At 72.1% G+C, this 56,894-nt stretch carries 53 protein-coding genes (1 of these 53 running past the window's edge); 33 read left to right on the top strand and 20 right to left on the bottom strand.

Annotated elements, in window-relative coordinates; all coding sequences use genetic code 11:
- Positions 1-824, bottom strand: partial view of a Glu/Leu/Phe/Val dehydrogenase dimerization domain-containing protein gene (locus tag QQ657_RS49160; protein WP_284749342.1) — the 5' portion only. 376 nt of this gene lie to the left of the window's left edge; 824 of the gene's 1,200 nt are visible here — the first part of the coding sequence; its start codon is at positions 822-824; the stop codon falls past the left edge of the window.
- Positions 825-944: 120 nt separating this feature from the next.
- On the opposite strand from QQ657_RS49160, the gene QQ657_RS49155 reads away from it, so the two are divergent.
- The 7 genes from QQ657_RS49155 (at position 945) to QQ657_RS49125 (ending at position 8,568) form a co-directional block, all read left to right on the top strand.
- Positions 945-1,871, top strand: coding sequence for a LysR family transcriptional regulator (locus QQ657_RS49155; RefSeq protein ID WP_284749341.1), 927 nt, complete (start codon positions 945-947; stop codon positions 1,869-1,871).
- A gap of 120 nt (positions 1,872-1,991) precedes the next feature.
- A complete protein-coding gene (locus QQ657_RS49150; RefSeq protein WP_284749340.1) occupies positions 1,992-3,260 on the top strand; it encodes a glutamate-cysteine ligase family protein in 1,269 nt (422 codons plus the stop codon).
- A complete protein-coding gene (gene egtB / locus QQ657_RS49145) occupies positions 3,257-4,594 on the top strand; it encodes an ergothioneine biosynthesis protein EgtB (RefSeq protein ID WP_284749339.1) in 1,338 nt (445 codons plus the stop codon). The genes QQ657_RS49150 and egtB overlap by 4 nt, the downstream gene beginning before the upstream one ends.
- A gap of 5 nt (positions 4,595-4,599) precedes the next feature.
- Positions 4,600-5,361: an ergothioneine biosynthesis protein EgtC gene (gene egtC / locus QQ657_RS49140; protein WP_284749338.1), complete on the top strand. Its 762-nt coding sequence runs from the start codon at positions 4,600-4,602 to the stop codon at positions 5,359-5,361.
- Positions 5,358-6,335: an L-histidine N(alpha)-methyltransferase gene (egtD, locus tag QQ657_RS49135; RefSeq protein WP_284749337.1), complete on the top strand. Its 978-nt coding sequence runs from the start codon at positions 5,358-5,360 to the stop codon at positions 6,333-6,335. The genes egtC and egtD overlap by 4 nt, the downstream gene beginning before the upstream one ends.
- A gap of 46 nt (positions 6,336-6,381) precedes the next feature.
- Positions 6,382-6,804, top strand: coding sequence for a nitroreductase family deazaflavin-dependent oxidoreductase (locus QQ657_RS49130; protein ID WP_284749358.1), 423 nt, complete (start codon positions 6,382-6,384; stop codon positions 6,802-6,804).
- A gap of 159 nt (positions 6,805-6,963) precedes the next feature.
- The gene (locus QQ657_RS49125) at positions 6,964-8,568 is read left to right on the top strand and encodes an alpha/beta hydrolase (RefSeq protein WP_284749357.1); all 1,605 of its coding nucleotides are present in this window, start codon (positions 6,964-6,966) and stop codon (positions 8,566-8,568) included.
- A 45-nt stretch (positions 8,569-8,613) separates the two neighbouring features.
- On the opposite strand, the gene QQ657_RS49120 is transcribed toward QQ657_RS49125, so the two are convergent.
- Positions 8,614-9,192 carry a TetR/AcrR family transcriptional regulator gene (locus QQ657_RS49120; protein WP_284749336.1) on the bottom strand — a complete coding sequence of 193 codons (579 nt, stop codon included), beginning with the start codon at positions 9,190-9,192 and terminating at the stop codon, positions 8,614-8,616.
- A gap of 91 nt (positions 9,193-9,283) precedes the next feature.
- Between QQ657_RS49120 and QQ657_RS49115 the strand changes: the two genes are divergently transcribed.
- Positions 9,284-10,138 carry an alpha/beta fold hydrolase gene (locus QQ657_RS49115; RefSeq protein ID WP_284749335.1) on the top strand — a complete coding sequence of 285 codons (855 nt, stop codon included), beginning with the start codon at positions 9,284-9,286 and terminating at the stop codon, positions 10,136-10,138.
- A gap of 206 nt (positions 10,139-10,344) precedes the next feature.
- Complete coding sequence (locus QQ657_RS49110; protein WP_284749334.1) at positions 10,345-11,052, top strand: MgtC/SapB family protein; 708 nt, start codon at positions 10,345-10,347, stop codon at positions 11,050-11,052.
- Here QQ657_RS49110 and QQ657_RS49105 read toward each other — a convergent pair.
- Positions 11,042-11,839, bottom strand: coding sequence for an alpha/beta fold hydrolase (locus tag QQ657_RS49105; protein WP_284749333.1), 798 nt, complete (start codon positions 11,837-11,839; stop codon positions 11,042-11,044). The two genes, QQ657_RS49110 and QQ657_RS49105, sit on opposite strands and share 11 nt — an antisense overlap.
- Before the next feature lie 68 nt (positions 11,840-11,907).
- On the bottom strand, positions 11,908-14,739 hold the full coding sequence (acnA, locus tag QQ657_RS49100; RefSeq protein ID WP_284749332.1) for an aconitate hydratase AcnA: 2,832 nt from the start codon (positions 14,737-14,739) through the stop codon (positions 11,908-11,910).
- A gap of 350 nt (positions 14,740-15,089) precedes the next feature.
- On the opposite strand from acnA, the gene QQ657_RS49095 reads away from it, so the two are divergent.
- Positions 15,090-16,400 (top strand): NlpC/P60 family protein, encoded by a 1,311-nt coding sequence (locus QQ657_RS49095; protein ID WP_284749356.1) that lies wholly within the window; start codon positions 15,090-15,092, stop codon positions 16,398-16,400.
- A 6-nt stretch (positions 16,401-16,406) separates the two neighbouring features.
- On the opposite strand, the gene QQ657_RS49090 is transcribed toward QQ657_RS49095, so the two are convergent.
- Positions 16,407-16,811, bottom strand: coding sequence for a DUF1801 domain-containing protein (locus tag QQ657_RS49090; RefSeq protein ID WP_284749331.1), 405 nt, complete (start codon positions 16,809-16,811; stop codon positions 16,407-16,409).
- A gap of 59 nt (positions 16,812-16,870) precedes the next feature.
- Between QQ657_RS49090 and QQ657_RS49085 the strand changes: the two genes are divergently transcribed.
- The 5 genes from QQ657_RS49085 to QQ657_RS49065 all read left to right on the top strand — a co-directional run bounded on the left by QQ657_RS49085 (position 16,871) and on the right by QQ657_RS49065 (position 21,398).
- Entirely contained in the window at positions 16,871-17,578 is a 708-nt protein-coding gene (locus tag QQ657_RS49085) for an SAM-dependent methyltransferase (RefSeq protein WP_284749330.1), read from the top strand.
- A gap of 113 nt (positions 17,579-17,691) precedes the next feature.
- Positions 17,692-18,237 (top strand): molybdenum cofactor guanylyltransferase, encoded by a 546-nt coding sequence (gene mobA / locus QQ657_RS49080; protein WP_284749329.1) that lies wholly within the window; start codon positions 17,692-17,694, stop codon positions 18,235-18,237.
- 159 nt (positions 18,238-18,396) lie between these two features.
- On the top strand, positions 18,397-19,470 hold the full coding sequence (locus QQ657_RS49075) for an AAA family ATPase (RefSeq protein ID WP_284749328.1): 1,074 nt from the start codon (positions 18,397-18,399) through the stop codon (positions 19,468-19,470).
- Between the two features lie 6 nt (positions 19,471-19,476).
- Positions 19,477-20,421, top strand: a complete 945-nt coding sequence (locus tag QQ657_RS49070) for a DUF58 domain-containing protein (RefSeq protein ID WP_284749327.1) — start codon at positions 19,477-19,479, stop codon at positions 20,419-20,421.
- A complete protein-coding gene (locus QQ657_RS49065; RefSeq protein WP_284749326.1) occupies positions 20,418-21,398 on the top strand; it encodes a VWA domain-containing protein in 981 nt (326 codons plus the stop codon). The genes QQ657_RS49070 and QQ657_RS49065 overlap by 4 nt, the downstream gene beginning before the upstream one ends.
- Before the next feature lie 3 nt (positions 21,399-21,401).
- Here the strand turns inward: QQ657_RS49065 and QQ657_RS49060 are convergent, their stop codons facing one another.
- The 7 genes from QQ657_RS49060 to QQ657_RS49030 are packed head-to-tail and all read right to left on the bottom strand — an operon-like array spanning position 21,402 to position 27,197.
- Positions 21,402-21,914 (bottom strand): hypothetical protein, encoded by a 513-nt coding sequence (locus tag QQ657_RS49060; protein ID WP_284749325.1) that lies wholly within the window; start codon positions 21,912-21,914, stop codon positions 21,402-21,404.
- A 23-nt stretch (positions 21,915-21,937) separates the two neighbouring features.
- Positions 21,938-22,399 (bottom strand): tRNA (cytidine(34)-2'-O)-methyltransferase, encoded by a 462-nt coding sequence (locus QQ657_RS49055; RefSeq protein WP_284749324.1) that lies wholly within the window; start codon positions 22,397-22,399, stop codon positions 21,938-21,940.
- Between the two features lie 3 nt (positions 22,400-22,402).
- A complete protein-coding gene (locus QQ657_RS49050) occupies positions 22,403-22,825 on the bottom strand; it encodes an acyl-CoA thioesterase (protein WP_284749323.1) in 423 nt (140 codons plus the stop codon).
- Between the two features lie 16 nt (positions 22,826-22,841).
- Positions 22,842-23,786: a TAXI family TRAP transporter solute-binding subunit gene (locus QQ657_RS49045; RefSeq protein WP_284749322.1), complete on the bottom strand. Its 945-nt coding sequence runs from the start codon at positions 23,784-23,786 to the stop codon at positions 22,842-22,844.
- Positions 23,783-25,177 (bottom strand): sensor histidine kinase, encoded by a 1,395-nt coding sequence (locus QQ657_RS49040; protein ID WP_284749321.1) that lies wholly within the window; start codon positions 25,175-25,177, stop codon positions 23,783-23,785. The genes QQ657_RS49045 and QQ657_RS49040 overlap by 4 nt, the downstream gene beginning before the upstream one ends.
- A 3-nt stretch (positions 25,178-25,180) precedes the next feature.
- Positions 25,181-25,849, bottom strand: coding sequence for a response regulator transcription factor (locus tag QQ657_RS49035; RefSeq protein WP_284749320.1), 669 nt, complete (start codon positions 25,847-25,849; stop codon positions 25,181-25,183).
- A gap of 7 nt (positions 25,850-25,856) precedes the next feature.
- Positions 25,857-27,197, bottom strand: a complete 1,341-nt coding sequence (locus QQ657_RS49030) for an MFS transporter (RefSeq protein WP_284749319.1) — start codon at positions 27,195-27,197, stop codon at positions 25,857-25,859.
- Positions 27,198-27,381: 184 nt separating this feature from the next.
- Here QQ657_RS49030 and fabG point away from each other — a divergent pair, with 184 nt between their 5' ends.
- Together fabG and fabI are read left to right on the top strand one after the other, a co-directional pair.
- Entirely contained in the window at positions 27,382-28,086 is a 705-nt protein-coding gene (gene fabG / locus QQ657_RS49025; RefSeq protein WP_284749318.1) for a beta-ketoacyl-ACP reductase, read from the top strand.
- A gap of 38 nt (positions 28,087-28,124) precedes the next feature.
- Positions 28,125-28,892, top strand: coding sequence for an enoyl-ACP reductase FabI (gene fabI, locus QQ657_RS49020; RefSeq protein WP_284749317.1), 768 nt, complete (start codon positions 28,125-28,127; stop codon positions 28,890-28,892).
- A 3-nt stretch (positions 28,893-28,895) separates the two neighbouring features.
- On the opposite strand, the gene QQ657_RS49015 is transcribed toward fabI, so the two are convergent.
- Both QQ657_RS49015 and QQ657_RS49010 read right to left on the bottom strand, forming a co-directional pair.
- Positions 28,896-30,062 (bottom strand): Cmx/CmrA family chloramphenicol efflux MFS transporter, encoded by a 1,167-nt coding sequence (locus QQ657_RS49015; RefSeq protein WP_284749316.1) that lies wholly within the window; start codon positions 30,060-30,062, stop codon positions 28,896-28,898.
- A gap of 68 nt (positions 30,063-30,130) precedes the next feature.
- Complete coding sequence (locus QQ657_RS49010; protein ID WP_284749315.1) at positions 30,131-30,712, bottom strand: TetR/AcrR family transcriptional regulator; 582 nt, start codon at positions 30,710-30,712, stop codon at positions 30,131-30,133.
- Positions 30,713-30,799: 87 nt separating this feature from the next.
- Between QQ657_RS49010 and QQ657_RS49005 the strand changes: the two genes are divergently transcribed.
- Together QQ657_RS49005 and QQ657_RS49000 are read left to right on the top strand one after the other, a co-directional pair.
- On the top strand, positions 30,800-31,843 hold the full coding sequence (locus QQ657_RS49005; RefSeq protein ID WP_284749314.1) for a ferrochelatase: 1,044 nt from the start codon (positions 30,800-30,802) through the stop codon (positions 31,841-31,843).
- 121 nt (positions 31,844-31,964) lie between these two features.
- Positions 31,965-32,951 (top strand): DUF4238 domain-containing protein, encoded by a 987-nt coding sequence (locus QQ657_RS49000; protein WP_284749313.1) that lies wholly within the window; start codon positions 31,965-31,967, stop codon positions 32,949-32,951.
- 38 nt (positions 32,952-32,989) lie between these two features.
- Here QQ657_RS49000 and QQ657_RS48995 read toward each other — a convergent pair whose 3' ends face one another.
- On the bottom strand, positions 32,990-33,787 hold the full coding sequence (locus QQ657_RS48995; protein ID WP_284749312.1) for an Rv1486c family protein: 798 nt from the start codon (positions 33,785-33,787) through the stop codon (positions 32,990-32,992).
- 100 nt (positions 33,788-33,887) lie between these two features.
- Here QQ657_RS48995 and QQ657_RS48990 point away from each other — a divergent pair, with 100 nt between their 5' ends.
- Together QQ657_RS48990 and QQ657_RS48985 are read left to right on the top strand one after the other, a co-directional pair.
- Positions 33,888-35,285 carry an ATP-binding protein gene (locus tag QQ657_RS48990; protein WP_284749311.1) on the top strand — a complete coding sequence of 466 codons (1,398 nt, stop codon included), beginning with the start codon at positions 33,888-33,890 and terminating at the stop codon, positions 35,283-35,285.
- Complete coding sequence (locus QQ657_RS48985) at positions 35,282-37,246, top strand: vWA domain-containing protein (protein WP_284749310.1); 1,965 nt, start codon at positions 35,282-35,284, stop codon at positions 37,244-37,246. Before QQ657_RS48990 ends, QQ657_RS48985 begins: the two co-directional genes overlap by 4 nt.
- Here QQ657_RS48985 and fxsT read toward each other — a convergent pair.
- Positions 37,222-39,495, bottom strand: a complete 2,274-nt coding sequence (gene fxsT / locus QQ657_RS48980) for an FxSxx-COOH system tetratricopeptide repeat protein (RefSeq protein WP_284749309.1) — start codon at positions 39,493-39,495, stop codon at positions 37,222-37,224. The two genes, QQ657_RS48985 and fxsT, sit on opposite strands and share 25 nt — an antisense overlap.
- Positions 39,496-39,624: 129 nt before the next feature.
- On the opposite strand from fxsT, the gene QQ657_RS48975 reads away from it, so the two are divergent.
- Complete coding sequence (locus QQ657_RS48975) at positions 39,625-40,383, top strand: MerR family transcriptional regulator (RefSeq protein ID WP_284749308.1); 759 nt, start codon at positions 39,625-39,627, stop codon at positions 40,381-40,383.
- 71 nt (positions 40,384-40,454) lie between these two features.
- The gene (gene mshC / locus QQ657_RS48970; RefSeq protein WP_284749307.1) at positions 40,455-41,693 is read left to right on the top strand and encodes a cysteine--1-D-myo-inosityl 2-amino-2-deoxy-alpha-D-glucopyranoside ligase; all 1,239 of its coding nucleotides are present in this window, start codon (positions 40,455-40,457) and stop codon (positions 41,691-41,693) included.
- Positions 41,694-41,748: 55 nt separating this feature from the next.
- Here mshC and QQ657_RS48965 read toward each other — a convergent pair whose 3' ends face one another.
- Positions 41,749-43,380, bottom strand: coding sequence for an ABC-F family ATP-binding cassette domain-containing protein (locus QQ657_RS48965; protein WP_284749306.1), 1,632 nt, complete (start codon positions 43,378-43,380; stop codon positions 41,749-41,751).
- Between the two features lie 158 nt (positions 43,381-43,538).
- Entirely contained in the window at positions 43,539-44,015 is a 477-nt protein-coding gene (locus QQ657_RS48960; protein ID WP_284749305.1) for a MarR family winged helix-turn-helix transcriptional regulator, read from the bottom strand.
- Between the two features lie 146 nt (positions 44,016-44,161).
- On the opposite strand from QQ657_RS48960, the gene QQ657_RS48955 reads away from it, so the two are divergent.
- The 3 genes from QQ657_RS48955 (at position 44,162) to QQ657_RS48945 (ending at position 46,890) form a co-directional block, all read left to right on the top strand.
- The gene (locus QQ657_RS48955) at positions 44,162-44,749 is read left to right on the top strand and encodes an ArsR/SmtB family transcription factor (RefSeq protein ID WP_284749304.1); all 588 of its coding nucleotides are present in this window, start codon (positions 44,162-44,164) and stop codon (positions 44,747-44,749) included.
- The gene (locus tag QQ657_RS48950; protein ID WP_284749303.1) at positions 44,746-45,975 is read left to right on the top strand and encodes an MFS transporter; all 1,230 of its coding nucleotides are present in this window, start codon (positions 44,746-44,748) and stop codon (positions 45,973-45,975) included. The genes QQ657_RS48955 and QQ657_RS48950 overlap by 4 nt, the downstream gene beginning before the upstream one ends.
- Before the next feature lie 81 nt (positions 45,976-46,056).
- The gene (locus QQ657_RS48945; protein WP_284749302.1) at positions 46,057-46,890 is read left to right on the top strand and encodes a metallophosphoesterase family protein; all 834 of its coding nucleotides are present in this window, start codon (positions 46,057-46,059) and stop codon (positions 46,888-46,890) included.
- On the opposite strand, the gene QQ657_RS48940 is transcribed toward QQ657_RS48945, so the two are convergent.
- Complete coding sequence (locus tag QQ657_RS48940; protein ID WP_284749301.1) at positions 46,885-47,430, bottom strand: CGNR zinc finger domain-containing protein; 546 nt, start codon at positions 47,428-47,430, stop codon at positions 46,885-46,887. The two genes, QQ657_RS48945 and QQ657_RS48940, sit on opposite strands and share 6 nt — an antisense overlap.
- 38 nt (positions 47,431-47,468) lie before the next feature.
- Between QQ657_RS48940 and QQ657_RS48935 the strand changes: the two genes are divergently transcribed.
- Complete coding sequence (locus QQ657_RS48935) at positions 47,469-48,404, top strand: phosphotriesterase family protein (protein WP_284749300.1); 936 nt, start codon at positions 47,469-47,471, stop codon at positions 48,402-48,404.
- Between the two features lie 4 nt (positions 48,405-48,408).
- Here the strand turns inward: QQ657_RS48935 and QQ657_RS48930 are convergent, their stop codons facing one another.
- On the bottom strand, positions 48,409-49,314 hold the full coding sequence (locus QQ657_RS48930; RefSeq protein ID WP_284749299.1) for a PAC2 family protein: 906 nt from the start codon (positions 49,312-49,314) through the stop codon (positions 48,409-48,411).
- A gap of 38 nt (positions 49,315-49,352) precedes the next feature.
- Between QQ657_RS48930 and metH the strand changes: the two genes are divergently transcribed.
- From metH to hisG, 6 genes are all read left to right on the top strand, one after another.
- Positions 49,353-52,907: a methionine synthase gene (gene metH, locus QQ657_RS48925; RefSeq protein WP_284749298.1), complete on the top strand. Its 3,555-nt coding sequence runs from the start codon at positions 49,353-49,355 to the stop codon at positions 52,905-52,907.
- A gap of 20 nt (positions 52,908-52,927) precedes the next feature.
- Positions 52,928-53,590 carry an HAD family hydrolase gene (locus QQ657_RS48920; protein WP_350310764.1) on the top strand — a complete coding sequence of 221 codons (663 nt, stop codon included), beginning with the start codon at positions 52,928-52,930 and terminating at the stop codon, positions 53,588-53,590.
- A gap of 58 nt (positions 53,591-53,648) precedes the next feature.
- Entirely contained in the window at positions 53,649-55,106 is a 1,458-nt protein-coding gene (locus tag QQ657_RS48915) for an AlkA N-terminal domain-containing protein (protein ID WP_284749297.1), read from the top strand.
- 16 nt (positions 55,107-55,122) lie between these two features.
- Positions 55,123-55,635 (top strand): methylated-DNA--[protein]-cysteine S-methyltransferase, encoded by a 513-nt coding sequence (locus QQ657_RS48910; RefSeq protein WP_284749296.1) that lies wholly within the window; start codon positions 55,123-55,125, stop codon positions 55,633-55,635.
- A 66-nt stretch (positions 55,636-55,701) separates the two neighbouring features.
- The gene (locus QQ657_RS48905; protein ID WP_155544123.1) at positions 55,702-55,965 is read left to right on the top strand and encodes a phosphoribosyl-ATP diphosphatase; all 264 of its coding nucleotides are present in this window, start codon (positions 55,702-55,704) and stop codon (positions 55,963-55,965) included.
- A 35-nt stretch (positions 55,966-56,000) separates the two neighbouring features.
- A complete protein-coding gene (gene hisG, locus QQ657_RS48900; RefSeq protein WP_284749295.1) occupies positions 56,001-56,846 on the top strand; it encodes an ATP phosphoribosyltransferase in 846 nt (281 codons plus the stop codon).
- Positions 56,847-56,894: the final 48 nt, after the last annotated feature.

The following is a 56,894-nucleotide window of genomic DNA, read 5'->3' as shown; positions in this document are numbered from 1 at the left end:
TAGGAGATCGCCGCCGGCACGAAGATGTCCGCGTCGATGCCGACGACCGCCTCGCGGGGCAGCGAACGCACGCCTTCGGGGAGCCGGGAGCGGTCGACCTCGCCGAAGCGGTCGCGCAGCTCCAGCAGCGCCGGGACGTCGAGCCCCGCCGGGTCGTACAGCGTGCCCGCGGCGTCGGCCACCGCGACCACCTTCATCCCGGCTTCGTGCAGGTACCAGGCCGCGCCGCCGCCCATGGTGCCGATGCCCTGGATCGTCACGGTCGTCTCGCGCACGTCCCAGTCCCACGCCGCCGCGACGCCGAGGCACGCCTGCGCCACGCCGTAGCCGCCGACGACGTCGCCGAGCAGCAGCCCGCCGGGCACCGGTGCGTTGAGGCCCGCCTGCACCCGGCGCAGGGTGCGCGCCGGATCGGCCGAACGGGCGATCGCCGCGTGGTACGACTGCTCGAGCCCGAGCTCGGCGAACACCTCGTCGATCAGGTGCTGGGGCACGCCGAGGTCCTCGGCGGTCACCCAGTGTGCGTCCAGCCACGGCCGCAGGAACGCGCAGAACCGCTTCAGCACGCCGAACGCCCGCGGGTCCTTCGGGTCGAAGTCGATGCCGCCCTTCGCCCCGCCGACCGGCAGGTTGAAGGTCGCGGTCTTGTTGGCCATGCCCCGGGCGAGGTCCTCGACCTCGCTCATCGTGCAGCCCGCCCGCATCCGGGTGCCGCCGGTGGCGACGCCGGAGACCAGGCAGTGCACGACCAGGTAGCCGTTCGCGCCGGTGATGGGGTCGGTCCACGTCAGTCGCATCAGCGGCTCGGCGTTGCGCGGGGTCATCAGGGCCACTCACCTCCAGGGAAGTCCGGGGCGGTCCGGCGACCGCCCCACCGAGCGTGCGCCCCGGGTGGCCCTCGCGTCCATTTACCGCTGCTGCACGATCTCGTTTAGGTTTGGTGCATGGAGCTTTCGTTGCATCGGTTGAGGATGCTCCGCGAGCTGCACCGCCGGGGCACCGTCACCGCGGCCGCGGCGGCCCTGCACTACACCGCTTCGGCGGTGTCGCAGCAGCTCGCGCAGCTGGAACGGGATGTGGGTGCCAAGCTGTTCGAACGGCTCGGGCGGCGCGTGCAGCTGACCGAGCTGGGCAAGCTGCTGACCGAGCACGCGGAGGAGATCCTGGGTTCGGTCGAGCGCGCGACGCTCGCCCTGGAGGAGGCCCAGGAGGCCCGCACGGTCCGGCTGGTGGCCGGCGTGTGGGCGTCGGTGGCCTCCGGGCTGCTCCCGACGGCGCTGACCGCCCTGGCCGGCGAGCACCCCGGCATCGAGGTGCGCACCCGTGAGCTGGCGCCGGAGGACACCGCCGAGGCCGTCCGCGACGGCACGCTCGACCTCTCGTTCGTCATCGACTACTCCGACACGCCGACCGCGTGGGACGCCGGGCTGGAACGCGCGGTCGTCGCCGTCGAGCGGCTGCACGCGGCCGTGCCGCGGGGTGCGGTCCCGTCGGGGTCGGCCTCCCTGGACGACCTCGCCGAGCACCCGTGGATCCTGGCCAGCCCGAAGTCGCACTTCGGCCGGGCGATGCGCACGGCCTGCCGGCGCCACGGCTTCTCCCCGAAGATCAACCACGAGGTCGAAGAGCAGTCCACGGCGATGGCGATGGTGGGGGCCGGCCTCGGCGTCACCCTGGTTTCGGACCTGGGCCTGCGGCTGCTGCGGCCGCCCGGGATCGACGTCGTCGCGCTCACCACGCCGCTGCTGCGGACGGTGTCGATCGCCTACCGGCGCACCGCGTTCCGGCGGCCGGCGCTGCACCTGGTGATCGACGCCGTCCGGGCCTCGGCGGCCGAGCTGGGGCTGGGCACCGAATCCGCTTTGCCCTGATCCGGGACTTCTTACGGAGTGGTGAACCGGTCCCGCTGCGCAAGATCCGGCCTGATTTTGTCGTACCCCGCGTGTAGCGTCCGAAGTCAAGAAGTTCCACCACCCGGAACAAGGACGGACATGACAGAAGCGTCTACGGTGCACCACTTTCCCGAGAAGTCGGGGAGTGCGTCGAACCGCACCGCGCGGGTCCTGGCGGACCGCGCGGCCGGGGAAGCGTACGTGGCATCGGTGTGCTTCAAGCACGGCCCACCGCGCCTGACCGGCGTCGAGCTGGAGTTCACCGTGCACCACGCCGACGACCCGGCCAGACCCCTCGATCCCGACCTCCTCGCCACGGCGCTGGGCCCGCACACCCCGCGGACCCTCCGCCCCGACAGCCCCGCCGCACCGCTCCCGGCAGGTTCACCAGTGAGCCTCGAGCCCGGGTGCCAGGTCGAAATCTCCGCTCTTCCCCAGGCCTCCCTGCGCGACCTCGACGCAGTGGTCACGGCCGACCTCCACCACCTGCGTGACCGCCTCGCCCGGCACGGCCTCGTGCTGGGCGAATCGGGCATCGACGCCCACCGGGCGCCCCGGCGGATCCTGCACACGCCGCGCTACGCGGCGATGGAGAGCCGGTTCGCGCCGATCGGGCCCGGCGGCATCACCATGATGTGCAGCACCGCCGGCCTGCAGGTGTGCCTCGACGCCGGGGAGGCCGAGCACCACGCCGCCCGGTGGTCGGCCGCGCACGCCATGGGCCCGCCGCTGCTCGCCCTCTTCGCCAACTCCCGCGTCCACGCCGGGTGCGATACGGGGCTGGCGTCCGCCCGCTGGCTCGCGGTGCACGACACGGAGCCGGTGCGCACGCGCACGGCGGCCGTGGCGGGCGATCCGGCGGCGGAGTGGGCCACGCGGATGATGGACACCCCGCTGATGGTCCTGCCCCGGCCGGACCGGCCGTGGGACGCGCCGGAGGGGCTGACGTTCGCCGACTGGATCGACGGCCGGGGCGCGGCGTCCCTGCTGCCGAGACCGACGGTGGCGGACCTCGACTACCACCTCACCACGATGTTCACCCCGGTCCGCCCGCAGGGGTACCTGGAGATCCGGTACCTCGACGCGCAGCCGCCCGGCGAATGGCTGGCACCGGTGGCGCTGCTCGCCGCGCTGCTCGCCCGTCCGTCCACTGTGGAGCAGGTGCGCGACCTCTGCGCACCGGTCGCCGGCCGCTGGACCACGGCGGCGCGGCACGGCCTGGCGGACCCGGAGCTGGCGGCGGCCGCGGCGGCACTGGCCGACCTCGGCTGCGCCGAGCTGGGTGCCACCGGGCTGGGGGAGGAGTCGATCGCCGAGATCAGCAAGAGCGTGCAGGGGCGCGCGTACCGATCGAGGAGCGAAGCATGAGCACGGAAGCACTGGGTGACCTGAGCGCGCAGGACCTGCGTGCCCGGGCCGCCGAAGCACTGACCCGGGCCCGGGCGCGCAGCGTCGCGCTGACCGACGCGGTCGACGACGAAGACCTGGTCCGCCAGCACTCCCAGCTGATGTCGCCGCTGGTCTGGGACCTGGCGCACATCGGCGTCCAGGAGGAGCTGTGGCTGGTCCGCGACGTCGGCGGCCGGGAGCCGCTGCGGCCGGACATCGACGACATCTACGACGCGTTCCAGCACGCCCGCGCCGACCGGCCGGAGCTGCCGCTGCTCGGCCCGGCCGAGGCGCGCGCGTACGTCAAGCAGGTCCGTGAAAAGGCGTTCGACGTGCTGGAACACGCGCCGATGGAGGGCCGGCGGCTGACCGAGCAGGCCTTCGCCTTCGGCATGATCACCCAGCACGAGCAGCAGCACGACGAAACCATGCTGGCCACGCACCAGCTGCGCAAGGGCGACCCGGTGCTGCACGCGCCCGAGCCGCCGCCCGCCCGCTCGGGCACCCTCCCGGCGGAGGTCCTCGTGCCGGGCGGTGCGTTCACGATGGGCACCTCGGCCGAGCCGTGGGCGCTGGACAACGAGCGCCCGGCGCACGAGCTCGCCGTCGAGGCGTTCTGGCTGGACACGACCCCGGTGACGTGCGGGGCCTACGCCGAGTTCCTCGACAGCGGCGGCTATGACGACGAGCAGTGGTGGAGCCCGCCCGGCTGGGCCTACCGGACCGACAACGGCATCACCGCACCGCGCTTCTGGAAACGGGAGCAGGACGGCTGGTGGCGGACCCGGTTCGGGGTGTACGAGCGCGTCACCGCCGACGAGCCGGTCGTGCACGTCTCCTACTACGAAGCCGAGGCGTACGCGGCCTGGGCCGGGCGGCGGCTGCCGACCGAGGCCGAGTGGGAGAAGGCCGCCCGGTTCGACCCGGCGACCGGCCGCTCGCGGCGGTTCCCGTGGGGTGACGAGGAGCCGTCGGCCGAGCACGCCAACCTCGGCCAGCGGCACCTGCGCCCGGCCCCCGCGGGGGCGTACCCGGCCGGCGCGTCGCCGACCGGCGTGCACCAGCTGATCGGCGACGTCTGGGAGTGGACGAGCACGGACCTCCACGGCTACCCGGGCTTCGCGCCGTTCCCGTACCGGGAGTACTCCGAGGTGTTCTTCGGCCCGGAGTACAAGGTGCTGCGCGGCGGCTCGTTCGGCACCGACTCGGCGGCGATCCGGGGCACGTTCCGCAACTGGGACTACCCGATCCGGCGGCAGATCTTCGCCGGCTTCCGCACCGCCCGCGACGCGGCACCCGGCGAGGTGGGCTAGGCGCCATGTGCAGGCACATCGCCTACCTCGGCGAGCCGCTTTCGCCCGCCGAGGCGGTCTTTCGCGCGCCGCATTCCCTGCTGGTGCAGTCCTACGCGCCGGCGGACATGCGCGGCGGCGGCTCGGTCAACGCCGACGGGTTCGGGCTGGGGTGGTACCCCGGCCCGGGCGCCGAGCCGCTCCGGCACCGGCGGTCCACTCCACTGTGGACGGACGAGACGCTGCCGCCGCTGGCCGCGTCGGTGACCTCGGGCGCGTTCGTCGCCGCGGTCCGCAACGGCACCACCGGCATGCCGGTGACCGAAGCGGCCGCGGCGCCGTTCACCGCGGGGCGCTGGCTGTTCAGCCACAACGGCGTCGTCCGCGGCTGGCCGGACTCGCTGGCCGAAGCGGCCAAGACCCTGCCCGTCACCGAACTGCTGACCCTGGAGGCGCCGACGGACTCGGCGGTGCTCTGGGCCCTGCTGCGGGCCCGGCTCGCGGCGGGGGAGGACCCGCTGACGGCGGTGGCGGGACTGACCACCGCCGTCGAGGCGGCCGCCCCCGGCTCCCGGCTCAACTTCCTGCTCACCGACGGCGAAACGCTGATCGGCACCGCCTGGACGCACGCGCTGTCGCTGCTGGAGACCCCGGCCGGCGTGCTGCTGGCGTCCGAACCCCTGGACGGCGATCCGCGCTGGAAACCCGTCCCGGACCACCACGCCGTGCGCGCCACCGCGGCCGGCGTCGACCTGCTTCCCCTGACCCTGGAAGGCACCCTGTCATGACCGAAGTCGATCTGGACCACCACCGTTCCGGCGACGCCGTCACCGCGGAACTGCGCGCGGACGTCGTCGCCGGGCTCACCGCCGAGCGGAAGTGGCTGCCGCCCAAGTGGTTCTACGACGCCGAGGGCAGTGAGCTCTTCGAGAAGATCACCCAGCTGCCGGAGTACTACCCGACCCGCAGCGAGCGCGAGGTGCTGGCCGGGCACGCCGGCGACGTCGCGGAGCTGACCGGCGCGCACACGCTCGTGGAGCTCGGGTCCGGGTCGAGCGAGAAGACCCGGCTCCTGCTCGACGCGCTCACCGGGCACGGGACGCTGGAGGCGTTCGTGCCGCTGGACGTGTCCGAGTCCGCCCTCGCCGAGGCCGCCGAGGCGATCTCGAAGGACTACCCGGGACTCACCGTGCGCGGGGTCGTCGGCGACTTCACCCAGCACCTCGACCTGCTGCCCGGCGGCCAGCCGCGGGTGGTGGCGTTCCTCGGCGGCACGATCGGCAACTTCCTGCCCGCCGAGCGCGCGGTGTTCCTGCGGTCGGTACGGGAAGTGCTCGACGAGGGGGAGTGGCTGCTGCTCGGCACCGACCTGGTCAAGGACCCCGGCATCCTCGAACGCGCCTACGACGACGCCGCCGGGGTCACGGGCGAGTTCGACAAGAACGTGCTCCGGGTGATCAACACCCGGCTCGGCGCGAACTTCGACGTCGACGAGTTCGAGCACGTCTCGCACTGGGACGCTGAGAACGAGTGGATCGAGATGCGCCTGCGCGCCCGCCGCGCGCTTTCGGTGGAGATCCCGGGTGCGGACCTCACGGTGGCGTTCGCCGAAGGGGAGCACATCCGCACGGAGATCTCGGCGAAGTTCCGCCCGAGCGGCGTCGAAGCGGAGCTGGCCGCGGCGGGGTTCGCGCTCGAGCGCTGGTGGACCGACTCGCAGCAGCGGTTCGGGGTGAGCCTGGCAAGATCTGTGCGTGGCTAATCCTCTCCGGGCGCTCGCCCGGGCCGTCGGCACCAAGCCGTGGCTGATGCGCACGGCCGGGTTCGTCGTGTGGGCGGACAAGAAACTGCACAAGGTGTTCGGCGGCCGGGTGAGCCTCGTGGCGCTCGCCGGTCTGCCGTCCCTGCGCCTCACGACGACCGGCCGCAAGAGCGGGCTGCCCCGGAGCACGAACCTGCTCTACTTCCCGCACGGCGACGACCTGGTGCTGACGGCGTCCAACTGGGGGCGCCCGAACGACCCGGCGTGGGCGTTGAACCTCCGCGCGAACCCGCGGGCGGAGGTGGCCATCGCCAGCCGGCCGGCCGAGGTGGTGGCCCGCGAGCTGACCGGCGACGAGTACGCGGCGATGTGGGCCGAGCTGCTGGAGTTCTGGCCGGGTTACGCGATGGAGCAGAAAGAGGCTGGGCGGCCGTTGCCCGTTTTCGTACTCAAACGACCTGCTCGATAGGTTCCCACCATCCTTTTGGCCGGTGCCGGGATTCACCGGTTTGTGCCAGGGTCTCCCGGGTAACGCGCCGTGACGTCTCGACCGCGCGGCGCAGTGCGCATTCAAGGGATGTGCGTGACCTAGGGAGGAGATCTCTTGCCGAGATCCACACAGGGCCGGGTGCGGTCGTTCGCACTGGTGGGGGCGCTCGTGGCCGGCGTGGGACTGGCCGGGACGGCCGGTACCGCCGCGGCGGCCGAAGACGCGGTGGCCAAGCCCGCCGTCGTCGGCGCGACCGCCGCCGTCACCTGGGGCACCTGCTCGAGCGACACCCTCGCCGGCGTGCCCGCGGACCAGGTCAAGTTCTACAGCTGCGCCCGCTACCGCGTGCCGATCGACCACGACAACGCGTCGCTGGGCACCATCGACATCGCCCTGCTCAAGCGCGCCGCCCGCACGCCGGCCACGCGCGTCGGCTCGCTGTTCCTCAACCCGGGCGGCCCCGGCGGCTCGGGCCTGACGATGCCGGTCAGCGGCGATTACATTTTCCAGCCACAGGTCGTCGACCGCTTCGACCTCATCGGGTTCGACCCGCGCGGCGTCGGCCAGAGCAACCCGCTGCGCTGCTTCACCACCCAGGAGGACGCCGACGAGGTCTTCGGCGCCCAGATCCCGGTGCCGCTGAGCCGCGCCGAGATCTCCGGCACGCTCGCCAGCTACCGCGACTACGGCACGTTCTGCAAGAACAACGCCGGTTCGCTGCTGAACCACATGTCCACCAAGGACGTCGTGCGCGACCTCGACACACTGCGCGCGGCGGTCGGCGACCAGAAGCTGACCTACGTCGGCTTCTCCTACGGGACGTTGATCGGCTCGACCTACACCTCGATGTTCCCGAAGCAGTCGCGGGCCATCGTCATCGACGGCAACGTCGACCCGGCGCTGCGCACCAGCGACGGTGTGCAGTACGACCGCGAACGCGCGCAGGGCTTCGAGATCGCCCTCGACGGGTTCCTCAAGCGCTGCGACCAGGTCGGCACCAAGTGCGCGTTCAGCGACGGCAACCCGCGGGCGAAGTTCGACGAGCTCCGCGAGTACCTGCGCAAGCAGCCGATCACCCGCCCCGGCGGCGACACGATGGACATCAACCTGTTCACCGGCGGGGTTTCGAACATCCTGTACTCCCCGTCGCGCTTCGCGGAGCTGGCTGAGGACCTGCAGGGCCTCTACAACGCCATCCACCCGGTGGGCGCGCAGGCGCAGGCGCTGCAGGCCAAGCCGCTGAAGGCGCTTCTCCCGGGCATGCAGGGCCTGGTCGACCAGAACCCGGACAGCCCCTACACCAGTGACGACTCGTACTTCGCCGTCAACTGCTCCGACAAGCCGTTCAAGATCAAGCAGGAGCAGGTGCCGGACATCGCCGCGAAGTGGGAGCGCGAGTCGCGCACCTTCGGCCGCTACCAGGCGTTCGCCGACACGGCGGGCTGCCCGGTGTGGCCGGCGAAGAAGCCGGACGTCTACCGCGGTCCGTGGCGGGCCAAGACCGACGTCCCGGTGGTCGTGGTGAGCAACTACTACGACCCGGCGACGCAGTACAAGTTCGGCCAGCGGATGGCGGCCGAGCTCGGCAACTCGCGGCTGCTGTCGGTCGACGCGTTCGGCCACTGCATCCTCGGCGACGCACTGGGCGTCGACAAGGCCGTGGCGGACTACCTGACCGACCTCAAGGTCCCGGCCGGCGGGCAGGTGTTCCAGCCGAACGTCCAGCCGTTCGAAACCGCGTAGCACGGCGGAAACGGGCCGGGGTGACACCGTCGCCCCGGCCCGTTCTCACGCTCGCAGCAACCGGTCGAGCAGGTCCCCGGCCGCCGCTTCGGCCTCCACGGCGGCACTCGCCTGGTCATCCGCGCGGGCCACCAGCATCGCGATCTCGTTCAGTCCGGCCAGCAGCACGTGCGCGAAGTAGTCGACGCGCACCGGGGCGAGCCGGCCCGCGAGCCGCAGGGCGACCTTGAGCTTGCCGAGCGTGCGAGCTTCGTCGCCTTCGCGCCAGCGCTGCCAGCCGAGCACGGCCGGCGCGTCGATGAGCATCACCTGCCGCACCACGGGGTCCGCGGCGCTCCGGATCCACGTCAGGCAGGCGGCGCGCAACGCCGTCGCCGGGTCGTCCAGGCCCTCGATGGCCTTGGCGCCTTCCGCTTCGACGCGGTCGTAGACGGTGTCCAGGACCGCGGCGAACAGGGCGTCCTTGCCGGGGAAGTGGTGGTAGAGCGCGCCCCGGCTCACGTCGGCGGCCCGCAGGACGGCCTCGATCGAGGTGCCGTCGTAGCCGTGCTCGGTGAACAGGCCGGTGGCGACCGCGACGAGGTGCTCGCGGGTCGCCTGGCCCCGGTCGATCTTCTTGTTCATGCGGGTCGGCAGCCTCCGTCGTTGACAAACCGACTGACGGTCTGTTCATACTAGACCGTCAGTCGGTTTACTTCTGGAGGGACTGTAGTTCATGAATCTGCGAACCTGGGAGGACCAGCGCGGGCGCGTGTCGACGGCGTCCGGCGACGTGAGCTACACCGACGTCGGCGAGGGGCCGGTCGCGCTCTTCGTGCACGGCGCGGGGACGAACAACCTGTTGTGGCGCAAGGCGATCAGCGAACTGTCGGGGGAGCGGAGGTGCATCGCGCCCGACCTGCCGGGCCACGGCGCCTCGCCCGTGACGCCCGATCAGGACCTGAGCCTGAACGGCCTGGCGCGGCTGCTCGGCGACTTCTGCGAGTCGCTGGAACTGGGCGAACTCGACGTCGTCGCCAACGACACCGGCGGCGCGGTCGCGCAGGTCTTCGCCGTGCACCACGCCGACCGGCTCCGGACGCTCACCCTGACCAACTGCGACACCCAGGGCAACCTGCCGCCCGAGGCGTTCCGCCCGATCGTCGAGCTGGCCGAACGCGGGCAGCTCGCGCCGCTGTCGGTCCGGCTGGCCGCGGACCGGCAGCGGGCGCGCACCGGTGTGCTCGCCGGTGGGTACGAGCGGCCGGACCGGGTGCCGGACGAGGTCCTGGACGCCTTCGTCCGCCCGGTGTTCGGCACCCTCGACGCGGCCCGGCAGTTCGAGCGCCTGCTGACGTCGGTCCGCGGCGAGGAGCTGGACGCGATCGAGCCGCTGCTCAAGGAGTTCCGCGTGCCGACGCTGCTGGTCTGGGGCACCGGCGACCCGAACTTCGGGATCGAGTGGGCGCACCGGTTCGCCGACGCCGTCCCGGGCGTCACCGAAGTCGTCGAGGTGCCCGGCGCGAAGCTGTTCTTCCCGGACGAGCGGCCCGAAGACCTCGTCCCGCACCTGCGCCGGCACTGGGCGTAGTGATCATCACAGCCCGGGCCCGCCTGCCTCGGCTAAGGTGGGTGCCGTTGATCAACCACGAGCAACGGAAGCGAGGTGAGCGGCACATGCCAGCGGACAGTCAGCGGACGACCGGGCGTGCGCTCACCGGAGGCTTCCGGCTGGGCTGATCCCGTCCGGTCTCCTTCCTGTCCGGCAGTGCGCGCACGCCGGAAAAGAGCCGGATCATGACCATCTTCGAAATGCTGCTGCGCGTCGGCGCCGGCGTCGGCCTGGGTGCCGTCATCGGGTTCGAGCGCCAGTTCCGCGCCCGGATGGCCGGGCTGCGCACCAACGCCCTGGTCGCGGTCGGCGCGACGCTGTTCGTGCTGCTGTCCGCCCACGGGTTCGGCGGGCTGTCGTCGAGCGGTGACGCCGACCCGACCCGGGTGGCCGCGCAGATCGTCTCGGGCATCGGGTTCCTCGGTGCCGGGGTCATCATGCGGGACGGCCTCAACGTCCGCGGCCTCAACACGGCGGCGACGCTGTGGTGCTCGGCTGCTGTGGGTTCCCTTGCGGGCGCGGGGTTGTACGTCGTCGCGGCGGCCGGGACCACCGTCGTGGTCGGGGTGAACGTGGTGCTGCGGCCGCTCGGCCGGGTCGTCGACCGCCGTCCCGACTCGGGCGACGAAACCCCGGCCCGCTACGAATTCCAGGCGGTGACCCGTGACGACTCCGAGGCACATGTGCGGGCGTTGCTCGTGCAGGCGTTGGCGCGCACGGACTTCCGGCTGCTCTCGGTCCTGAGCACCGACCAGCCGGAGAACCGCACAGTCGAAGTCCGCGCCGAGCTGGCCGCCGACCAGCGCGACGACGCGCAGATGGAGTCGGCGGTGTCGCGGCTTTCGCTGGAGCCCTCGGTTTCCAGCGTGCGCTGGGAAGCCGTCACGGTGTAGCGAGGAACTCCTCGAGCAGCTCGCCGAACTGGGCGGGCTCGTCCAGGTTCACCATGTGCGCGGCGCCGGGCACCCGGGCCCGGCGCGCGTGCGGTGCCTCGCGCTCGACCAGGTCGGCGACGGCGAAGATGTCGGTGGAGTCCAGGTCACCCGTGACGACCAGCGCGCGCGTCCCGATCTCGGCCACCCGGCCGATCGCGCCCAGCTCGGTGCCCGGATCGGGGGCGCCGTGGCCCTGGGAGAAGTTGTCGACCAGCATGTCCCGGCAGCGCCGCCGGACCGCCGGGTCCACGTCGGCGGGCGCGCGGTGCGGGCCGTCGACCCACAACCGCAGGACGCACTCCAGGACCGCGGCGCCGTCGCCCGACCGGGCCGCTTCGCCCGTCTCGGCCAGCAGACCCAGGACGTACGGGTCCTGGAACTCCATCCCGCTGATCCCCGGCGAGCTGAGGAACAGTCCCGCCGCCCGGTCGGGGCAGGCCAGGGCGAAGTCGAGGAACACCCGGCTGCCGAGCGAGCAGCCGACCAGCACCGGGCGTTCCACGTCCAAGGCGTCGAGGAGCTGCTTCAGGTCTTCGCGGTGTGAGAACGGACCCGCCGGGTCCGACGAGCCGCCGGCGCCGCGGGCGTCGTAGCGGATCACGCGGTGGTCGCGCGCGAAGCGGGTGAACTGCTCTTCCCACATCGCGCGGGTCATGCCGCCCGCGTGCAGGAACACCACCGGCGAACCTTCGCCGCGTTCTTCGCAGGACAGGTGGCCGTCGCCGAGCTCGATGCGTTCCCCCATGCCCGCCACCGTAACGGAAAAGGCCTCCCCGCCGGAATCGACGGGGAGGCCTCCGAAGAGCGTAACCCTTACGCCTGCGTCATCTTCCGCAGCACGTACTGCAGGATGCCGCCGTTGCGGTAGTAGTCCGCCTCACCCGGGGTGTCGATGCGGACGTCCGCCTCGAACTCCACCTTGCTGCCGTCCTGCTTGGTCGCGGTGACGTGCACGGTGCGCGGGGTCTCGCCGTCGTTCAGCTTGGTGATGCCCGAGATGTCGAACGTCTCGGTGCCGTCCAGCTTCAGCGACGCCGCCGACTCGCCCTGCGGGAACTGCAGCGGGATGACGCCCATGCCGATCAGGTTCGACCGGTGGATGCGCTCGAACGACTCGGTGATCACCGCGCGCACACCCAGCAGCGACGTGCCCTTGGCCGCCCAGTCACGCGACGAACCGGAGCCGTACTCCTTGCCGCCCAGCACGACCAGCGGGGTGCCGGCCGCCGCGTAGTTCTGCGCCGCGTCGTAGATGAACGCCTGCGGGGCGTCGTCCTGGGTGAAGTCGCGGGTGTAGCCGCCCTGCACGTCGTCCAGGAGCTGGTTGCGCAGCCGGATGTTCGCGAACGTGCCGCGGATCATCACCTCGTGGTTGCCGCGCCGCGAGCCGTAGGAGTTGAAGTCCTTCTTCTCCACGCCGTGCTCGGTGAGGTACTGCGCGGCGGGGGTGCCCGGCTTGATCGCGCCGGCGGGGGAGATGTGGTCGGTGGTGACCGAGTCGCCCAGCTTCGCCAGCACGCGCGCGCCGGAGATGTCGGTGACCGCGGCCGGCTCCGGCGTCATGCCCTCGAAGTACGGGGGCTTGCGGACGTAGGTGGACTCGGCGTCCCACTCGAAGGTCTTGCCCTCCGGTGTGGGCAGCGCCTTCCAGCGCTCGCCGCCGTCGAAGACGTCGGCGTAGTCCTTGGTGAACATCTCCTGCGTGATCGCGTAGTCGATGGTCTCCTGGATCTCCTTGGCCGTCGGCCAGATGTCCTTCAGGAAGACGTCGGTGCCATCGCTGTCCTGGCCGAGCGGCTGGTTCGCGAAGTCGAAGTCCATCGTGCCGGCCAGCGCGTAGGCGATGACCAGCGGCGGCGACGCGAGGTAGTTCATCTTCACGTCGGGGTTGATCCGGCCTTCGAAGTTCCGGTTGCCCGAGAGCACCGAGACCGCGGTGAGGTCGTTCTCCTGGATCGCCGCGGAGATCTCGTCCGAGAGCGGGCCCGAGTTGCCGATGCACGTGGTGCAGCCGTAGCCGACCAGGTGGTAGCCCAGCTTCTCCAGGTACGGCCACAGGTTGGCCTTGGTGTAGTAGTCGGTGACGACCTGCGAGCCCGGCGCCATCGACGTCTTGACCCACGGCTTGACCGCGAGGCCCTTGTCCACGGCGTTGCGCGCGAGCAGCGCGGCGCCGAGCATGACCGACGGGTTCGAGGTGTTGGTGCACGAGGTGATCGAGGCGATCACCACGGCGCCGTGGTCGAGCACGAACTCGCCGCGGTCGGAGGTGGAGACCTTGACCGGCTTGCTCGGGCGGCCCGACGCGCCGTTGGCGGCCGAGGAGGTGACCGGCGCGGCGTCGTCCTCGGCGAACGACAGCGACGGGGAGTCGCTGGCCGGGAAGGACTCCTCGGAGGCTTCGTCCATCTTGGTGTGCGGCGTGACGTCCTCGCCGTCCACGTAGTCGTGGATGGACTTGCGGAACGACGACTTCGCGTCCGTCAGCTCGATGCGGTCCTGCGGGCGCTTCGGGCCGGCGATCGACGGGACGACCGTCGAGAGGTCCAGCTCGAGGTACTCGGAGTAGGTCGCCTCGTGCGACGCGTCGTGCCAGAGGCCCTGCTCCTTGGCGTAGGCCTCGACCAGCGCGACCTGCTCGGCCGAGCGGCCGGTCAGCTTCAGGTAGCGGACGGTCTCCTCGTCGATCGGGAAGATCGCCGCGGTGGAGCCGAACTCCGGGCTCATGTTGCCGATGGTGGCGCGGTTGGCCAGCGGCACCGCCGCGACGCTCTCGCCGTAGAACTCGACGAACTTGCCGACCACGCCGTGGCGGCGCAGCATCTCGGTGATCGTGAGGACGACGTCGGTGGCGGTGACGCCGGCCGGGATCTCCCCGGTCAGCTTGAAGCCGACGACGCGCGGGATGAGCATCGAGACCGGCTGGCCCAGCATGGCGGCCTCGGCCTCGATGCCGCCGACGCCCCAGCCCAGCACGCCCAGGCCGTTGACCATGGTGGTGTGCGAGTCGGTGCCGACGCAGGAGTCGGGGTAGGCCTGGCCGCCCCGGGACATGACCGTGCGGGCGAGGTGCTCGATGTTGACCTGGTGCACGATGCCGGTGCCCGGCGGGACGACCTTGAACTCGTCGAAGGCGCCCTGGCCCCAGCGCAGGAACTGGTAGCGCTCGCGGTTGCGCTCGTACTCGATCTCGACGTTGCGCTCGAAGGCGTCCGGGCGGCCGAAGACGTCGATGATCACCGAGTGGTCGATGACCAGCTCGGCCGGGGCGAGCGGGTTGACCTTGTCGGGGTCGCCGCCGAGGTCGGTGACCGCCTCGCGCATGGTGGCGAGGTCGACGACGCAGGGCACGCCGGTGAAGTCCTGCATGATCACGCGGGCGGGCGTGAACTGGATCTCGATCGACGGGTCGGCCTTCGGGTCCCACGAGCTCAGCGCGCGGATGTGGTCGGCGGTGATGTTCGCGCCGTCCTCGGTGCGCAGCAGGTTCTCGAGCAGGATCTTCAGGCTGTACGGCAGGCGCTCGGCGCCCTCGACCTTGTTCAGGCGGAACACCTCGTACGAGGCGTCTCCGACCTTCAGCGTGTCTTTGGCGCCGAAGCTGTCCTTGCTGGCAGGTGCGGTCACGTCTAACTCCAGTGGCATGGACTTCCGCGCCGGTGCGGCGGTCGAGTCCCGGGTCAGTGCGGTCAGTTCGGGTGTCGTGCGGTCCGCACGAGGCGGACGCGAGTCTTGCGCACCCCCACCGTAGGACCGGAATCGGGATGGCACACCTCGCGGTGCTTCAAACAGTACGCGCGTCCTGTTTGGCGGACAAGACGACACGCGGTGTGGGCTGCGCCATCCGCGCCGGGGGTCCCTCAATAAGGGGAATTGGTGCCTACGGTGTGTAAGTTTCCGGTGATGCTTGTGATAGTGGTGTGACTGCAGTGACGCGCGATGTGCGCAGGTGAGCGGAGGTGGCGGTCGTGCCGGAACGGCGCAGGGGCTGGTGTGTGCCGGGCGGGCGCCGTGGACTGACCGTGAGCACCCTGGTCCTGGTGATCTTGTTCGGCGCGGGGGGCACGGGCCTCGCCGCGCCCCCGCCGCCGCCCAACCCGAGCGACTCGGAGCTGAACAACAGCAAGGCCGACGCCAACGCGAAGGCCGGTGAGGTCGGCCGGCTGACCAACCAGCTGGCCCAGGCCGAGCAGAAGCTGTCGCAGCTGCAGGACGACGTCGAGCTCAAGCAGGAAGAGGCCAACAAGGCCCTGGTCGACCTGCAGTCCGCGCAGGACGCCGCGGCGCAGGCGGAGAACGACGCGAAGGCCGCCCGGACCGAGGCGGACGCCGCGGCCGCCGCCATCGAGAAGGCCCGCAACGACCTGAAGACCTTCGCCGCCGCGAGCTTCCAGCAGGGCAGCACGGTCGGCTCGCTCTCGGCGTACCTCAGCGCCGACAGCCCCAAGGACATGCTGGCCCGGGCGCAGCTGCTCGACGCCGTCGGCGGTGACCGGCTCAACGCCCTCGACCGGCTCCAGCAGGCGCAGACCGAGAAGGCGAACAAGGACTCCGCGGCCCGCAAGGCCGCCGAGATCGCGCAGCAGAAGCAGGACGCCGCGCGCGAGGCGAAGAACAGCGCCGACTCCGCGCAGTCCGCGGCCATCACGGCCCAGGACAGCCAGGCCACGCAGAACACCCAGCTCGAGAAGAACAAGTCCGACGTCGAGCAGCAGCTCTACACGGCCCAGTCCAAGGTCAGCGGCCTGCAGGGCCAGCGGCAGCGCTATCAGGACTGGCTGGCCCAGAAGCAGCGCGAGGACGACGAACGCGCCCGCCAGGCCGCGCTCGGCTCGTCCGGCGGCGGTGGCCGCCCGGCGAGCAGGCCACCGTCGGGCCCGGCCGGTTCGTCGATCGAGGCGGTCATCGCCCGGGCGCTGTCGAAGATCGGCCTGCCCTACGCCTGGGGTGGCGGCAACGCGAGTGGTCCGACCCGCGGCATCCGCGACGGCGGTGTCGCCGACCGCTACGGCGACTACAACAAGATCGGCTTCGACTGCTCCGGCCTGATGATCTACGCCTTCGCGGGAGTCAGGGGCCTGCCGCACTACAGCGGCTACCAGTACACGGCGGGGCGGCGGGTGCCGCTCTCGCAGATGCGCCGCGGCGACATGCTGTTCTGGGGCGGCGCGGGCGGCATCCACCACGTCGCGCTCTACCTCGGCGGCGGGCAGATGGTCGAGGCCCCGCAGTCCGGACTGCGGGTCCGGGTCGCACCGGTGCGCTACGGCGGGATCATGCCGTACGCGACCCGCCTGATCGGCTGAGCGGCGTCAGGAGCCTGCCTGCTCGCGCTTGATCTTGCGCCAGCCACCGGCCCGGTTGTTCGCGATGATCCGCCGGAACATCTCGGTGAGCGCGGGCGCGTTGATCACCTCGCCCCGGCGGAAGGCGACGGTGCGTGCGGTCTTGTTGTCGTGCCCGGCGGTGATGATGCCTTCGGGGTCCGGGACGATGCCGCCGTCGTAGACGAAGACGTTGACGTGGTCCTTCGCCGCCAGCAGCGCGCAGATGTTGCCTTCGAGCACGAAGTACGGCTGCCGGGTGCGCTTGATCGTCTCGGCCACCTCGGGGTCCGCCGCGTGGACGAGCTCGCGGACCTCCCGGCAGATCGCCTGCTGCCACTCGGGCAGGGCGTCGATGTAGGCGTCGACGCGGGGCTCGGCGGGGTGGGTCACGCGCCGAGTATGCCGGAAATCCGGTCGACTCCCCGGCGTCCGGGCTTCAAGATCGCCCGGTGGACGACGAAATGAACGCGCTGCGGCGCACCCGGATGCGCTGGAACACGCCCCTGTCCGAGCCCCACGCGGAGCTGCTGCTCGACCGGATGGCCCTCGACGCCGGCCACGACCTCGTGGACCTCGGCTGTGGCTGGGGTGAGCTGCTGCTGCGGGCCGTCGCCCGTACGCCGGGCCTGCGCGGAACCGGCGTCGACAGCGACGTGACCGGTCTCGAGCGCGGGCGGGCGGCGGCCGGGGACCGCGCCGTCGAGTTCGTCGAAGCGGATGCCGCCGGCTGGGAAGGACACGCCGACCGGGCCTTCTGCATCGGTTCCGCCCACATCTTCGGCTCGACGAAGGCCGCGCTCGACGGACTCGCGCGGAAGGTTCCGTCCGGGCGGCTGCTCTACGGCGACGGCTTCTGGGCGGCACCGCCGAACCCCGCGGCGCAGGAGATCTTCGGCCCGGACATGCTGACCCTGCCGGCCCTGCTCGACGCGGCGGACGCCGCCGGCTGGCGGGTCCTCCACTTCAGCACCGCCGACCAGCTCGAATGGGACGACTTCGAGTCGACCTCGCGCGCCGGCTGGGCGGAGTGGCTGGCTGCGCACCCGGACGACCCGCGCGCCGGGGAAGTGCGGGACTGGCTCGACCGGCGGCTGCGCGAATACGTCCGCGACTACCGGGGCGTGCTCGGCTTCACCTACCTCGTGCTGGGCCGGTGAAAGCCGGCTGGCGTCCGCGGCTCGCCGGTTTGCCCGCGGGGGATGAGCGGCCGGGCCGGGTTCGCCCGGCGGCGGGCTTCACCTACCTCGTGCCGGGCCGCTAGCCTCCCCGGATGCGCTACGCGGGGATCGTGGTGGCCGGAGGTGCGGCCCGCAGACTGTCCGGCGTGGACAAGCCGGCCTTGTCGGTGGGCGGGAAACCCTTGCTCGCCCGCGCGATCCACGCCCTCGACGGCGCCGAGCGCGTGGTCGCCGTCGGCCCGCGGCGACCCGGGTTCGACGTCGTGTGGACCCGGGAACCGGTGCCCGGCACCGGGCCGGTGGCGGCGCTGGCCGCGGGGCTCGCGTTCGTCCCGGACGACGTCGAGGCCGTGGCGGTGCTGGCCGCCGACCTCCCCGGCGTCCGCCGGTCCACAGTGGACCGCCTGGTCGCCGCGATCGGTGACGGTGACGGCGCCGTGCTCGTCGATGCCACCGGAGCGAGGCAGTGGCTGCTCGGCGCGTGGCGGGTCGCCGCGCTGAAGGCCGCGCTGCCGGCGGAACCGGAGAACGCCGGCCTGCGCCGCACCCTGAGCGGCCTGCGCATCGCCGACGTGCCGGCGGAACGGGGCGAAGCGGACGACATCGACACCCCCGAGGACCTCGAGCGCCACCGCTGAGGGGCTGCTTCACAGATGTCACACCGGGGGAGGTGTTGGCTACTCACGGGGCAACCCGCGCGTCCGCGTGCCGGACGGACGAACGACCGGGGGACGCAGTACGGTCGCACCGCGTGATCACCGTCGCGGGGGCGGCGCACGAACTTTCGAGGAGGCAGAGTGACCGAGCCCGGCTACGCCGAGGGCGGGAACGGGCAACAGCCCGGCACGCCGGCGCGGGACGCCCAGTTGCTGGAGCGGACCGTGTTCGAGGTCAAGCGGATCATCGTCGGCCAGGACCGCCTGGTCGAGCGGATGCTGGTCGGCCTGCTGGCCAAGGGCCACCTGCTGCTCGAAGGCGTGCCCGGGGTGGCGAAGACCCTGGCGGTGGAGACGTTCGCCCGGGTCGTCGGCGGGTCGTTCTCCCGCGTCCAGTTCACGCCCGACCTGGTGCCCGCGGACATCCTCGGCACCCGGATCTACCGCCAGGGCGCCGAGCGCTTCGACGTCGAGCTCGGGCCCGTCGTGGCGAACTTCGTGCTCGCCGACGAGATCAACCGCGCGCCGGCGAAGGTGCAGTCGGCGATGCTCGAGGTGATGGCCGAGCGGCACGTGTCGATCGGCGGGCAGACGTTCCCGATGCCCGACCCGTTCCTCGTCCTGGCCACCCAGAACCCGATCGAGAACGAGGGCGTGTACCCGCTGCCGGAGGCGCAGCGCGACCGGTTCCTGTTCAAGATCCTCGTCGAGTACCCCTCCGCCGAGGAGGAGCGCGAGATCATCTACCGGATGGGCGTCACGCCGCCGACCCCGCACGAGGTGCTCAGCCCGGGCGAGCTGGTCCGGCTGCAGGGCGTCGCGGCGCAGGTGTTCGTGCACCACGCCCTCGTCGACTACGTGGTGCGGCTCGTGCTGACCACCCGGACGCCGAACGAGCACGGCCTCGCCGACGTCGCCGGCTGGGTGTCCTACGGCGCCTCGCCGCGCGCGAGCCTCGGCATCATCGCCGCCGCCCGGGCGCTGGCCCTGGTCCGCGGCCGCGACTACGTGCTGCCGCAGGACGTCGTCGACGTCGTGCCGGACGTGCTGCGCCACCGGCTCGTGCTGTCCTACGACGCCCTCGCCGACGGCGTGCCGATCGACCACATCATCACGCGCGTGCTGCAGACCGTGCCGTTGCCGCAGGTCTCGGCCCGGCCGCAGGGCGGGGCCGGCCAGGGCGGCCCGGTCCCGGCGGGCGCGCCGGTCAGGTAGCCGGCGATGGCGAAGAACGAGAAGGGCGCCCGCCCTTCGTGGGCGCCGCCGGTGCTGCGCGGCGAACGGCTGGAGGCCGGGCTCCGGACCCTGGAGCTCGACGTCCGCCGGCGGCTCGACGGGCTGCTGCAGGGCAACCACCTCGGCCTGGTGCCGGGGCCGGGGTCCGAGCCCGGCGAGGCGCGTCCGTACCAGCCCGGCGACGACGTCCGCCGGATGGACTGGGCGGTCACCGCCCGCACCACGACCCCGCACATCCGCGAGACCGTGGCCGATCGCGAGCTGGAGACGTGGGTCGTCGCCGACCTCTCGGCGAGCCTCGACTTCGGGACGGCGCTGTGCGAGAAGCGTGACCTGGTGGTCTGCGCGGTCGCGGCGGTCGCGCACCTGACCGGGGGCGGCGGCAACCGGATCGGCGGCTTGATCTCCACCGGCGCCGAGACGACCCGGATCCCGGCGCGTGGCGGCCTGGCGCACGCCCGCGGGCTGGTGCGGCGGCTGGCCGAGACGCCCCGGGCGGCCGAGGGCACGCGCGGCGACTTCGCCGAGGCGCTGGAGGCGCTGCGCCGGCCGCCGCGCCGTCGTGGCCTGGCCGTGGTGATCTCCGACTTCCTGGGCGACACGTCCTGGGAGCGGCCGCTGCGGGCGCTGGGCGGCCGCCACGAACTGATCGCGATCGAAATCCTCGACCCGCGCGACGTCGACCTGCCCGAGGTGGGCACCGTCGTGCTGGCCGACCCGGAGACAGGGAAACAGCGCGAAGTGCATGCGTCGGCCTTGCTGCGCAAGGAGTTCGGGGCCGCGGCCCACGCCCACCGGCAGACGGTGGCGGCCGGCCTGCGGCGCGCGGGTGCGGCGCACCTGACGCTGCGCACCGACGCCGACTGGATCGCCGACATGGTGCGGTTCGTCGTCGCCCGCAAGCGGCGCTGGTCCGGGGGTGTGGCGTGAGTTTGACGGGCTTCAGCGCGCCTTGGTGGTTCCTGCTGCTGATCGCCGTCGCGGCCGTCGCGATCGGGTACGTCCTGGCTCAGCGGGCCCGCCGGAAGCGGACCATGCGGTTCGCGAACCTGGCCCTGCTGGAGAAGGTCGCGCCGAAGAGCCAGGGCTGGGTGCGGCACCTGCCGGCGGTGCTGATCGTGCTGTCGCTGCTGATCCTCACCGTGGCGCTGGCCGGCCCGACCGCCGAGCAGAAGGTCCCGCGCAACCGGGCGACCGTGATGCTGGTGATCGACGTGTCGCTGTCGATGGAGGCCACCGACGTCGCGCCGACGCGGCTGAAGGCGGCACAGGACGCGGCGACGCAGTTCGCGCGGAACATGACCCCGGGGATCAACCTGGGCCTGATCTCGTTCGCGGGCACGGCGACGGTGCTGGTCAACCCGACCACCGACCGCAACGGCGTGATCAAGGCGATCGAGAACCTCAAGCTGGCCCAGTCCACGGCGACCGGCGAGGGCATCTTCGCGGCCCTGCAGTCGGTGGAGAGCTTCTCCAGCGTGGTGGGCGGAGCCGACGGCCCGCCACCGGCGCGGATAGTGCTGATGTCCGACGGCAAGCAGACAGTGCCCGAGGACCTATACGCGGCCCGCGGCGGCTACACGGCGGCCCAGGCGGCGAAGCAGGCGGGCGTGCCGATCTCGTCGATCTCGTTCGGCACGACCCACGGGTCGGTCGACATCGACGGCAAGGCCCAGCCGGTCAGCGTGGACGACGAGTCCCTGCGCGAGATCGCCCGCCTGTCCGGCGGCGACTTCTACAAGGCGGCCAGCGCCGAAGAGCTGAAGAAGGTGTACGGGGACCTCGGCGAGCAGATCGGCTACGAGCTGAAGGACGCCGACGCGAGCAAGCCGTGGGTCGTGGTGGGGACGCTGATCCTCATGCTGGGCGCGGCGGCCAGCCTGTTCTACGGCCAGAGACTCCCGTGAGGTTCACCCTTCCCGGCGGACGCCGTACAGGCTGCCGCCGAGAAGGGTGACTCCGGAGAGGACGCCGCTGACGAACGGGACCCACTGCGCCGCGCTGCCGAGCAGGGCCAGGCCGACGACACCCAGCACGGTCAGCACCACGCCGACCACCAGGATCGACCGCGTCTTCCACGCCGAAGCCAGCGCGACGAAGTGGAGCCCGACGATAGTCGCGATCCACGCGACGTTCGCCTGCACCGGCGCGTCCAGCAGGCTCAGCACGAAGAACCCGGCGACGAGCAGCACCACTTCGCCGATGACGATCACCCGGTAGCTCGGCCCGAACATCGGCCGTCCCTCGAGGGTCGGGCGGCCGCCGGCGCGGACGCCGAGGACCACCACCGCCGCCAGTGCGAGCACCGCGAGGGCGCGCAGCACCCAGGCGATCGCCGGCGGCAGCGGGTCGCCGGAGTTGACGAGGACGAACACGGTGCCGAACGCGGCGCCGATGAGCGCCCCCAGGAACTGCTGTCGCATCCGGCGAACCTACCGGACGGTGATCACCCGGCCGCGAAGCCGCTCTGGCGCCACGCCTCGTAGACCGTGATCGCCGCCGTGTTGGCCAGGTTGAGCGACCGGCTGGTCGGCAGCATCGGCAGCCGCACGCGGTCGGTCACCTCCGGTGCCTGCTGGACTGCCGCGGGCAGGCCGGCCGACTCCGGCCCGAACAGCAGCACGTCCCCGGGCGCGTACGCGACGTCCGTATACAGCCGCGTCGCCGACGCGCTGAACGCGTAGACCTTGGCCGGCAGCAACACTTCCCAAGCCGCGGGCAGCGAAGCGTGCACTTGGACCCGCGCGAGGTCGTGGTAGTCGAGCCCGGCCCGGCGCAGTTGCTTGTCCTCGAGCGTGAACCCCAGCGGCTCGACCAGGTGCAGCTCACACCCCGTGTTCGCCGTCAACCGGATCGCGTTGCCCGTGTTCGGCGGGATTTCGGGCTGGTAGAAGAGAATGCGGAACACGGCTCAGTCTCCGAGCAGGGCGGCGTACACCTTGCGGACCGCGTCGGGCGGCGCCGCCGGGCGCAGGGTGGCCGGGTCGATGAACACGTACCGGACGGTCGCCGCCGCCACGAGGGCCTCGCCGCGGTGGATCTCGAAGTCGAAGATCAGCGACGTCGTGCCGAGGTGGTTCAGGTACTGCGAAACGACCAAGTCCTCGTCGTACCGGGCCGGTGAGCGGAACTTCAGGTTCGCTTCCGCCACCACGACGTCGACGCGGTTGGCCAGGAACTCGTCGTGCGAACCGAACAGCGCTTTCTCCGCCTCGAAGGAGCACATGTCCACATAGGCCAGGTAGTGGGCGTTGAAGACGATGCCCTGGCCGTCGCATTCGTGGTAGCGCACGCGCAGCGGCATTTCGGCGATCGGGGGGCGGGGTTCGGTCACCGGCCCAATCTAGCGCTCAGCCGTGCAGCGTCCGGTACGCGGCCGCCGCGCCCGGCTGCAGTGGCACCGGCTGCGTGCCGATCAGCGTCCGCACGTCGAGGAACTGCGTGCCGACCGCCTCGGCGGGCACGAGGTCGGTCGCCCGTTCGACGAGCAGCCGGACGATCGCCGCGGCGACGTCGTCAGGCAACGTGGGCGAGCAGACCAGCAGGTTCGCCACGCCGATCGTGCCCAGCTGCCCGACCCCGCGGTACGCGCCGTCGGGCACCTGGACCTGGTCGTACACCGGGCCGTAGGCGGCGCGCAGCGCGGGGACGACGGCGTCGAGCGGCAGCAGCGAGATCGGCGTCGTGCGGGTGAGGTCCGCGAGCTTCGGCGTCGGCACCCCGCCGGACCACAGCATCGCGTCGACCCGCCGGCCGGCCAGTGCCTGGACGGCGTCGTCGAAGAGCAGGTGCCGGGCGTCGACCGCGACCCCGGCCTTCGCGAACAGCCGTTCGCCGAGCTGGGCCGCGCCGGATCCGCCCGCGCCGAGCGACACCGGCCGCCCAGCGAGGTCGGCGAGGCGGCGCACCGGGCCGTCCGCCCGCACCACGAGCTGCAGGTAGTTCTCGTAGACGCGGCCGAGCGCGAGCAGCGGCACCTTCCCCGCGAACGGCGCGTTCCCGAGGAGCGCCGTCTGGGCGACGTCGGCGAGCACCAGCCCGAGGTCGGCCTGCCCGCGCCGGACGAGGTCCACGTTGGCGACGCTCGCCTCGGTCGGCACGGCGGTGGCGTGCAGCCGCGGCTCGGCGCGGCTCAGCTCGGCCGCCAGCAGTTCGGCGAAGGCCAGGTAGAAGCCGCCGCGCTCGCCGGCCGCGATGGTGACCGTCCGATCGGGACCGCCGTAGGCGGACGTCGAGCAGCCGGCCAGGGCCAGTCCGAGGCCGCCGAGCAGGGCGGTGCGGCGGGTGAGCGTCATCGCGGCACCTCCCGCAGCGGCAGCGTGACGCGCACTTCGAGCCCGCGGGGGAGTGCCTGGCGCAGTTCGAGCGTCCCGCCGCGGGTGCGCACCTGCTGGTGCGCGATGGCCAGCCCGAGCCCGGTCCCGCGCGGGGCGCCTTCGCCACCGGCGCGCCAGAACCGCTCGGTCGCCCGCGCGCGGTCCTCAGTGGACAGTCCGGGCCCGTCGTCGCGGACGACGAGGGTCGCCGTCGAGACGCCGCTTTCCCAGTCCGTGGTGATCTTCGCGCCGCGGCCGGCGTAGTGGACGGCGTTGTCCAGCAACACGTCGAGGATCTGCGCGAGCTCGCCTTCCGGGCAGCGCACGGTGACCGGCTCGTCGTGCCCGGGCGGCGGCACGAGCGTGGCACCGGCGTCGTCGGCGGACGGGCGCCAGGCGTCGACGCGTTCGGCGAGCACGGAGGCGAGGTCGCACGACTCGTCCGCGCCGCCGGCCGCGACCCGCGTCGCGGTGCTCTCGGCCAGCGCGAGGGCCAGCAGCCCGTCGAGCAGCTTCTCGAGGCGTTCCACCTCGGCCACCGTCGCCCGGTAGGTGGCCTCGTCGCCCTCGACCCGGCCGGCGAGCGAGTCGACGCGCAGCCGCAGCGCCGCCATGGGGTTGCGCAGCTGGTGGGAGGCGTCGGCGACCAGCCGGTGCTGCTGGTCGGCCGCTTCGAGCACGGCTTCGGACATCCGGTTGACCTCGCCGGCCAGCACCCGCAGCTCGCGCGGCCCGGTGCGTTCGGGGACGTGCGCGCGGTGCCCGGCGGCGACGGCGAGGACGCCGGTCTCCAGCTCGTGCAGCGGCCGGACCATCCACCGGGCCAGCACCACGGCGAGCAGCACGAACACCACCGCGACCAGCAGCGCCCCGGCGCCGATGGTGCCCCACCGGGTGGCGACGTCCGCGGCCGCCGCCGTCACCGACGCCCGCAGCACGACCACGCCGGACACCCGGGTGCCGGTGCCGACCGGCCGCGCGAAGTACGCCGGTCCGGCCGACCACGGGCCGAGCCGGTCGACCTGCGGCGCCGGCTCGTTGCGCATGGTCGCCTCGACCAGGGCGTGCACCGCGGGGTCGGCCGCGGTCAGCCCGCCGGCCTGCACCAGCGGCGCGCGGCGGGCGTCGACGATCACGACGCCTTCGCCGTACAGCTCGGCGTAGCGAGCGGCGTCGGCGGCGAGCGCGGCCGGGTCGCGCGTGTCGACGGCCTGCTGGGCCAGCACGACGAACCGGTCGACGTCGGCGGTGCGGGAGATGACCAGCTGCTGGGTGCGCTGCTCGGCGGTGGACGCCAGCAGCGGCACGGCGAACGCGGCGACCACCGCGAGCGCGAGGGCGACCAGGACCACCAGCAGCCGGGTGCGCACGGGTCAGTCCCGGCCGAGCCGGTAGCCGAAGCCGCGGATGGTGGTCAGCAGCCCCGGCCGGTCCAGTTTCGCGCGCAGGCCGGTCAGGTGGACGTCGAGCGAGCGCGACACCGCGAGGTAGGCGTCGCCCCACACCTCGTCCATCAGCTGCTGGCGGCTGACCGCGGTGCCGGGGCGGGCGGCGAGCACGGCGAGGATCTCGAACTCCTTGGTGGTGAGCCCGACGTCGTGCCCGGCGACGAGGACCCGGCGGGCGCCGAGGTCGATCTCGACGTCTTCGACGCGCACGATGTCGCCGGCCGGCGCTTCGCGGGCGACCGCACGCCGGACGACGGCGTCCATCCGGGCCAGCAGCTCGGCCAGCCGGACGGGCTTGGTCAGGTAGTCGTCGGCGCCGAGGCGCAGGCCACGCACGATCGAGCGTTCGTCACCGCGGGCGGTCAGCACGATGACCGGAACCGGCGACACCGCGCGGATCTTCCGCAGCACGTCGAGCCCGTCGATGTCCGGCAGTCCCAGGTCCAGCAGGACCAGGTCGGCGTCGCGGTGGCGGTGCAGGGCGTCGGCCCCGCGCCCGACGCTGGTGACGGGATGACCGCGCGCGTGCAGCGACTCCGCGAGCGCGCCCGCGACCCCCGCGTCGTCTTCGACGAGGAGCACGCGCACGGCCATCCCCTTCTCAGCGTTCGCCCGCGCCTACCGGCTCGGGTCGTTCTTCGAGCTCGGAGGTCTTCGAGGTCTCCCGCATTGTGCCGTAGACGATCAGGGAAACCAGGACGCAGCCCGCGACGTACCAGAAGAAGACCGACTCGTGGCCGGCGCTCTTCAGCGCCTGCGCGATGAGCTCGGCGGTGCCGCCGAAGATCGCGACGGTGAGCGCATAGGGCAGGCCGACGCCGATGGCGCGGATCTTCGTCGGGAACAGCTCGGCCTTCACGATCGCGTTGATCGACGTGTAGCCCGCCACCACCACGAGCCCGGCCAGGACGAGGAAGAACGCGCCGACCGGGTTCCGGGTCGAGCCCATCACCGTCATGATCGGGACGGTCAGGAGCGTGCCCGCGATGCCGAAGAACAGCAGCAGCGGGCGGCGGCCGATCCGGTCGGACAGCTTGCCCGCAAGTGGCTGCAGGATCGCCGCGAGGAGGATCGCCGAGAACAGGATGATCGTGACCGTGCGCCGCGGGATGTGGGCGGTGTTCTCGAGGAACTTCTGGCTGTAGGTGGCGAAGGTGTAGAACGCCACCGTGCCGCCGAGGGTCAGCCCGACGACGAGCGCGATCTCCTTGGGGTACTTGGCGAGCGCGCGCAGCGTGCCGCGTTCGCCGGACGCCTCGTCGGCCTTTTCCTTCGTGAAGCTCTCGGACTCGTCCATGCCGCGGCGCAGCCACATGACGCTGAGCGCGGCCACCGTGCCGACGCCGAACGCGATCCGCCAGCCCCACGACGTGAGCTGCTGTTCGGTGAGCAGGCCCTGCAGGATCAGCTGGAGGCCCAGGGCCAGCAGCTGGCCGCCGTAGAGCGTCACGTACTGGAAGCTCGAGTAGAAGCCGCGCTTGCCGGGAGTGGCCACTTCGGACAGGTAGGTCGCCGACGTGGAGTACTCGCCGCCGACGGACAGGCCCTGGATGAGCCGGGCGACCAGCAGCAGGATCGGCGCGGCCAGGCCGATCGTGCTGTAGCTCGGGGTGACGGCGATCAGCAGCGAGCCGCCCGCCATCAGCGTGACCGAAAGCACCAGGGCGCTGCGGCGGCCGAAGCGGTCGGCGAACCGGCCGAGCATCCAGCCGCCGAGCGGGCGCATGAGGAACCCGACCGCGAACACCGCGGCGGTGCCGAGGAAGGCCGCCGTCGTGTCGGTCGTCGGGAAGAAAGACTTGGCGAAGTACGTGGTGAACGCCGCGTAGGCGTACCAGTCGTACCACTCGACCAGATTACCGATGGAGCCGCGCAGCACGTTGCCGATCACGCGCTTTTCGCTCACGGTCCCCGTGGTCGCGGAGCTGATCCGGGTTGTCATCGTCGACCTCCTGTGTTGCGACTCACGGTGACCAACCAGCGGGTAACCAGCAAGGTCGGAGGGCAGTTCCTAACACGTGCTTAGGACGGTCGCGGACACTCCGGGCGCGGGTGCGCGACGCGGCGGCGCTGCCGATAGCCTCGTGCCCGACATCAGCGCACGGTCGACGAAGAGGGAGAACACTGTGGGACGGTCGGTTCTGGTCACCGGGGGCAACCGGGGCATCGGTCTGGCGATCGCCCGGGACCTGGCGGAGCAGGGGCACCGGGTCGCCGTCACGCACCGTGGTTCGGGTGCGCCCGAAGGCCTCTTCGGCGTCAAGGCGGACGTCACCGACACCGAGGAGATCGACGCGGCGTTCAAGCTCGTCGAGGAGCACCAGGGCCCGGTCGAGGTGCTGGTGTCCAACGCCGGGCTGACCGACGACACGCTGCTGATGCGGATGAGCGAGGACCAGTTCGAGCGCGTCATCAACGCCAACCTGACCGGCGCCTACCGGGTCGCGAAGCGCGCCTCTCGCGGCATGCTGCGCGGCAAGTGGGGCCGGTTCATCTTCATCTCCTCGGTCGTCGGCCTCTCCGGCTCGGCCGGCCAGGCGAACTACGCGGCGTCGAAGGCCGGCCTGGTCGGGTTCGCGCGGTCGCTGGCGCGTGAGCTCGGCTCCCGCAACATCACCTCGAACGTCATCGCGCCCGGCTTCGTCAACACCGACATGACCGACGAGCTGACCGAGGACCAAAAGAAGGCGATCCTCGCCCAGGTGCCCGCCGGCCGGTACGCCGAGCCGGCCGAGATCGCCGCCGCGGTGCGCTACCTGGCTTCCGACGACGCCGGCTACGTCAACGGCGCGGTGCTGCCGGTCGACGGCGGCCTCGGCCTCGGCCACTGACTTTCTCTCACTATCCCGAACCAAGACTTGGAGGACCCGTGCCCGGACTGCTCGAAGGCAAGCGCCTGCTGATCACCGGCGTAATCACCGACGCGTCGCTCGCCTTCCACGCGGCCAAGACCGCGCAGGAGGAAGGCGCGAAGGTGGTGCTGACCGGCTTCGGCCGCATGTCGCTGGTCGAGCGCATCGCGAAGCGGCTCCCCGAAGTGGCGCCCGTGATCGAGCTGGACGTCACCGACCAGGAGCACCTCGACTCCCTCGCCGACCGCGTCCGCGAGCACGTGGACGGCCTCGACGGCGTGCTGCACTCGATCGGCTTCGCCCCGCAGACCTGCCTCGGCGCGCCGTTCCTCGACGCGCCGGCCGAGGACGTCAAGACCGCGATCGAGGTCTCGACGTACTCGTACATGTCGCTGGCGAAGGCGTGCCTGCCGCTGCTCGGCCGCGGCTCCTCGTACGTCGGCATGGACTTCGACGCGCGCGTCGCGTGGCCGGTCTACAACTGGATGGGCGTCGCGAAGGCCGGGCTCGAGTCGGTCAACCGGTACCTGGCCAAGGAGCTGGGGCCGCAGGGCATCCGCGTCAACCTGATCAGCGCGGGCCCGATGAAGACGATGGCGGCCAAGTCCATCCCGGGCTTCGTCGACCTGGAGGACGGCTGGGGCGAGCGCGCGCCGCTCGGCTGGGACAGCACGGACCCGGACCCGGTGGCGAAGAGCGTCTGCGCGGTGCTGTCGGACTGGCTCCCGGCCACGACCGGTTCGATGATCATGGTCGACGGCGGGGTCCACTTCCTCGGCATCTGAGCCTCACACGGCGATCGGTTCCCGGTCGCGGTCGTCGTTCCGCTGGACGGCGACCGCGACCGTGAGCGCGGCCAGGGTCGCGGCGCCGAGGACGATGCCCGTCCACGCCACGCTCGGGAAGCCCAGACCGGCCCCGATCGCGACCCCGCCGAGCCACGGCCCGATCGTGTTGCCGACGTTGAACGCGGCCGTCGTGCTGGCGCCGACGAGCGTCGGCGCGTTCCCGGCCACGGCGTACGTGCGGACGTTCAGCGCCGGGTTGGCGCCGAACCCGGCGGCCCCGAAGACGAGCACGGCCGCCACGGCGACGCCCGCGTCGGTCGTGAGGGCCAGGACGAGCAGTGACACCAGGGCGAGCCCGATGCAGCCGTACAGCGTGGCGAAGGGGTGGCGGTCGGCCAGCCGCCCGCCGGCCGTGATGCCGATGAGCGCGCCGACGCCGAACAGGGCGAGGACACCCGGCACCCACGCCTCCGGGAGACCGTCCGTTTCGGTCAGCAGCGGCGCGAGGTAGCTGAACGCGGCGAAGATCATGGCCTGGCACAAGGCGATCACGCCGAGCGCGAGCCAGACCCGGCCGCGCCGGTACAGCCGCAGCTCGGTGCGGACGCTCATCCCGCCGCCGGTCGTCTCGGGCACCAGCGCGGCGACTCCGGCCGCCGCCAGCAGCGTCACGGCCGCGACCGCCCAGAACGCCGTCTGCCAGCCCGCGTGCTGGCCGATGACCGTCCCGGCGGGGACGCCGGCGATGTTGGCCACGGTCAGCCCGCCGACCAGTACCGCCATCGCGCGGCCGCGGCGCTCGACGGGCACCAGCGCGATCGTCGTCGCCACGGCGACGGCCCAGAAGCCCGCGCAGGCAAGCGCGGCGATCACCCGCGTGGCGAACAGCAGCGCATACCCGGTGGAGAGCGCGCCCACGACGTGCGCCCCGAAGAAGACCGCGAGCAGCGCGAGGAGCGTCCGGCGGCGGGGGAGTCGCAGGGTGCCGATCGCCAGCAGCGGCGCGCCCACGACCATGCCGATGGCGAACGCGGAGATCAGCAGGCCGGCGTCGGGAATGCCGACACCCAGGTCGGCGGCCATGCCGGGGAGCAGGCCGGTGATCATGAACTCGGACGTGCCCAGCGCGAAGACGCTGAGCCCGAGGACGAAGACGGCCAGGGGCACGGAGTTCTCCTTGGTTGTGTATCGGTCAGTACAAAATGCGAGCAGCGTTCAGTCCCGAGCGGGGTTCACTATCGGGTGATCGCCGACAGGGCGAGGTCCGCGACCGCGTGCATGGCCTCGGCGCTCGCGCCGCGGCGGGACATGACCCGGAGTCCGGAAATGGTGCTGAGCAGGAACTCGGCGACGTCGGCCGGGGTGCGGCCGTCCTGGAGACTGCCGTCGAGGGTGCCTTCTCGTGCGCACTCGGTCAGCAGGGTGAGCTGCTTCTCGGTGTCTTTCCTCAGCGCGGTGCCGACGCCGTCTTCGGGTGTCCCGAGTTCGGTGAAGGTGTTCACGACCAGGCAGCCGCGCCGGCCTTCGGTCAGCTCTTCTTCGATGAGCGCGCCGAACATTGCCGTGATGCGCTCGGCGGCGGTGCCCGGGCCGTCGAGGACGGCTTTCCGGCCCGCGAGCCCGCGCGCGCTGTAGTGCGCGAGCGACCGCTCGAACAGGGCCCGCTTGCTGGTGAAGGCGTTGTAGACGCTGCTGCGTCCGAGTCCGGTGGCCTCGCACAGGTCCTGCGTCGACGTCGCCTCGTAGCCGCGGGTCCAGAACGCGTGCATCGCGCTCTCGACGGCGGCTGTCTCGTCGAACTCCCGTGGCCTCGCCATGGCCGCTACCGTACCAGAGTTTTGGACTGGTCGATTCATAACGGGCCCGCGTCAGCGTGCGGGCCGCCACATCGGCAAGATGACGGGGTGGGATACGACGCGTTGCTGTGGCTTTCGTTCGGCGGTCCGGAAGGGCCTGACGACGTCATGCCGTTCCTCGAGAACGTCACCAAGGGCCGGGGCGTGCCGCGGGAGCGGCTGCTCGAGGTCGCCGAGCACTACCGGCACTTCGGCGGTGTCTCGCCGATCAACAAGCTGAACCGCGACGCGATGGCCGCGGTCGAGAAGCAGCTCGCGGCCGCCGGCATCGACCTGCCGGTGCACTTCGGCAACCGCAACTGGCACCCGATGGTCGAGGACACGCTGGCCGCGCTGACTTCCGAAGGTGCGAAGCGGATCCTGGTCTTCCCGACGAGTGCGTACGGCGGCTATTCGGCGTGCCGCCAGTACGACGAGGACATCGAGCGCGCCCGCGCGGCGGTCGGCTCCGAGGCACCCGAACTGGTGAAGCTGCGCCAGTTCTTCGACCACCCGCTGTTCGTCTCCGCGGTGGCGGACGGCGTCCGCGCGGCGCACGCGTCGCTGGGTGACGCGCCCGGCATCCGCACGGTGTTCACGGCCCACTCGGTCCCTTCGAGCGCGGATCGGGCGTCGGGCCCCCCGTCCGAGGGCGGCGGCCGGTACTCCCGCCAGATCGCGGAGGCGGCCCGCCTGGTGGCGGCCGAGGCGGGCATCTCGGACTACGACGTCGTCTGGCAGTCGCGGTCGGGGCCGCCGCAGGTGCCGTGGCTGGAGCCCGACATCGTCGACCACATCGACGCCCTGCACGAGTCGGGGGTCGCCGGGGTCGTCGTGTCGCCGATCGGGTTCGTGTCGGATCACCTGGAGGTGATCTGGGACCTGGACAACGAGGCTGCCGAGCGAGCGGCGGAGCACGGAATGGCCTTCGCCCGCGCGGCGACGGCGGGTTCGGACCCGCGGTTCGCGGAGCTGGTGGTGGAGCTGGTCCGCGAGCACACGCACGGGGTGGCGCCGCGGAAGCTGTCCCCGTTCCCGTCAGCGGGCTGCACGGTCAACGGCGCGCCGTGCGCGGTGGGGTGTTGCGAGCCGGCCAAGCGCCCGGCTCGCTGAGCCTGGCGGTTACGAGGCGTCTTTACTGCCGGTGTGACAGGTTCTGGCAATAGTCAACGGGCGCCAGGACTCTGCCATTCTCCTGCGAGAATTCGCTGGGCTAGCCGGGTACGCTGCGGCTATGGCCACGTGGAGCTTTCCGAAGCCTGTAGCTGACTACGACACTGTGATTGCGGAGCTGGAGGCGGAAACCGGCGCGCCCGTGACAGGGCAGCACGTCGTTTCGCGGGTGGTGCTCAACGGGTTTGCTGCCCCAGGTAAGGGTAGCGCCGGATGGGAGTTGGTTCCGTATGACCTCTTGTATGGGAGAGAGCTCAAAAAACTGGGTGTTCGAGGGTGTGGCAAGATTGCGAACTTTCTTCCTTTTGCATCCGCGTCGGCGGAACGACTCTGGAAGTCTGTCGAAGACAATCTCGGTGCAGCAATAAAGGTGGCTCGCGACGGCGACCTGTCGTCGACCAGTAGTCACGCGCAAGTCATCAAGGACGGGATAGCACTTCATCTGGTTCGAAGTCCGCGATACCTGAGGATTCATCAGGACAGTGCGCGGGAGAGTGCGAGCGTGACCTACGCGGAGGCGCCGTTCAGCCATGCGGACGTGCTGCAAGCGGAGTTTTACCGAAGGCATGGCTTCTATGCCGCGGGACCGGATGCATTGCGGACTCTTCTGAAAGGTTCGCTGGAAAGATGGGAGGAGCTTCAGCGAAGCGGCAAGCTGGCCAGGGTTTCGATGGCGGCAATGTTCGAGCGAATTCGTACTGGATTGCGTGAGTACGATCTGGAAATATTGCGAGCGCCGCGTGGATGCGACCTGATTGTCTCGGATGCGCCGGCCTTTACTTTCCGATTTGACGAATCGGCGAAATTTGGAGTCGGGTGCGCAGTGGGAGACGCGCATGGTATCGCGATGCCGATAGCTGGTGACTGTATTGCGGTGATTGGTCCCGCGTACAAGACCCATGGTCTGTCTAGGGACGAGGTGGAGCTATTCAACCGCGTGCAGATTGAGCGCGCGATCCGGTTCGTTTGGTTCAGGCCGGGAAGCGGCCTCGGCGCGTTCGTTGCAGAAGCTGCGAAGGCTATCCGCCCGCCGCGATCGACGCCTTGAGGTCGGAGATCCCAAATGTCACATCGGGGGCTTGAAACTCAGCCTTCGCGGGCCGTCTGCTCCGCGAACACCCGGACCGCCTCGTTGACCGCCGCGCACCGGGCCGTCCGCACCGCGTCCGACAACGGCCGCAAAGCCTGGGCCCGCAACGACGAAGCCGAAGCCGACAGCGCCCCGCCCGGGTCGTCGGACGAAGCGATCACCAAAATCGCCGCGATCTCCTCCGCCCGCTGCAGCACCCGCAACGCCCGCCCGGGTGTCCCCGCCGGCCAGTCCACGTCCGGCCGCGACCGCAGGTGCGCCGACAGCTCTGCCCGCACCCCCGGCCGGTCCGAGGCCACGTCCAACGCCTGCAACGCCCCCGCGCTGTTGCGGATCGCGTCCGTCAGCCCGTGCTCGGCTTCGCCCAGCCCGACGTACTCCGGCGCCGAACTCGGCGCGAGCGAATACACCGTCCAGCGCACCAGGCCCTCGGCGATCGGCTGGGGGACCAGCCCGAACCCGAGCTCCGGGAGCACCACGGCGTCGCCCGCGCGCAGGGCCGCCTCCGCGAACGGACCGCCGCCGCCCAGGCCGCGGACGTCGCCCGGGACCGGGAGCACCAGCCGCATGCTTTTCGCTCCCTGCGAACGCAGGGCCATGAGCAGCTGGACCGGGGTGGCCGCGCGGTTGAAGGCCAGCGGCAGCGTGAACGCCTCCGCGGCGGCAGCGTCGGCCGCCACGACGTCGTGGGCTTCACCCCACGCGAGCAGGGCGTCGAGGACATCGTCGGACGCCGCGGCTCCGTTCAGCCACGCGGACGACCAGACGGCGAAAGTCGCACTGGGACGGCACACGACGCCCTATTTTACCGGGCCGCCCGAACCTCGCCGAGCGCGCCCACGCTGGAGTCGCTCCACATCGACGCACCGCCGATCGCGCAGTAGCGTCGAACGGGTGAACGCAGTTCCAGACGCTCTTCCCCGCACCGCCGGGGCCCTGCGCGCGGCCGGGTACGAGCCGCGGCCGATCGCTCAAGAGATCCACGACAACCTCCTCAATGCCCTGAAAACGGGCGAAGACGCCTGGCCCGGCATCGTCGGGTTCTCCCGCACCGTGCTGCCGCAGCTCGAACGCGCGCTGCTGGCCGGGCACGACGTCGTCCTGCTCGGCGAACGCGGCCAGGGCAAGACCCGCCTGCTGCGCACCCTCGCCGGCCTCCTCGACGAGTGGACGCCCGTCATCGAAGGCTCCGAGCTGGGCGAACACCCGCTGCAGCCGATCACGCCCGCGTCGATCCGGCGTGCCGCCGAGCTCGGTGACGAGCTGCCGGTAGCCTGGCGCCACCGCTCCGAGCGCTACACCGAGAAGCTCGCCACGCCGGACACCTCCGTCGGCGACCTGATCGGCGACGTCGACCCGGTGAAGGTCGCCGAAGGCCGGAGCCTGGGCGACCCCGAGACCATCCACTTCGGGCTGGTTCCGCGCGCCCACCGCGGCATCGTCGCCATCAACGAGCTGCCCGACCTCGCCGAACGCATCCAGGTCGCCCTCCTCAACGTCATGGAGGAGCGCGACATCCAGGTCCGCGGGTACACGCTGCGGCTGCCCCTGGACGTCCTGCTCGTCGCCACCGCGAACCCCGAGGACTACACCAACCGCGGCCGGATCATCACCCCGCTCAAGGACCGCTTCGGCGCCGAGATCCGCACGCACTACCCCCTGGACGTCGAGTCCGAGGTGGCCGTCGTCCGGCAGGAGGCGAACCTCGTCGCCGAGGTCGGCGAGCCGCTGCTGGAAGTCATCGCCCGGTTCGTCCGGAACCTCCGGGAATCGCCGGTCATCGACCAGCGCTCCGGCGTGTCGGCGCGGTTCGCCGTCGCCGCGGCGGAAACCGTCGCGGCCGCGGCCCTGCGGCGTTCGGCGCTGACCGGCGAGGAGCCCGCGGTGGCCCGCCCGGTCGACCTCGACGCCGTCCCGTCGGTGCTGCGCGGCAAGATCGAGTTCGAGCCCGGCGAAGAGGGCCGTGAGATCGAGCACCTCGTGCACCTGCTGCGCCGCGCGATCGCCGAGACCGCACGCGAACGGTTCGCCGGCCTGGACCTGCGGCCGCTGGCCGACGCCGTCGCCGAAGGGCACCTGGTCGCCACCGGCGAGCGCGTACCGGGCAAGGACGTCCTCGAAGCCCTGCCGGAGCTCCCGGTGCTGCACGAGGTCGCCCAGCGCGCCGGCGTCGGAGCCGACGAACCCGCCGGCCGGATCGCGGCCGCCGTCGAACTCGCCCTCGAATCGCTGTTCCTGGCCCGGCGGCTCGCCAAGGACTCCGACGACACGACGACCGTCTACGGCCGATGACCGCGGTCCCGCTTCCCGACGGCTACTCCTACGGCCCGTGGCACGACGGGCCGGACCCGCTCGCGCCGCCGGCCGATCTGAGGGACGCGCTCGACGAGATCGGCCGCGAGGTCATGGCCGGGTCGTCGCCGCGGTCCGCGCTCGAGGAACTGCTCCGGCGCGGCACCGAGCGCACGTCGGGCCTGGACGAGCTCACCCGGCGCCTGTGGCAGCGCCGGTCGCAGATCCAGCGCCGCAACAACCTCGACGGCACCCTCCAGGAGGTCCAGCGCCTACTGCAGGAAGCGCTCGACGCCGAACGCCGGGAGCTGTTCCCAGATCCCGACGACGAAGCGCGCTTCCGCGAAGCCCAGCTCGACGCACTGCCGCCGGGCACGGCAGCGGCCGTCAACGAGCTTTCCGAGTACGACTGGCGCTCCGAGCAGGGCCGCGAGAACTACCAGAAGATCCGGGACCTGCTCGGCCAGGAACTGATGGAGTCGCGTTTCCAGGGCATGAAGCAGGCGCTGCAGAACGCCGGGCCCGAGGACGTCGAGCGGATCAACGAGATGCTCTCCGACCTCAACGACCTCCTGTCCGCGCACGCCGAGGGCGCCGAGGACATCCAGGAGCGCTTCGACGACTTCATGGCGAAGCACGGCGAGTTCTTCCCGGAGAACCCGCGCAACGTCGAGGAGCTCATCGACGCGCTCGCCGAGCGGTCCGCGGCCGCGCAGCGGATGCTCAACTCGATGTCGGCCGAGCAACGGGCAGAACTCGCCGAACTGACTCAGCAGGCGTTCGGCGACCCGCGGCTCGCGCAGCAGCTGTCCCAGCTGGACAGTCAGCTGCGCGCGGCGCGGCCGGGCGAGGACTGGACGGGTTCGGAGCGTTTCCGCGGCAAGAATCCCTTGGGCATGGGCGAAGGCGCCCAGGCGATGGCGGATCTCGCCGAGCTGGACGCGCTGGCCGAGCAGCTGAGCCAGTCCTACCCCGGCGCGCGCCTGGAGGACATCGACCTGGAGGCGCTCGAACGCCAGCTCGGCAAGGACGCCGGCGTCGACGCGCGGCGACTGTCCGAACTGGAGCGTGAGCTGCGCCGCCAGGGCCTGTTCGAACGCGCCGCCGACGGGACGCTCCGGTTGTCGCCCAAGGCGTTGCGGCGCCTGGGCGAGACGGCGCTGTCCGACATCGTGAACGCGTTGCGCGGCAAGGCCGGCGACCGCGAGACCGAGTCGGCGGGTGCGGCGGGCGAGCCGACCGGGGCGTCGCGGCCGTGGCGGTTCGGCGACATGCAGCCCTGGGACGTGCCGCGGACCATCCGCAACGCCGTCCTGCGGTCGGTGTCGGTGGGGGAGAGCGCGGTCCGGCTGGACGTCGAGGACGTCGAAGTGGTCGAGACCGAGCACCGGTCGCGGGCGGCGGTGGCGCTGCTGGTCGACACGTCGTGGTCGATGGTGCAGGAGGGTCGCTGGCTGCCGATGAAGCGCACGGCGCTCGCGCTGCACCAGCTGATCAGCACGCGCTTCCGCAACGACGCGCTGCAGCTGATCACCTTCGGGCGCCACGCGATGTCCGTCGAGCTGCCGGAGCTGATCGGGCTGGAGGGCGCGTGGGAGCAGGGCACCAACGCCCACCACGCGCTGCTGCTGGCCGGGCAGCACCTGCGCCGCCACCCGGACGCCCAGCCGGTGGTCCTGATGGTCACCGACGGCGAGCCGACAGCCCACCTGGAACCGGACGGTGAAGCGGTCTTCGACTACCCACCCCAGCCGCGGACCCTCCACAAGACACTGTCCGAAGTGGACAGGCTGGCGAAGCTGGGCGCGTCGGTGACGGTGTTCCGCCTCGGCGACGACCCCCGGCTGACGGCGTTCGTGGACGTCATCGCCCGCCGCTCGGGCGGCCGGGTGGTCGCCCCGGACCTCGACGGCCTGGGCGCCGCGGTGGTGGGGGATTACTTGCGCACCCGGCGGCGCTGAGCCGGGGCCGGCAGGCCGGCGAGGTCGCTCTCGGCCTGCCGGCTGTAGGGGTGGCCGGGCCCGAGCACCCGCCGGTAGTCGGCGGTAACCGAGGTGAGGACTTCGCGCGCGACCTCGGGATTCCCGGCTTTCAGCTGGGCGAGGCCGAGGTTGCGGCGGGCGTTGAGGGTGCCGGTGTGGTCGGGACCGAGGATGCGGGTGCGGTCGGCGACGGTCCGCTCGAACAGCTCCAGCGCCTCGGCGGTGAGTTCGGCGTCCAGGAGCGCCCGGGCCAGGAAGAGCCGGACTCGCACCGCGTCGAGGCTGTCGGCCGGCTGTTCACGTTCGGTGTCGGCCCGCACCGTGCGCAGGAGTTCGACGGCCTCGCTGTGCCGGCCCGCGGCTTGGTAAGCCGCTGCCCGGTATTGCGACCACCACACCGAGGTGGCGAGCTCGCCACCGAGGCGCGCGTTCTCCTCGTGGAGCGCAATGCCTTCGGCCACGCGGCCGGTCCGTACACAGGTGCGGGCGAGCTCGCCGCGGGAGTTGATCGTCGAGGCGTGGTCCGGTCCGTGCACCCGCAAGTTCTCCCGCAAGTCCTCTTCGAACACGGCCGTCGCTTCGTCGAGCCGACCAGCCGAGCGAAGCGTGCTCGCGACGTTGATGCGCGCGTAGAGCGTGGTCTGGTGGTCGGGGCCGAGCGCCACCAGTGCCTCTTCGAGGTTCTCCCGGTGCAGCTTCAGCGCGCGGTCGAGCCGGCCCGCGCATTCGCAGCAGTAGCCGAGAGTATTCCGCGCGCCGATCGTGCGCGCCGAGCGGGCTCCGAGCACCCGGGACCGGCGGTCGAGGATCCGCTCCGACAGCGCGACCGCTTCCGCCATCCGCTCGCTCGCCATGCACGCCCGGCGCAGCGACCGTGCGGCATCGTCGGTGTCGTCGTGGTCGGGGGGCAGGTAGGCGTCGTGGTCCGCGAGCACCTCCCGGCCGAGGCTGCGGGCCTGGGCGAAGGCGCTCGCTTCGACCAGGAGCCCGACCGATCGGCGCCGCAGCCGCAGGATCCGGTCGAGCCGGGGCGCGAGCTCGGCCGACGGCAACGCGCGGAAGTGCCGCCACAGCGCGGAGACGTGGTCGACGAAGTCCGGTGCCGGATCGTCGGCCTCCACCACGGCGAAGGCCCGGTCCAGCGCTTCCGCCAGCCGCTCCTCCGCGTGCAGCCGGCCCAGGAGCGCGCGCTGGGTCAGGCGGTGCATCGTCACCACCTCGCCCGTGACGTCGAAGCCGACCAGGGACGCGCCCGCGAGGCCGCCCAATGCCGCGTCGACCGCGACCGGGTCCGGGCCCGCCCGATGGGCCAGCTCGCGGCGGACGCCCCGGGCCGAAAGCACGGCCAGCAGCTCGGCGAGGGGCTGGGCCCGCCCGTCGCGGGCCGTCACCGCGCGCAGCGACTCCAGTGTCGTGTCCTCGACGCACGCCGGGTAGCCCTCGCCCGGGACGCGTTCGAGCAACGCCTGCAGCGGGGTGTGCGGGAGCCGGTCCAGGTAGGTCGCGAACGTCAGCCGCTGGCGCCGGATCACGCCGCCCGCCTGGGCCAGCGCCAGCGGCAGGCAGCCCAGCTCACGGGCGACGCCGGTCGCCGCGTCGTCGGCGGCCAGGCCCGACCGCGCGGCGAGGAACCGGACCGCTTCCGCCTCGCCGAACCCGGTCACCGGCACTGTGCCGCCCAGGATTTCGAAGTCCTGCACGGTCGTCGTGACGAGCACCCGGGCGCGGGCGGGCAGCCACCGGTTGAGCGCGTCCGGGTCGGTCGCGTTGTCGAACACCACCAGCGGGCGGTCGAGGCCGTCCAGCCACGCCATGCCGGTGCGGGCGGCCGCTTCAGCGTCGGCGACGACGTCGGCCACCCCCGCCCGGCGGGCCAGCTCGGCGTAGGCCTGGACGGTGTTCGCCGGGTCCTCGGCCGCCACCCACACCACGGTCGACTTCCCGGCCGCCGCCCGGGCGAACGCGGCCGCGAGGTGGGTCTTGCCGACCCCGCGGCCGCCGAGCAGGACGCAGAACCGGCCGGCGGCGAACGTTTCGTCGACCCTGGTGAGGAGCGATCCGCGGTGCACGGCCGAAAGCGGCTCGCGCGGGACGTCGCCGAGGGTGAGCCGGGCCACCGGCCGCGCCGCCCCGGTCGACGGGGTCCGGCGCAGCTGCAGGTACGCGATGACCGCCGCGACCAGGGCGATCACCGCACCCGCGATGCCCACCACGACCTCGGTGCTCATCGAGCCAGGCTAACCGCGCTCGCCGCCGGGTGACGGCTACGGAAGGGTGACGCTTGACCCTCACGCCGCGTGAGGCGCCACCGTGATCACCGCAAGGGCCACACCGGCCGGAGAGGAGAAGGGGAACCGATGGGGCATCCCGTGGGCAAGGTCGCCGCACTGGCCGGGATCACCGTCCGGACGCTGCACCACTACGACGAGATCGGCCTGCTCAGCCCGAGCGGGCGGACGAGCTCGGGGTACCGCAGCTACGACGACGAGGATCTCGACCGGCTGCAGCGCATCCTGTTCTACCGGGAGCTCGGGTTCCCCCTCGAGACGATCGCGACCCTCGTCGACGACCCCGACATCGACGCCGAAGCGCACCTGAAGAAGCAGCGGGAGCTGCTGGTGGCGCGGATGGGCGAGCTGGGGCGGATGGTCGCGGCCGTCGATCGCGTGATGGAGGCGAGAGCCATGGGCAACGCACTGACGCCCGAGGAGAAGTTCGAAGTGTTCGGCGGGTTCCGCGAGCCGGACGGCTACGCGGAAGAAGCCGCGCGGCGCTGGGGTGACACGCCCGAGTGGCAGGGCGCGGCGACACCGTCCAAGGAGGACCTGGCGGCCGGGGAGGCGGCCCGCCAGGACTGGGTTCGCCGCCTGCGAGCCGTCCTGGACGCGGGTGGCGCGCCGGACGGGACCGAGGCGACGGACCTCGCCGAGGAGCACCGGGCGATGCTCGCCCGCGTCATGGGGGAGTGCTCGTACGAGACGCAGCGGCGGATCGGTGAGCTGTACGTCACCGAACCGGTGCAGCTCGGGTTCCTGATCCGGGAGGACGAGCAGCGGCCGGGCATCGGCGAGTTCGTCCGCGACGCCATCGTGGCGAACGTCGCACGCCGGCAGTAGCCGCTGCTCCACGTGGGGGAGGAGTCCCACCGGGCGGGAGGGTGGCGGAGCGAACGCTTACAGTCGAGGGTATGCAGACTTGGTCATCGGTCGACGTGCCCCGCATCCCCGGCACCCCCCGCCCGCTGCGGCTCCACGACACGGCCACCGGGCAGATCCGCCCGACCGCGCCCGGCGCCACCGCCCGGATGTACGTCTGCGGCATCACGCCCTACGACGCGACGCATCTGGGGCACGCCGCGACGTACCTGGCCTTCGACCTGGTGAACCGCGTGTGGCGGGACAACGGGCACGACGTCCACTACGTGCAGAACGTGACGGACATCGACGAGCCGCTGCTCGAGCGCGCCCAGCGCGACCAGGACGACTGGGTCGTGCTGGGCATGCGCGAGACGGCGCTGTTCCGCGAGGACATGGTTGCCCTGCGTGTACTGCCGCCGAAGCAGTTCGTCGGCGCGGTGGAGAGCATCCCGGAGATCGTCGAGGTCATCGCGAAGCTGCTCGCGAACGGCGCCGCCTACCGCGCGGACGACCCGGAGTTCCCGGACGTCTACTTCGACCACACGGCGACCGGCAAGTTTGGCTACGAGTCGAACTACGACGAGCCGACCATGACGAAGTTCTTCGCCGAGCGCGGCGGTGACCCCGACCGCGCCGGCAAGCGCCACCCGCTGGACGCGCTGCTGTGGCGCGTGGCCCGCGAGGGCGAGCCGTCGTGGGAGTCGGAGCTGGGCGCGGGCCGCCCGGGCTGGCACATCGAGTGCAGCGCGATCGCGGTCAACCGGCTGGGCCTCGGGTTCGACCTCCAGGGCGGCGGCTCGGACCTGATCTTCCCGCACCACGAGTACAGCGCGGCGCACGCCGAAGCCGTCGCCAAGGACGGCCAGTTCGCCCGCCACTACGTCCACGCCGGGATGATCGGCCTCGACGGCGAGAAGATGTCGAAGTCGCGCGGGAACCTGGTGTTCGTCTCCCGGCTGCGGGCCGACCAGGTCGACCCGGGCGCGATCCGGCTGGCGCTGTTCGCCGGCCACTACCGCGCCGACCGCGCCTGGACGCCCGCGCTGCTGACCGAGGCGGAGACCCGCCTGGCCCGCTGGCGCGAGGCGGTTTCGCTGCCCACCGGTCCGTCCGCCGAGGACACGATCTCCCGGCTGCGTGACCACCTCTCCGACGACCTCGACACGCCGAAGGCCCTGGCCGCGATCGACGCGTGGGCGAGTGAGGCCCTGCGCCGCGACGGGAAGGACCCGGCCGCGCCGGGCCTGATCCGCATCGCGGTCGACGCGCTCCTCGGCATCACCCTCTGACGAAAGACGGGCGCCACTTTCCCGGGAAAGTGGCGCCCGTCTTGTGTATAACGCCCTATACCGCGGTGGGCCGGCCGGCGGCCAGCTCCAGGTGGTCGCCCGCCCAGTCGCGGCGCAGCCATCGGTCGTGGGACGCGATGACGACCGCCCCCGGCGCCGTTTCGAGGGCCTGGAACAGTTCTTCGGCCAGGGTCAGCGAAATGTGGTTCGTCGGCTCGTCGAGCAGGAGCACGTCCGGCGGTTCGGCGAGCAGCACCGCCAGTGCGAGCCGCCGGCGCTGGCCCACCGAAAGCGCCCCCACCGGCTGCCGCAGGTCCCGGGACGCCAGCAGGCCGAGCCGGCTCAGCGGGGGAGCGTCCTCGCCGAGCGCATCCCGGTAGACCCGGGCCGCGGTCCGGTCCGGATCGGCGAACACGACGTCCTGCTCCAGCAAGCCGACGCGCACACCGTGTCCGAAGTGGACAGCGCCACCGGCGGGTGTGAGCTGCCCCGCCAGCACGGACAACAGCGTCGACTTCCCGGCGCCGTTTCCGCCGGTGACGAGCAGCCGCGCCGAGGCGTCGACGTCCAGCCGGGGCAGGCTCAGCCGTCCCGGCACCTCCACTGAGCGCACCGAGATCGCGGGTCCGTCGCCGGCCGTGTGCCCGGTGAGCTCGGCCCGGAACCGCAGCGGCGCCGGGGGTTTGCGCACCTGGTCGCGTTCGAGGTGCTCGAGCCGCTGCTCGGCGTCGCGCACCCGCCGCGAGATCGTCTTCTGGACGCGGGCGCCCTTGAAGTGGTGGATGAACTTGTCGTTGTCGCGCGGTGCGCGGCCGTAGGCGACGTTGCGCGCGGTGACCGCGACGGTCTCCCGCAGCTCCTTCAGCTCCTCCTGTTCTTCGGCGAAGCGCTGTTCCCACCGCGCCCGCTCGGCCTTCTTGTGCCCGAGGTAGTCCGAATAGCTGCCGCCGTACCGGACCGCCCCGCCGGCCTGGCGGTCGGCCGCGGCCGGGTCCAGGTCGACGATGTCGGTGCAGACGGCGTCGAGGAACACCCGGTCGTGCGACGACAGCACGACGATCCCGGTCAGCTCGGCGAGGTGGCGTTCCAGGAAGTCCATCGCGGCGTCGTCGAGGTGGTTGGTCGGCTCGTCCAGCAGCAGGGTTTCCGGCCGCCGGACCAGGAGCGCGGCCAGGCCGAGCCGGGATCGCTGCCCGCCGGACATCGTGCCCAGCCGCCGGTCCGGCTCGACGCCGCCGAGGCCGAGCCCGTCGCAGACGAGCTTCGCGCGGCGGTCGGCGTCCCAGAGGTCGTGGGCCTGGGCCCATTCCAGGACGCGGCCGTACTCGTCGAGGACCGCCGGATCGTCGGGCCGGTCGGTCATCGCCGCGGTCAGCTCGTCGAGCCGGGCGGCGGCCGCGCGGATCTCGGCGAGCGCGTCGTCGAGGACGTCGGCGAAGGTCGCGTCCATGGCGAACGGCAGCTCCTGCAGCAGGAACCCGACGTCCGGGCCGCGGCGGACCTCGCCGGAGCGCGGTTCCTCGAGCCCGGCGAGCAGCCGCAGCAGCGTGGACTTGCCGGTGCCGTTCTCGCCGACCAGGCCGAGCCGCTGCCCGGCCGACGCGGTCAGCGTGACGCCGTCGAGGACGACGCGGGTGCCGTAGCCGAAGACGACGTCCTTGGCCTGCAAGGGAAAGAGAGTAGACATGTGCGATCACCGGGCCCGGATGAGAAGAAGCGGAAATCCCGCCGGGCGTCGTGGCACGCGGGAGCGTCAGGCTCGACCGGGTGCCGCCTCGGAAGCGGGATGGGCGCGGTTCAGTTCCTCATAGTGGAGCCAGGTTAACGCAACATCCGTAGAGTTAGTCAACTGGTTATGGCCTGGGTCACATCCGGCAGGTTCCCCGACGCCTGTTCGGCCGCGGCGGTGCCGTCGGTGAGGAAGCCGACGAGGGCGGTCAGCTGCCGGCGGTCCAGGCGCGCCAGCCGCTCGCCGACGAACCGGGCCATCGGCGCGTACAGCTCGGCGAGCTCGGCCATCCGGTCGGGCAGTGGCCGGACGACGAGCCGGCGCCGGTCGGCCGGGTCCGGGGCGCGCTCGGCGAGCCGGTGGCGCTCCATCCGGTCGAGCAGCCGCGTGAACGCGCCCGTGGACATCCCGAGCAGCCGGGCGAGCTCGGACGGGGAGTCGCTGACCCCGCCGTGGAGCAGGTGCAGGCAGTGCAGCTCGGTGGGGGTGACGGCCATCCGCTCGGCGACCGCCGCGTGGAAGAGCGCGGTCGAACCCACGAAACGGGGGAGGGCGAGGGCGGCGGAGGTGGCGAGTTCACGCTGGTCGGGCAACGTCCATCCAAGGTCGGGTAACTGCGCAGTCACTGCCTTGCGCAGTGACTGCCCCGCGAACGATAGCGGAGCGGCTTGACAATCCCCGAGGCGGGACCAACTATGAAAGAGACCTTTCGAAATGACTCTTTCAGATAGGACGACCGATGGCCGAGCTGCCACCGCGCAAGCGGATCGAGGACGTCGAGCTGCTGCGCGCGCTGTCCCACCCGCTGCGCTCGGCGCTGCTGCACCACCTGACCTCCGTCGGCCCGCGCACCGCCAGCGAGTGCGCCGAGGCGGTCGGCTCGACCGCCTCGAACTGCAGCTGGCACCTGCGCCAGCTCGCGCAGTTCGGCCTGGTCGAGCGCACCGAAGGGGACGACGGCCGGGAGCGGCCGTGGCGCGCCCGGCAGGTCGGGCTCGACCTGGGTGACCTCGACGGCGACCCGGTGCGCCGCGCGGCCCAGCTCGGGGTGGTGGGCGCGAGCCTGGCCAACGAGCAGGAGCTGACCCAGCGGTACCTCGACTCCCTGGACGGCCTCGACCCGGCGTGGCAGGCGGCGGCCGGGTTGATCTCGTACTCGCTGCGCGTCACGCCGGCGGAGCTGACCCGGCTGACCGACGCCATCGATGCCCTGGTCCGGCCCTACGTCGGGGCCATCCGCACCGACGCGCCGACGGGCGCGCGGCCGGTGCACGTCGGCCTGCGGGCGTTCCCGCGCATCGAACATTCGGGGAAGGCGGAGGAATGAAACAGCTGTTGGGGGTTCCGGGGTTCGCGCGGCTGTGGGTGGCCGCCTTCTTCGGTGAGACGGCCGAGTGGATGCTGCAGGTGGCGTTGCCGGTGTACGTCTTCCAGCGCACCGGCTCCGCCGCGACGACGGCGCTGAGCATCGTGCTCGGCCTGCTGCCCGCGGTGCTGCTGAGCCCGGTCGCCGGCGTGGTCGCCGACCGCTGGAACCGGCGGGCGGTGCTGTTCGGCGTCTGCTGTGGGCTGGCCGTCGTCGCGCTGCCGCTGCTCGCGTCGCCCGGGGTGACCGTGGTGTACGCCGTGATGGCCGCCCAGGCGGCGCTGGCGTCGGTGTTCGAACCGGCGCGCAATGCCCTGGTGCCGGAGCTGGTCGGTGTCGGGGAGGTGACCGGCGCGAACGGGCTGATGAGCGTGAACGGCAGCGTTGCCCGGCTGGCCGGCGGCTGGGCGGGCGGTGCCCTGCTCGGCTTCGGCGGGCTCGCGCACGTCATCACCGGCTACCTGGCGGTGCTGGTGGTGGCGGCCGCGCTGCTGGCCAAGCCGTTCCGCCGGGTGAGCGCACCCGTGCCGGCCGCCGCGCCCGAACCGGTGGTGCGGGCCTGGCTCGACGGGCTGCGCGAGCTCACCCACAACCGCCGGCTGTGGCGCACCGGGCTCGCGGTCGTGTTCACCTCCCTGGCACAGGGCATGTTCCTGGTGCTGTTCGTGGTGTACGTCCTGGACGTGCTGGGCGGCAGCGAAGCCGACGCGGGCCTGCTGCGCGGCGTGCAGGCGATCGGCGGGCTCGCGGCCGGCTTCGCGCTGGCCACGGTGGCGCGGCGGGTGGCCCCGGCGGCGCTGCTCGGCTGGGGGTCGATCGCGCTGGGCCTGGTCTCGGCGGTGATCTGGAACCTGTGGCTGGTGACGACGGCGCTCGGGCTGTACGTGGGGCTGTTCGTCCTGGTCGGCGCGCCGGGCGTGGCCGCGGGCGCGGGGGTGCTGTCGGAGATCCAGAGCGCGGTGGCGCCGGAGCGGGCAGGCCGGGTGCTGAGCACGGCGTTCGCCGCGATCGCGACGTTCACGACGGTGGGGGCGCTGCTGGCGGGCACGCTGGTCGCGACGACCGGGCCGGCGCTGCTGCTGAACATCCAGGCCGGGGTGTACGTGCTGGCGGGGGTGCTGATGCTGGTGCGGCGGGTCCGGCCGGCCGCCGAAGCGCCGGTGGCGACGACCGCCGGGGCCGCGTGAGGCGCCCGGGTTCGTGCGGAAAACACCCGGGATCCGCCGGTTTCGCGGGGATCCCGCGACCCCGGTGGTTACGGTGGAGGGGTGCCGCACCTCTTCGCCACCAGCGACCTCCACGTGACCCACGAGGGCAACGGCCCGATCCTCGACGACGTCGTCCCGGAGAGCCCCGGTGACTGGCTGCTCGTCGCCGGGGACGTCGCCGAGCGGGCCGAGGCCACCATCGGGACCCTGAAGACCCTGCGCGAGCGGTTCGCGAAAGTCGTCTGGGTGCCGGGCAACCACGAGCTGTGGACCACGAAGAACGACGAGTGCCAGCTTCGCGGCCAGGCTCGTTACGAGTACCTCGTCGAGCAGTGCCGTGCGATCGACGTGCTCACGCCCGAGGACGAGTTCCCGGTGTGGCGCCAGGGCGGGCGCCCCCTCACCATCGCGCCGCTCTTCCTGCTCTACGACTACAGCTGGCGGACTCCCGAGGCCGAGGGCAAGTCCCTGGAAGAGGCGCTGAGCCAGGCCCGGACGGCCGGGGTGGTCTGCACGGACGAGTACTTCCTGCACCCCGACCCGTACCCGAGCAGGCAGGCGTGGTGCGCGGACCGGCTCAAGATCAGCACCGAGCGCCTCGACGCGATCCCCGAGGACCACGGCACGATCCTGATGTCGCACTGGCCGCTGCACCGCCACCCGACGGCGCCGCTGTACTGGCCGGAGTTCGCCCTGTGGTGCGGCACCACGAAGACCGAGGACTGGCACATCCGCTACCGCGCGGAGATCGCGGTGTACGGCCACCTGCACATCCCGCGCACGACCGAGGCGGACGGCGTGCGGTTCGAAGAGGTGTCGCTCGGCTACCCGCGCGAGTGGCGGAAGCGGGCCCGGGGCGCGGTGCCGATGCGCCGGATCCTGTGGCCGTCATGATTCCGCGCGCCGTCGCTCTCTGAGCGCGCGTACCCGGCCGCGGCTGGCGCAGGCGGGGGAGGGACACCAGCGGCGTCGCCCGCCCGGGTCGGCGAACACGCCCCGGCAATCCTGCTCCGGGCACGCGCGCAGGTCGTCGCGCAAGGGGCCGGTGAGCCAGTCGGCCGCCTGGTGGGCGAGGCGCGCCCACGTGTCCGACGCCGTCGGCGGGGCGCTGCGGTGCAGCCGGTCGAGCGCGGCCAGGTGCACCGGCTCCGCCGCGAGGAACGCCGTGAGCGCACGCACGTGGTCCGGCTGAGGCGCGACGCCGTCGACCGCGCCCAGGGCCAGCGGTCGCAGCGTTTCGCGGAGCCGGTGGGCCGCGTCGAGGTCCGTGTCGGTGACCGGGGCGAGCGGGGTCAGCTCCGCGAGTGCGAGCCAGTCGCGCAGCCGCTCCACCGTCGGGATCCGCTCGACCGGCCGCGGGCCGAAGTGGCGGCCGCGGGTGGCGAGCAGGTTCAGCCAGGGCGCCCCCATGTCGAGGCGGAAGTCGTCGGGCACCTCGCCATCGTAACGCCTCAACCGTTACACTCGCGGTCGTGACTGGGGAACCCAAGGTCCGCACCGTGCTGGGCGACATCGATCCGGCCGAGCTCGGCGTGACCGACGCGCACGACCACCTGTTCTTCGCTTCCAAGATGCTGCCCGGCCAGGAGCTGGACGACCTGATGGCCGCGAAGGAGGCGCTCGCCCACTTCAAGATGGCGGGCGGCTCGGCGCTCGTGCAGTGGACGCCGTTCGGGCTGGGCCGTCGCACGCGGGACCTCGTCCGGCTCTCCGAAGAGCTGGGCGTGCACCTCGTCGCGGCCACCGGCCTGCACCGGGCCGAGCACTACGCGCCGGCCGCGCTGAGCCAGGTGGTCGACGACCTGGTCCGCGTCTTCGTCGCCGACCTGACCGAAGGCACCCAGCCCGCCGACCATCCGGACGAGCCGCGGACCGGCCCGCGCGCCGGGCTGATCAAGGTGGCCGGCGCGTTCCACACCGTCGATCCGCACGCCCGGCTGACGCTGACCGCCGCCGCGGTCGCGCACCAGGAGACCGGCGCGCCGATCGCGGTGCACCTCGAACTCGGCACCGCGGCCCTCGAAGTGGCCGAGCTGCTCTGCGGAAACCTCGATGTCCCGCCCGACCGGGTGATTCTCGGGCACCTGAACCGCAACCCGGACCCGCGGATCCAGCGGGCGGTCGCCGAAACCGGCGTGTTCCTCGGCTTCGACGGCCCGTCCCGTGCCAACCACGCGACCGACTGGCGGCTCTTCGACGGGCTCGAAGCCCTCGTCGACGCGGGCCACGGCGGCCGGATCCTGCTGGGCGGCGACACGACGACCGCGGCCGCCCGACACCAGCCCGGCGCGTCCTACCTGCTCACGACCCTGGCACCGCGGCTGACGAAGCTGCTCGGCGGCGACGTCGTGACGGCCATGCTGGTGGCGAACCCCGCGCGGGTGTTCGCCACCAGCCGGCCGAAGTAACCCCTCAGCGCAGGCCGAAGCCTTCCTGTCCGCCGCCTCGGCCGCGGCGGCGCAGGTAGCGCTCGAACTCCGCGGCGATCTTGTCGCCGCTGACGTCCTGCTCCGCGACCTCGGTCTGCGCGTCACCACGCTCTTCGAGGCTGCGGACGTACTCGCTGATCTCTTCGTCCTCGTCGGCCATCTCGCTGACCGTGCGCTGCCACTCCTCGGACTGCTCGGGCAGCGCGCCCAGCGGGATCTCGACGTCGAGGATGTCCTCCAGCTTGTGCAGCAGCGCCAGCGTCGCTTTCGGGGACGGCGGGTGCGACACGTAGTGCGGCACCGCGGCCCAGATCGACACGGCCGGGATCCCCGCCTGCACGCAGTAGTCCTGCAGGATCCCGACGATGCCGGTCGGGCCCTGGTAGTTGTTCATCTCGAGCCCGTAGAGCGACGCGGTGTCCTTGTCGTACGCCGTCCCGGTGACCGGGACCGGCCGCGTGTGCGCCGTGTCGGCGAGCAGCGCGCCGAGCGTCACCACGGTCGCGATGTCGAGCTGCTTGATGTGCTCCAGCAGCTCGGCGCAGAAGGCACGCCAGCGCATGTTCGGCTCGGGGCCCTGCACCAGCACCACGTCGCGGTCGAACCCGTCCGGGCGGCACACCGACAGCGTTGTCGTCGGCCAGTCCACCCGTCGAGTGACGCCGTCCACCATCCGGACGGTCGGGCGGCTGACCTGGAAGTCGTAGTAGTCGTCGGGCTCCAGTTCGGCCAGGGGCGTGGCGTCCCAGTTCAGTTGCAGGTGCTCGACCGCCCGGCTGGCCGCGTCACCTGCGTCGTTCCAGCCTTCGAAGGCGACCACCATCAGCGGCCGGGAGGGTTCGGTGCGGTCGCCGGGCGGCCGCGGGGTCTCGTCGTCGGGCTCACTCACCAACCCAGCCTACGACCACCGGCCTTACCCTGTTCAGCATGTCCGACCGGGTGTCGTCGCCGTTCCTCGAAGCGCTTCGCTCGCGCGTGCTGGTGGCCGACGGGGCGATGGGCACCGCGCTGCAGGCCCACGACCTGAGCCTGGCCGACTTCGACGGCCTCGAAGGCTGCAACGAGATCCTCAACGTCACCCGGCCGGACGTCGTCCGCTCGGTCCACCGGGGCTACCTCGAGGCGGGCGCGGACGCCGTCGAAACCAACACTTTCGGGGCCAATTTCGCGAACTTCGCCGAGTACGACATCACCGGGCGGATCTTCGAGCTCGCCGAAGCCGGCGCGCGGCTGGCCCGGGAGACCGCCGACGAGTTCGCGACGGCGGACCGCCCGCGGTTCGTGCTCGGCTCGGCCGGCCCCGGCACGAAGCTGCCGACGCTCGGCCACGCGCCGTTCACCACCCTGCGTGACGCCTACCAGGAGGAAGTCCGCGGCCTGCTGGCCGGCGGCGTCGACGCCGTGATCGTCGAGACCACCCAGGACATCCTCCAGACCAAGGCGTCGATCATCGGCGCGAAGCGGGCGATGGCGGCGGAAGGCAGGTCCGTGCCGATCCTCGCTTCGATCACCGTCGAAACGACCGGGACCATGCTGCTCGGCACCGAGGTCAGCGCCGCTCTGGCCGCGCTGGAGCCGCTCGGCATCGACCTGATCGGGCTCAACTGCGCCACCGGGCCGGCCGAGATGAGCGAGCACCTGCGGCAGCTGGCCAAGCACGCCCGGGTGCCGCTGTCGGTGATGCCGAACGCCGGCCTGCCGGAGCTGGGCCCGGCCGGTGCCGTGTACCCGCTCGGCCCGGAGGCGCTGGTCGAGGCGCTCACCGGATTCGTCCGCGAGTTCGGCGTCGGCCTGGTCGGCGGCTGCTGCGGCACCACCGACGAGCACATCCGGCAGCTTGCGGCCGCCGTGGCGGACACCGCCCCGGTGCCGCGGCGCCCGCGGCCCGAGCCCGGCGTGTCGTCGCTGTACCAGGCGGTGCCGTTCAAACAGGACGCCAGCGTGCTGATGATCGGCGAACGCACGAACGCCAACGGCTCGAAGGCGTTCCGCACCGCGATGCTCGAGGGCCGCTGGGACGACTGCGTCGAGATCGCCCGCGAGCAGACCCGCGACGGCGCGCACCTGCTCGACCTCTGCGTCGACTACGTCGGCCGCGACGGCACCGCGGACATGGCCGAACTGGCCGGCCGGCTCGCCACGGCGTCCACCCTGCCGATCATGCTCGACTCCACCGAGGTCCCGGTGCTGCGGGCCGGGCTGCAGCGGCTCGGCGGCCGGTGCGCGGTCAACTCCGTCAACTACGAGGACGGCGACGGGCCCCAGTCCCGGTTCACCCAGGTCATGGAGCTGGTGAGCGAGTACGGCGCCGCCGTCGTCGCCCTGACCATCGACGAAGAGGGCCAGGCACGGACCGCGCAGACGAAGGCCGACATCGCGTCCCGGCTGATCGCCGACATCACCGGGAACTGGGGCGTGCGGACGTCGGACATCATCATCGACGCCCTGACCTTCACCATCGCCACCGGCCAAGAGGAGTCCCGCCGCGACGGTGTCGAGACGATCGCTGCGATCCGCGAGATCAAGCGGCGCCACCCCGAGGTCCAGACCACGCTCGGCCTGTCGAACATCTCCTTCGGCCTGAACCCGGCCGCACGGCAGGTGCTGAACTCGGTGTTCCTGCACGAATGCGTTCAGGCCGGGCTCGACACCGCGATCGTGCACGCGTCGAAGATCCTGCCGATGGCGCGGATCCCGGACGACCGGCGCGCGGTGGCCCTGGACCTCGTCTACGACCGCCGCCGCGAGGGCTACGACCCGCTGCAGGAGCTGATGGCCCTGTTCGAGGGGGTCAGCGCGGCGTCCACGAAGGCGTCCCGCGCGGAGGAACTGGCCGCGTTGCCGCTGTTCGAACGCCTGGAACGCCGGATCGTCGACGGCGAGCGCAACGGCCTCACCGATGACCTCGATGCGGCCCTCGAGCAGCGGCCAGCCCTGGAGATCATCAACGACACGCTGCTGTCCGGCATGAAGACCGTCGGCGAGCTGTTCGGGTCCGGGCAGATGCAGCTGCCGTTCGTGCTCCAGTCCGCCGAGGTGATGAAGGCCGCCGTCGCGCACCTCGAGCCGCACATGGAGAAGGACGACGACGCCGGCAAGGGCCGGATCGTGCTGGCCACCGTCCGCGGCGACGTGCACGACATCGGCAAGAACCTGGTCGACATCATCCTGTCCAACAACGGCTACGAGGTGGTCAACCTCGGCATCAAGCAGCCGATCACGACCATCTTGGAGGCCGCCGGCGAGCAGGGCGCCGACGCGATCGGGATGTCCGGGCTGCTGGTGAAGTCCACGGTGATCATGAAGGAGAACCTCCAGGAGATGAACTCCCGGGGCGTCTCCGCGCGCTGGCCGGTGCTGCTCGGCGGCGCCGCGCTGACGCGGTCCTACGTCGAGAACGACCTGAGCGAGCTCTACACCGGCGAAGTCCGCTACGCGCGCGACGCGTTCGAAGGGCTGCGGCTGATGGACGCGATCATGGCCGCGAAGCGGGGTGAATCGCCCCTTGTGGACGCCGACGCGGACCAGAAGCGCCGGGAACGCAAGGAACGCCGCGAACGCTCGCTGCGGATCGCCGAGGCGCGCAAAGCCCGCAAGGCGGACGAAGAAGCCCTCGAAGGGCCGCCGCCCGCGCGCTCGGACGTCGCCACCGACGTCCCGCTGCCGGTCCCGCCGTTCTGGGGTTCGCGCGTGGTCAAGGGAGTCCCGCTCGCCGGCTACGCCGCGATGCTCGACGAGCGCGCGACCTTCATGGGGCAGTGGGGCCTCAAGGGCGCCCGCGGCGGCGCCGGCCCGACGTACGACGAACTCGTCGAGTCCGAAGGCCGGCCGCGGCTGCGGTACTGGCTCGACCGGCTGACCGCGGACGGTGTCCTGGCCCACGCGGCCGTCGTCTACGGCTACTTCCCGTGCGTCGCCGAGGGCGACGACCTGGTCGTGCTCGCCGAGCCCGAGCCGGACGTGCCCGAGCGGCTGCGCTTCACGTTCCCGCGGCAGCGTCGCGACCGGCGGCTCTGCCTGGCCGACTTCTACCGGCCGCGGGAGGCGGGCGAAGTCGACGTCGTGCCCTTCACCGTCGTGACCATGGGCCAGCCGATCGCCGACTACGCGAACGAGCTCTTCGCCGCCGACGCCTACCGCGACTACCTCGAGGTGCACGGCCTCGGCGTCCAGCTCACCGAGGCGCTCGCCGAGTACTGGCACTGCCGCATCCGGGGCGAGCTGACCTTCCCCGGCGGTGTGGCGGTCGCCTCAGAGGACCCGGAGGACGTCGAGGACTTCTTCAAGCTCGGCTACCGTGGAGCGAGGTTCTCATTGGGCTACGGCGCCTGTCCCGATCTCGAGGACCGGGCGAAGATCGTCGCGCTCCTCGAGCCGGGCCGCATCGGCGTGAAGCTGTCCGAGGAGTACCAGCTGCACCCCGAGCAGTCGACCGACGCGATCGTCTGCCACCACCCCGAAGCGAAGTACTTCAACACCTAGGCCCTGGAGGGGGATCCACTGTGGACGGTCTCGACGCCGTGTTGTGGGACATGGACGGCACGCTGGTCGATTCCGAGAAGCTGTGGGACGTCGCCCTCTACGAGACGGCGGAATGGCTGGGCGGCAGGCTTTCCGAGGAAGAGCGGATGACGCTCGTCGGGTCCAACATGGACGACACGTCGGCCTACCTGCTCGAGGTCGTCGGCCTGCCGGTCACCCCGGCGGCGATCGCCTCGACCGGCGGCGAGATCCGCCGCCGCACGGCCGGGCTGTTCGACGACGAGCTGCCGTGGCGCCCGGGCGCCCGCGAAGCGCTGACGGCGGTGCGCGAGGCGGGCCTGCGCTCGGCCCTGGTCACCTCGACCGAGCGCGCCCTGACCGAACTCGCGCTCAACACGATCGGGCGGGACTTCTTCGACGTCACGGTCTGCGGCGACGAGGTCGAGGGCCTCAACAAGCCGCACCCGCGCCCGTACCTCAAGGGCGCCGAGCTGCTCGGCGTCGACCCGGCGCGGTGCGTCGCGGTGGAGGACTCGCCGCCGGGCACCGAATCGGCGGTCGCGGCGGGCTGCACGGTACTGGTGATCCCCAACGACGTCCCGGTCGAGCCGGGGGAGCGGCGCGTGTTCCGCGACTCCCTCGTCGGCATCGACGTGCCGGCGCTGGCGGCCCTGCTCGGCTGAGCACGGCCATGTCGCATTTCCGCTAGCCCCGGCTCCGGGGGTCGGCGATGCTGGGGGCGTGTACGAGGACTTCGAACGGTGCGTGCGGGCCGTGCAGGCGAAGGACGCCCGGTTCGACGGGTGGTTCTACTGCGCGGTCCTGACCACCCGGATCTACTGCCGGCCCAGCTGCCCGGTGGTGCCGCCCAAGCGGCAGAACATGAGCTTCCACCCGAGCGCCGCGGCCGCGCAGCAGGCCGGGTTCCGCGCCTGCAAGCGCTGCCGCCCCGACGCGAGCCCCGGGTCGCCGCTGTGGAACGAACGCGCCGACCTCGTCGCGCGGGCGATGCGGCTGATCGCCGACGGCGTCGTCGACACCGAAGGCGTCAGCGGCCTCGCCGCGCGGCTCGGCTACAGCGTCCGGCAGGTCGAGCGCCAGGTGTTCGCCGAGCTCGGGGCCGGCCCGCTGGCGCTCGCGCGGGCCCAGCGGGCGCAGACCGCCCGCACGCTCATCGAGACGACCACCCTCCCGATGACCGAGCTGGCCCTCGCCGCCGGGTTCGGCAGCATCCGGTCGTTCAACGACACCGTCCGCGAGGTCTTCGCGCTCACCCCGACCGAGCTGCGCAGCCGCGCGAAGGGCAAGCCGTCGGCCGGGGCGATCCTGCTGCGGCTGCCCTACCGGAAGCCGCTCTGCCCGGACAACCTGTTCGGCCACCTCGTCGCGACCGGCGTGCCGGGCGTCGAGGAGTGGCGCGACGGCGCCTACCGCCGGACCCTGCGGCTGCCGCACGGCCACGGCGTCGTCGCGCTGCGCCCGGAGAACGGCCACATCGCCTGCCGGCTCAGCCTGACCGACCTGCGGGACCTGCCCGCCGCCACCAGCCGCTGCCGGCGCCTGCTCGACCTCGACGCCGACCCGGTCGCCGTCGACGACCAGCTCGCCACCGACCCGCTGCTCGCGCCGCTGGTCGAAGCCGCGCCGGGCCGCCGGGTCCCGCGCACGGTCGACGGCCCCGAGTTCGCCGTCCGGGCCGTGCTGGGCCAGCAGGTCTCGACGGCGGCGGCGCGCACCCACGCGGCCCGGCTCGTCGTGGCGCACGGCGAGCCGATCGACGACCCCGAGGGCGGGCTGACCCACCTGTTCCCGTCGCCGGAGGCCCTCGCTTCGCTCGACCCCGAGACGCTGGCCATGCCGCGCAGCCGCCGTCGCACGCTGCTCACCCTGGTCTCGGCGCTGACGGACGGGCTCGACCTCGGCGCGGGCAGCGACTGGGCGGCGACGAGGGCGGCGCTGACCGCGTTGCCCGGGTTCGGGCCGTGGACGGTCGAGAGCATCGCCATGCGCGCCCTCGGCGACCCGGACGCGTTCCTCCCCACCGACCTCGGCATCAAGTACGCCGCCGAACTGCTCGGCCTCGGCGGCCCGGCGGCCGTCGTCGCCCGCTCCGAGGCGTGGCGCCCCTGGCGCGCCTACGCCACCCAGCACCTGTGGGCCACCGGTGACCACGCGATCAACCGGATGCCCGCCGCCTGACCCCGTCTGGAGAACCATGCCTACCCACCTCGTGGTGGACAGCCCGTGCGGCCCTCTGACCCTCGTCGCCGAGGGCGAGGCTTTGCGCGGCCTGTACATGCATCAGCAGCGCCATCGCCCGGCCGACATGACCTTCGGCGAGCCCAGCGCCGGTGGCGGGATCTTCGACCGCACCCGGGCTCAGCTCGAGGAGTACTTCGCCGGCACGCGCCGGGAGTTCGACGTGCCGCTGGCCTTCCGCGGCACGCCGTTCCAGCAGTCGGTGTGGACCGCCTTGCTCGACATCCCGTACGGCGAAACGGCGTCCTACGGCGAGCTGGCGCAGCTGCTCGGCAAGCCGTCGGCCGCGCGGGCGGTCGGCCTGGCCAACGGCAAGAACCCGATCTCGATCATCGTGCCGTGCCACCGGGTCATCGGCTCGACCGGCTCGCTCACCGGGTACGGCGGCGGCCTGGAGCGGAAGGAGTACCTCCTCGGCTTCGAGCGCCGGACTCCCACATCTCGGGAGGCCGTGTCCACGGAGGTGTGAGATCGGCGGCATCCGGACCGGCCCGGGGCAGCGGGGACGAGGCCGGGATGGAAGGATCTGCAGACCGTGAAGACCTTCGATGAGCTGTTCGCGGAGCTTGCCGAGCGCGCGCGTACCCGTCCCGACGGGTCCGGCACCGTCGTCGCCCTCGACGCCGGAGTGCACGCCCAGGGCAAGAAGGTGCTCGAGGAAGCCGGCGAGGTGTGGATCGCCGCCGAGCACGAGTCCGACGAGCGCCTCGCCGAGGAGATCTCCCAGCTGCTGTACCGGCTGCAGGTGCTGATGCTCGGCCGCGGGCTGTCGACCGAGGACGTCTACCGCTACCTGTGACGGGTGGTCCACCGCTGAACGAGGAGAGAAGCGAAATGCTGCGTGTTGCCGTGCCGAACAAGGGAGCCCTCGCCGCCGCGGCGACGGAGATGCTCGGCGAGGCGGGCTACCGGAAGCGGCATGAGCAGCGCGACCTGACGGTGCTCGACACCGTGAACGAGGTCGAGTTCTTCTTCCTGCGCCCCAAGGACATCGCGATCTACGTCGGCTCCGGTGACCTCGACCTCGGCATCACCGGCCGCGACCTCGCGCTCGACTCCGGTGCCCCGGTCGAGGAGATCCAGGCGCTCGGCTTCGGCGGCTCGACGTTCCGCTACGCCGCCCCCGCGGGCCAGGACTGGAAGCCGGCCGACCTGCAGGGCAAGCGGCTCGCCACGTCGTACCCGCGGCTGGTGCGCGACGACCTCGCGCGTCACGGCGTCGAGGCCGAGGTGATCCGCCTCGACGGCGCGGTCGAGATCTCGATCCAGCTGGGCGTGGCGGACGCGATCGCGGACGTCGTCGAGTCCGGCCGGTCGCTGCGGCAGAACAACCTGGTCGCGTTCGGCGACCCGATCTGCGTGTCGGAAGCGGTGTTGCTGCAGCGCAAGGGCACCGAGCAGAGCAAGGCGAAGAGCCAGCTCGCGGCGCGGCTGCGCGGCGTGGTGTTCGCACAGCAGTACCTGATGCTGGACTACGACTGCCCGCGCACGCTCGTCGAGCGCGCCATCGCCATCACGCCGGGCTTGGAGTCGCCGACGGTGGCGCCGCTGGCCGATGACGACTGGGTGGCGGTGCGGGCGATGGTGTCGCGCAAGGACGTCAACCGGGTAATGGACGAGCTCGCCGAGGTGGGCGCGAAGGCGATCCTGGCGTCGGACATCCGCTCCTGCCGGCTCTGAACCACTCCGGGTCGTGAGTGAGAAACAGTGTTAGAACACTGTTTCCCA

The organism is Amycolatopsis ponsaeliensis (genome assembly GCF_030182635.1).
GTDB lineage: Bacteria > Actinomycetota > Actinomycetes > Mycobacteriales > Pseudonocardiaceae > Amycolatopsis > Amycolatopsis ponsaeliensis.
The sequence above is the reverse complement of the archived record's forward strand: the minus strand, read 5'-3'. Positions and strand labels throughout refer to the sequence as shown.

Coding starts and splice junctions, on each gene's coding strand:
- QQ657_RS49115 (WP_284749335.1), top strand. CDS start 9,284: ATGAATCTGCGAACCTGGGAGGACCAGCGCGGGCGCGTGTCGACGGCG.
- QQ657_RS49150 (WP_284749340.1), top strand. CDS start 1,992: ATGACAGAAGCGTCTACGGTGCACCACTTTCCCGAGAAGTCGGGGAGT.
- QQ657_RS48975 (WP_284749308.1), top strand. CDS start 39,625: ATGGGGCATCCCGTGGGCAAGGTCGCCGCACTGGCCGGGATCACCGTC.
- QQ657_RS49070 (WP_284749327.1), top strand. CDS start 19,477: ATGGCGAAGAACGAGAAGGGCGCCCGCCCTTCGTGGGCGCCGCCGGTG.
- QQ657_RS48965 (WP_284749306.1), bottom strand. CDS start 43,380: ATGTCTACTCTCTTTCCCTTGCAGGCCAAGGACGTCGTCTTCGGCTAC.
- QQ657_RS48985 (WP_284749310.1), top strand. CDS start 35,282: ATGACCGCGGTCCCGCTTCCCGACGGCTACTCCTACGGCCCGTGGCAC.
- mshC (WP_284749307.1), top strand. CDS start 40,455: ATGCAGACTTGGTCATCGGTCGACGTGCCCCGCATCCCCGGCACCCCC.
- acnA (WP_284749332.1), bottom strand. CDS start 14,739: ATGCCACTGGAGTTAGACGTGACCGCACCTGCCAGCAAGGACAGCTTC.
- QQ657_RS49110 (WP_284749334.1), top strand. CDS start 10,345: ATGACCATCTTCGAAATGCTGCTGCGCGTCGGCGCCGGCGTCGGCCTG.
- QQ657_RS49120 (WP_284749336.1), bottom strand. CDS start 9,192: ATGAACAAGAAGATCGACCGGGGCCAGGCGACCCGCGAGCACCTCGTC.
- QQ657_RS49010 (WP_284749315.1), bottom strand. CDS start 30,712: ATGGCGAGGCCACGGGAGTTCGACGAGACAGCCGCCGTCGAGAGCGCG.
- hisG (WP_284749295.1), top strand. CDS start 56,001: ATGCTGCGTGTTGCCGTGCCGAACAAGGGAGCCCTCGCCGCCGCGGCG.
- QQ657_RS49130 (WP_284749358.1), top strand. CDS start 6,382: ATGCGCACGGCCGGGTTCGTCGTGTGGGCGGACAAGAAACTGCACAAG.
- QQ657_RS49030 (WP_284749319.1), bottom strand. CDS start 27,197: ATGACAACCCGGATCAGCTCCGCGACCACGGGGACCGTGAGCGAAAAG.
- metH (WP_284749298.1), top strand. CDS start 49,353: ATGTCCGACCGGGTGTCGTCGCCGTTCCTCGAAGCGCTTCGCTCGCGC.
- egtC (WP_284749338.1), top strand. CDS start 4,600: ATGTGCAGGCACATCGCCTACCTCGGCGAGCCGCTTTCGCCCGCCGAG.
- QQ657_RS48910 (WP_284749296.1), top strand. CDS start 55,123: ATGCCTACCCACCTCGTGGTGGACAGCCCGTGCGGCCCTCTGACCCTC.
- QQ657_RS49060 (WP_284749325.1), bottom strand. CDS start 21,914: ATGCGACAGCAGTTCCTGGGGGCGCTCATCGGCGCCGCGTTCGGCACC.
- QQ657_RS49105 (WP_284749333.1), bottom strand. CDS start 11,839: ATGGGGGAACGCATCGAGCTCGGCGACGGCCACCTGTCCTGCGAAGAA.
- egtB (WP_284749339.1), top strand. CDS start 3,257: ATGAGCACGGAAGCACTGGGTGACCTGAGCGCGCAGGACCTGCGTGCC.
- fxsT (WP_284749309.1), bottom strand. CDS start 39,495: ATGAGCACCGAGGTCGTGGTGGGCATCGCGGGTGCGGTGATCGCCCTG.
- QQ657_RS49035 (WP_284749320.1), bottom strand. CDS start 25,849: ATGGCCGTGCGCGTGCTCCTCGTCGAAGACGACGCGGGGGTCGCGGGC.
- mobA (WP_284749329.1), top strand. CDS start 17,692: ATGCGCTACGCGGGGATCGTGGTGGCCGGAGGTGCGGCCCGCAGACTG.
- QQ657_RS49045 (WP_284749322.1), bottom strand. CDS start 23,786: ATGACGCTCACCCGCCGCACCGCCCTGCTCGGCGGCCTCGGACTGGCC.
- QQ657_RS49155 (WP_284749341.1), top strand. CDS start 945: ATGGAGCTTTCGTTGCATCGGTTGAGGATGCTCCGCGAGCTGCACCGC.
- QQ657_RS48955 (WP_284749304.1), top strand. CDS start 44,162: ATGGCCGAGCTGCCACCGCGCAAGCGGATCGAGGACGTCGAGCTGCTG.
- QQ657_RS48950 (WP_284749303.1), top strand. CDS start 44,746: ATGAAACAGCTGTTGGGGGTTCCGGGGTTCGCGCGGCTGTGGGTGGCC.
- QQ657_RS49000 (WP_284749313.1), top strand. CDS start 31,965: ATGGCCACGTGGAGCTTTCCGAAGCCTGTAGCTGACTACGACACTGTG.
- egtD (WP_284749337.1), top strand. CDS start 5,358: ATGACCGAAGTCGATCTGGACCACCACCGTTCCGGCGACGCCGTCACC.